Below are 54,817 nucleotides of genomic sequence, written 5' to 3'. Positions count from 1 at the left end.
AAACCGCGCAAATGAAACCGCCGCGCGGCACGGGCCGCGCGGCGTCAAAGTTGGATGTGCGGTCTGCGCAGTCAGGCGCGCAGGGTGCCGCCCGTGGCTTTGGTCACCTTATCGATGACCTTGGCTGACACCGCCTCGATCTCGGCCTCGGTCAGCGTCTTGCCGGTGGGCTGGAGGCGCACGGTCAGGGCGATGGATTTCTTGCCTGCCCCCATCTGCGCCTCGGCCTTGTCACCGGTGAACTGGTCGAAGATGCGCACCGACTCGATCAGCGCCTTATCCGCCCCGAGCGCCGCATTCACCGCCGTAAGCGCTTCGACCGTGCTATCGACGACAAAGGCGAAATCGCGTTCCACCGCTTGCAGATCGCTGATCGCGAGCGCCGGACGGGTCGGGGTTTTTGTCTTGGGGAACGGGATGTTGGCGACCTGGATGGTAAAGGCCACCGCCGCGCCCTTGATGCCCATTTCGGCAAGCACCTTGGGGTGAACCTCGCCAAAGGTGGCCATGACATTGGGGCCAAGCCCGATCACGCCAGACCGCCCCGGATGCCACCACGGGGCCACCTTGCGGCTGATCTGGACCCGCGCGGGCGCGCCAAGCGCGGCCAGCACGGCCTCGACATCGGCCTTGGCATCGAACACATCCACCGGACGGCGGCTGCCATAGGGATCACGCGGGGCGCTGTGGCCGACAAGGAGGCCTGTGGCGTGCAGATGCTGCTCTCCGGGTTCGCCGCCAAAGAAGGTGGGGCCGATTTCGGCAAGCGCCAGATCCATGAAGCCGCGCGCCTGATTGCGGGCCGCGGCGCGCAGAAGGCCGGGCAGCAGGTCGGGGCGCAGATGGCTCATCTCCGAAGAAATCGGGTTGTCGATCCGCACGGCATCTGTGCCGCCGCCAAACAGCTTGGCCGCTGCTTCGTCGATGAAGCTGTAGGTCACGCATTCATTATAGCCCAAGGCCGCGATCGTGCGCCGCGCGATCCGCTCGCGCTGCTGCAGGGGCGTCAGGATGGGGCGCGGCACACCTGCCGCGACACGCGGCAGCGGTTTGCCCACCAGCTTGGTCAGCGACGCGACGCGCGCCACCTCTTCGACCAGATCGGCCTCACCCAGCACATCGGGTCGCCAGCTTGGCGGAGTGGCCATGTCACCTGCAAGGGTGAAGCCCAAGGCTTCCAGTGTGGCGCGCTGCTCGACCTCGGGGATATCCATGCCGACAAGGCTGATCACGCGGGCAGGGTCCAGCCGATAGCTGCGGGTGGTGTCCAGAGGCGCGCCGTCCTGCGCAAGATGGCTGGGCGTGCCGCCGCACAGGTCAAGCACCATCTGCGTAGCAAGGTCGAGCCCCGGCAGGGTGAAGGCCGGATCAACGCCGCGTTCAAAGCGGTAGCGCGCATCGGAGTTGATCCGCAGCGCGCGGCCCGTGGCGGCGATGGTGATCGGGTCCCACCACGCGGACTCAAGGAAGACATCGGTGGTTTCCGGCGTGCAGCCCGAAGCTTCTCCGCCCATGATCCCGGCGAGCGACTCGACCCCCGCATCGTCGGAAATCGCCATCATGCCTTCGCGCAATGCATAGGTCTTGCCATCCAGCGCCAGAAACGTCTCGTCGCCCTTGGCGGGATGGATCCGCAGCGCGCCCTTGACCTTGGCGGCGTCAAAAACGTGCAGCGGGCGGCCAAGACCGAAGGTGAAATAGTTGGTGATGTCGACAAGCGCCGAAATCGGACGCAGACCGATGGCCTTGAGCCGCTGCTGCAGCCAGTCGGGCGACGGGCCATTGGTGACGCCGCGGATAAGCCGTCCCGCGAAATGCGGGCACCCCTTGGCCTTCAGCGCGGGATCGATCCGGACCGCCACGGGGCAATCGAACTGCCCTTCGATCAGCGGAATATCCAGCGGCCGCAGAGTGCCAAGCCCGCGCGCGGCCAGATCGCGCGCAATGCCCCGCACCCCCAAAGCATCGGGCCGGTTCGGCGTGATCTTGATATGGATCATCGGGTCCACGGTGCCGGGGCGGTTCGAGGCAAGCCAATCGGTGAACTTGTCGCCCACCTCGCCCGAGGGCAATTCGATGATGCCGTTATGCTCGTCCGAAAGCTCCAGCTCCCGCTCCGACGCCATCATGCCGTGCGACTCAACGCCGCGGATCTTGCCGACGCCCAAGGTGGTGTCGATGCCCGGCACATAGTCGCCCGGTTTGCACAGCACCACCGTGATGCCCGCCCGTGCATTGGGCGCTCCGCAGACGATCTGCTTTTCGCCTTCATCCGTCAGCACGCGGCAGACGCGCAGACGGTCGGCATCGGGATGCTGCGTCGCTTCCAGCACCTTGGCGATGGTAAAGGGGGCCAGTTTGGCGGCGGGGTTCACCACCTCTTCCACTTCGAGACCCAGATCGGTCAGGGCATAGAGGATGTCATCAAGCGAAGCCTCGGTGTCGAGGTGGTCCTTGAGCCAGGAGAGGGTGAATTTCATCGCGTTCGTCCCTTGGATATCTTGGTTTCGGCCTTATCGCAAAGCCGCGCAGAGGGGAAGCGGCGCGGCGGGGGTTTCCGGGATGGAAACGGGTTGTCGCGCCACCAGCGTGCAGTTCGCCACAATCTTGCTGAACCGGTCCGCTAGACACAGGGGCATGATGGACCCGATGCTCACCAAACCCAAGAACCACAAGGCCAGACATTCCTGGCTTCTCATCCTGATGATCGGGATCGCCGCCCTGTGCTTTGTGCTTGCCGCACAAGGATTTCAGACCGTCGCGGAAATACTGGTGCAGCCGATCGAGCGCGGCTAGCGGCTCAGGCCGCCTGCCAGATCGGGCATGTCGAGCGCCGAGAATCCGTAATGGCGCAGCCAGCGCAGATCGGATTCGAAAAAGGCGCGCAGATCGGGGATGCCATATTTGAGCATGGCAATCCGGTCGATCCCCACCCCGAACGCAAAGCCCTGCCATTCATTCGGGTCCACGCCGGCCGCGGCCAGAACCTTGGGGTGCATCATGCCGGACCCGAGGATTTCCATCCACTTGTCGCCCTCGCCGATGCGAAGCTGGCCGCCGACGTTGGAGTAGCGGATATCGACCTCGGCCGAGGGTTCGGTGAAGGGGAAATGCGAGGCACGGAAGCGCAACTCTACCTTGTCCACCTCGAAGAAGGCGCGGCAGAACTCTTCCAGCGTCCACTTCAGGTTGGCCATGCTGATGTCGCGGTCGATGGCGATGCCTTCGACCTGATGGAACATCGGGGTGTGGGTCTGGTCCATGTCCATCCGGTAGACGCGGCCCGGGGCGATGACGCGCAGGGGAACGCCCTGATCCACCACCGCCCGGATCTGCACCGGGCTGGTGTGGGTGCGCAGCACGTGGGGCGGGCGCGGGTCGTTCGGGTCGCGGTGCATGAAGAAGGTGTCATGCTCTTGCCGGGCCGGATGCTCGGGGGGGATGTTGAGGGCGTCGAAGTTATACCAGTCGCTCTCGACCTGCGGGCCCTCGGCCACGGAAAAGCCCATGTCGGCGAAGATGGCGGTCAGCTCTTCCATCACCTGGCTGACGGGGTGGATGGTGCCGCGCGGGCGGGGGCGGGCAGGGAGCGTCACGTCCAGCCACTCGGCCCGCAGCCGGGCATCGAGGGCCGCGTCCGAGAGGGCGGCCTTGCGGGCGCGCAGGGCGGCGTCGATCTCGTCCCGCAGGAGGTTCATCGCGGCCCCTGCGGCCTTGCGTGCCTCGGGGTCCATCTTGCCAAGGGTGGCCATCAGGGCCGAAATCTCGCCCTTCTTGCCAAGGGCCGCCAGCCGGACCTCTTCCAGCGCGGCCTCGCTCGACGCCCCGGCCACGGCCTCGATATACTTGCCCCGAAGGTTGGTCAGGTCCATCTTGCTTCCCCTTGGATGATGCGGTTCTGGGTTAGCGGGACAGCGGCGCGGATGCAAGAGGCAGCCACTGTCCCCGCTGTGTTACACGCGCACGGCGCAAGCAAAATCAACGGGTTAGCCAACGGGGATTCATGTGTTGTTAAGACGTTTGCGAGGTTGGCCGCATGCGTGCGCGGTTCGGCCCTGCGTCTTGAACCCGCCCCGTGCGCCTGTCTGGCGCTTTCGCCGCCCGCGCGGCACCGCCTTGGCCGCGCGGACCGCGCAAGGGACTGTGCCGACACCGCCCGCAAGGGCGGCGCGCAACGGTTTGCCCCCCTGCCCCCCTGCCCCGCCAAGGCGCGGATCATGCGCCGGAGGGGACAGAGGCCCTGTCAGGCCATGCCTTCGGAGCGGGCCAGCAGTTCGCGGCCATAGTCGCTGGTCAGGGCGCGGCCGCGCAGGGCGGCGACATCGGCGGTTTCTACCACCCGCCCCGCCCGAAGCACCGCCAGACGGTCGCAGAGAAAGGACACGACCGGCAGATCATGGGTGACCAGCAGGAAGGTCAGCCCCTGTTCGGCACGCAGCCGTTTGAGAAGGTTCAGGATTTCGGCCTGCACCGAGACATCCAGCGCGCTGGTGGGTTCGTCGAGCAGCAAGACCTTGGGGGACAGCATCAGCGCACGGGCAATCGCCACGCGTTGCCGTTGCCCCCCTGACAACTGGTGCGGCAGCCGGAAGCGGAAGCGCCGCGCCAGCCCCACGGCATCGAGCATGGCCAGCACGCGGGCGTCGCGGTCGGGCAGGCCGTGGATGGCGAGCGGTTCGGACAGGGCATCATCGACGGTGCGGCGCGGGTGCAGGCTGCCGTAGGGGTCCTGAAACACCATCTGCACCTGCGCGGCCTGTGCGCGGCTGCGCGAGCGGGTGACGGGTTGCCCGCCCACCGTCATCTGCCCCGACCAGTCATCCACCTGACCGGACAGTGCCTTGAGGATGGTCGATTTGCCCGAGCCGCTTTCGCCCACGAGGGCAAAACTTTCGCCCTGCGCCACGGCAAAGCCGACGTTGTGCAGCACGGTCGAGGGGCCGTAGCGGACCGTCAGATCATCGACGCGGATCATGGGCGGGCCTCCTGTCCGACCCGCGCCAAGGCGGCACGGTCGAGCACCGGCAATTCGGAGCGGTCTTCGTCGAGCCGTGGCAGGCTGGCGATCAGCCCGCGTGTGTAGGGATGCGTTGCGGCATGCAGCGCGCCGGGGCCGATTTCTTCCACCACCTCGCCGTTGAACATCACCAGAATGCGGTCGCACCAGCGGGCCACCATGTTGAGGTCATGCGAAATCAGCATCAGGCCCATGCCGCGCCGCCGAACCAGATCATCCATGATCGACAGAACCTGTTCGCGCACCGAGACATCGAGGGCGCTTGTCGGCTCGTCGGCGATCATCAGATCAGGTTCCAGCACCACCATCATCGCGATCATCACGCGCTGGCCCATGCCGCCCGAGACCTCGTGCGGGAACAGCCGCGCCACGCGGTCGGGGTCGTCGATGCGCACCGCCTCGAGCGCGTCGCGCACCTTGGCGCGACGTGCGGCGGCAGAGAGGGAGGTGTGAAACTCCAGCGCCTCGGCAATCTGGTCGCCGATGCGGATCACGGGGTTCAGGCTGAACTTGGGGTCTTGCAGCACCATCGACATCCGCGCCCCGCGCAGCGCGCGGTAGTCTTTTTCCGACAGGGTGGTGAGGTCTATGCCGTCAAACTGCATCCGCTGCGCGGTGACACGCCCCGGGGGGGCGATGAGGCCCATCAGGGCGCGACCGGTCATCGACTTGCCCGAGCCGGATTCGCCCACGATGCCCAAGCGTTCGCGCCCCAGATCGAAGGAGAGGCCGCGCACCACCTCGACCCGCCCGCCCGAGGGGCGCGGGAAGCTGACCCGAAGGTCCTGAACCGAAAGCAGGGTCATGATTTGCTCCTTTGCCGTGGGTCGAGCACATCGCGCAGCCCGTCACCGAAGAGGCAGAACCCCAGTGACACGATGACGATGGCAAAGCCGGGCATGGTGGCGACCCACCATTGGTCGAGGATGAAGGCGCGGCCCTTGGAGATCATCGCGCCCCATTCGGGCAAGGGCGGCTGCGCGCCAAGGCCGAGGAAGCCCAGCCCTGCGGCGGTCAGGATGATGCCCGCCATGTCCAGCGTGACGCGGACGATGGTGGAGGACATGCAGAGCGGCAGGACGTGCAAGGCGATGACCCGCGCGTGGCTGGCCCCCTGCATCTGCACCGCGACGATGAAATCGGACCGCCGGAAGGTCAGCGTTTCGGCCCGCGCGATGCGGGCGTAGACGGGCCAGGCGGTGATGGCGATGGCGATGACGGCGTTCTCGATGCCGGGTCCGAGGGCGGCAACGAAGGCGAGGGCAAGGATCAGGCGGGGCATCGACAGGAAAATGTCGGTCAGCCCCATCATCACGCGGTCGACCCAGCCGCCGAAATAGCCCGACACCGCCCCGATGACGAGCCCGAGCGGAGCCGAGATCACCGCGACCAGCATCACGATGTAAAGGGTGATCCGCGCGCCGTGGATCACGCGCGACAGGATATCCCGCCCCAGTTCGTCGGTGCCCATCCAATGCGCGGCAGAGGGGGGCTGCAGGCGGTTGGTCAGCATCCCCTCGACGGGGGAATAGGGGGCGAGCCACGGCGCGAAGGCCGCGACGACCAGCAGCGCCACGATGATTGCCAGCCCGACCATCGCCAGCGGGTTGCGCGACAGATCGCGGGCGAGCCGCCATGCCTGCCCCGCCCGCGCCTGCGCGCGGGTTGCCGGGTCTTCGTCCATCAGCCAAGCGCGGGAAATCATGTGCGAGCCCTCGGGTCCAGCAGGCGGTAGAGCAGGTCTGACCCCTTGTTGATGCCGATGAACACCGCCCCGATGACGAGCGTGGCCCCCAGCACAGCGTTCATGTCGGCGTTCAGGAGGGCCGTGGTCAGGTAATTGCCGATCCCCGGCCAGGAGAACACGGTTTCGATCATGACCGATCCTTCCAGCAGGCCCGCGTAGGACAGGCCGATGACCGTCACCAGTTGCACGCGGATGGGGCGGAAGGCGTGGCGCCAGATGACCACCCGTTCGGGCACGCCCTTGACGCGGGCGGTGGTGATGTATTCCTGCCCCAGTTGTTCCAGCATGAAGCTGCGGGTCATGCGGGCGATGTAGGCGAGCGAGAAGAACCCGAGGATCGTGGCGGGCAGCACGATATGCGATGCCGCGCTGCGCAGCGCGGCCCAGTTGCCGGCGATCAGCGAGTCGACCAGGAGCAAGCCGGTGCGAACGGGGACCATGCCGTCGAGAAAGAGGTCGATCCGCCCCGGGCCGCCGACCCAGCGCAGCTTGGCGTAGAACAGCACCAGCCCCACCAGACCCAGCCAGAAGGCCGGAATGGCATAGCCCGCCAGACCGACCACGCGGATGACCTGATCCACCCATGTCCCCTGCCGCGCTGCCGCCAGCACGCCCATCGGCACACCCACCACAACGCCGATCAGGATGCCGATGGTGGCCATTTCCAGCGTTGCCGGAAATACGCGCGCAAGATCGCTCGCCACCGCGCGCCCTGTGGCGACGGATTGGCCCAGATCGCCCTGCACCACCGCGCCGACATAGCGGGCGAACTGCACGAGCAGCGGGTCGTCCAGCCCCATCGCGAGGCGCACGGCGTCATAGGTTTCCCTGCTTGCGCGGTCGCCCACCACGGCAAGCACCGGGTCGATCGGCACCACGCGGCCGATGACGAAGGTGATGGCCAGCAGCCCCAGAAAGGTCAGCGCCACGGTCAGAAGCACGCCGCCCGCAGCCAGCAGGCCACGGGCAAGGCGGGGTCCGGCATCACGCAGCGCGGCGGTCTGGTCGCCGGGCGTCAGGGTCTGGGTCATGGCAGAGGTTCCCGTTAATATTTTTTTTCACGTTATCAAAAATTTTTGACTTAGCAAAATTTTTTTACTAGCGTGAGTCGGGAAGGAGAGTGCCATGTCTCAACCCATGCGACAGCCTGACCCGGCCCCGCCGCTTGCCTTCGGCGGCCGCATCCGCGATTTGCGGCGCAAGGCGGGGCTGACGTTGCAGGTTCTGGCGGATCAGGCGGGCATCTCGGTCGGTTTCCTGTCACAGGTGGAGCGCGACAAGGCCACGCCCTCGCTTGCCACGCTGGCGGGTCTGGCGGCGGCGCTGGGGGTGGAGATCGACTGGTTCATCGCCACGCCGCGCCCGTCCGACAGCATCAGCCGTCATGGCGAGCGGCCCAGCTTTGCCATCGCCGACAGTTCCTTGCGCTATCAGCGGGTCAACAGCACCCTGCCCGGCGGCGTCCTGTCGTCGCTCATCATCGAAATCCCTGTCGGCTATGCCTCGGAAATCGCGGCCCATACCGGCGAGGAGCTGATCTATCTGCTGGAAGGCACCCTGCGCCAGACACTGGGCGATGCGGTGTTCGTGCTGCATCCCGGCGACAGCCTGCATTTCATGGGGGATACCCCGCATTCCTTTGCCAATATCGGGGAAACACCGGCCCGCCTGTTGTGGACCGGAACGTCGCCCCGCCTGATCGGACGATCCCCCGAAAGCCCGTAGCGGGGACAAGCTGCGGCACCCAACAGGAGAGACACATGTCCTTTCTTCGAACCACGCTGGCGGTCAGCCTGATCGCGCTGGCCACCGCTCCGGCCCTTGCGGCCACGCCCGACACCGCGCTGGTGATCGCGCAGAACATCGACGACATCGTGACCATTGACCCGGCCACCGCCTACGAGTTCAGCTCGGGCGAATATGTGACCAACACCTATGACCAGCTGGTGCGCTATGATGCGACCGACACCACCACGCTTTCCCCCGGACTGGCCGAAAGCTGGGAAGTCGACACGGCGGCGAAAACCGTGGTGTTCAAGCTGCGCGAGGGGGTGACGTTCCACTCTGGCAACCCGCTGCGCGGCGCCGATGTGGTGGGCAGCTGGAAGCGCGTTCTGGTGCTGAACAAGGCCCCCGCGTTCATTCTGGGCACGCTGGGCTGGACGGCGGAGAACATCGAGGAGATGGTGACCGCCGATGGCAATACGGTGACCGTGCGCTGGGAAGGCGATTTCGCGCCGTCTTTCGTGCTGAACGTGCTGGCGTCGCGCCCTGCGTCGATCGTCGATGTGGAAACCGCAATGGCGAATGCCACCGATGACGACATGGGCCACGCGTGGCTGAACGCCAACAGCGCAGGCACCGGCCCCTTCAAGCTCGCGCGGTTTGCCCCCGGCGAGGTGATGATGCTGGCGGCGAACCCCGACTATTTCGGCGGCGCGCCCAAGGTTGAACAGGTGCTGATCCGCCATGTAGCCGAAGCGGCCACCCAGCGCCTGCTGCTGGAATCGGGCGATGTGGACATGGCGAAAAACCTGTCGCCCGATCAGGTCGCGGGCCTTGCCGGCAATGCGGCGGTGAAGGTGGAAACCTATCCGCAGACCGCCGTGCACTGGATCTCGTTCAACCAGAAAACCGAGGCTTTGCAGAACCCTGCCCTGTGGGAAGCCGCCCGCTATCTGGTGGATTACCAAGGCATGGCCGACAGCTTCCTGAAGGGCCAGATGGACGTGCATCAGGCCTTCTGGCCCGAAGGCTTCCCCGGCGCGCTGACCGAGACGCCGTTCAGCTATGATCTGGAAAAGGCCAAGCAGATTCTGGCCGAAGGCGGCGTGACGACACCGTTGAAGATCGAACTGGATGTCATCAATTCCGCGCCCTTCACCGACATCGCGGCCTCGTTGCAGCAGACCTTCGCGCCTGCGGGGATCGACTTCGAGATCCTTCCGGGAACGGGGGCGCAGGTGATTACCAAGTATCGCGCGCGGACCCATCAGGGGATGCTGCTTTACTGGGGCCCCGACTTCATGGACCCGCATTCCAACGCCAAGGCCTTTGCCTATAACGCCGACAACTCGGATGACAAATACGTGTCCACCACCACATGGCGCAACGCGTGGATGCCGCCCGAGGAGATGAATGCCAAGACCTTGGCCGCGCTGTCGGAACAGGACGAGGACACGCGCAACCAGATGTATCTGGAGCTGCAGAAATCGGTTCAGGACGAGTCGCCCTTTGTCATCATGTTCCAGGCGATCAAGCAGGTGGCGATGGCCGAGAAGGTGCAGGGCTATGTCAACGGGGCCAGCGCCGACTTTGTCTTCTACCGTCTGGTGGAAAAGAACTGATCTGACACGAAGCGGGGCGGCATCTTGCCGCCCCGTGGCATCAAAATGACCCAAGGTATCGCCATGACTGATCCGACAGCCGTTTTCGCGGCTTTGCACCGTGCTGCGCAGGACGCCGCCGGAGCGCGCCTGTTCACTGTGACCGTGCTTGACCGCAAGGCAGACCTGGTCCGGCGTGCCTATACCTCGCACCCCGAGGACTATCCGGCGACCGGCACCAAACCGATGCGCTCCGACGCGTGGTCGGATGTGGTGATTGACGGCCAGCGCAGCTTTGTCGCCAATACGACGCCGGAATTTGCCATCTATTTCAACGATCACGCGCTGATCAACGCCTTGGGCTGCCATTCGGCGCTGAACATTCCGGTGACCGATGGCGGTCAGGTGGTGGGCACCGTGAACGTGCTGGATGTCGAGGGGCATTTCACGCCGGAACGGGTGGCGGTGCTGGAGGCGCTGGTGGCCAAGCACAAGGCGGACCTGCTGGCCGCGATTGCCAGCGTGCCGATGGAGAACCCCGCATGACACGGCTGGACCGTTTGCGCGCGAGGATGGAGGCGACGGGCACCGGACTTGTGGTGCTGGCCCCCGGAGCGCATATGCGCTGGCTGCTGGGCTTTGCGCCCCATCCGGACGAGCGCCCCTGCCTGTTGCTGGTGGGGCCGGAGCAGGCGGGCTTTGTCATGCCCGCGCTGAACGCCGCCGATGCGCGCCAGCACACCGACCTGCCGTTCTGGGACTGGGCCGATGCGACCGGCCCTGCGGCGGCGCTGGAGGCCGCGGTGCAGGCCATCGCGCCCAGCCCGCGCCGCGTGTCGCTGGACGAGTCGATGCGGACCGACCACGGGCTTCTGGTGCTGGACAGCCTGCCCAATGTGGCGCGCGGCTTTGCCAGCGACACCGTGGGCGCGCTGCGCATGGTCAAGGATGAGGCGGAACTGGCGGCCTTGGCCGAGAACGCCCGCATCGCCGATCTGGCGCAGGCGGCGGTGCGCGCGGCGATCCGGCCCGGCATGACCGAGGCCGACCTTGCAGATGTGGCGATGGCCACCTTTGCCGCGCATGGCGCGCGGTGCGAGTTCGTCATTGTGGGCGCGGGGGCCAATTCGGCCTTTCCGCATCACCACACCGGCAGCACCGTGCTGCGCACCGGCGATGCGATCGTGGTCGATATCGGCGCGCGCAAGGACGGGTATTACTCCGACATCACCCGCATGGCCGCTGTCGGCCACCTGCCCGAAGGCTATGCCGAGGTGCATGCGGTGGTGGATGCCGCGGTGCAGGCGGCGCTGGCGGCCATTCGCCCCGGTGTGGCTGCCCATGTGGTGGATGATGCCGCGCGCGGCGTGATCGTGGCGGCGGGGTATGGCGAGTATTTCACCCACCGCACCGGACACGGGCTCGGATCGGAAGTGCATGAGCCGCCCTATATGACCGCGACGAACACGATGCTGCTGGAAGAAGGCATGGTGTTCACCGTGGAGCCCGGCATCTACCTGCCGGGGCGCTTTGGCATCCGGCTGGAAGAGGTGGCCGTGGTCACCGCAACCGGCGCGCGCATTCTGTCGGGACTGCCGCGCGATGTGCATGTGGCGGGGTAAGGCGGCCTGCCCTGCCGCCCCGTGTGGCCCTTGAGCCGACCCGTGCGGGGCATGGACCTGAGCCCCGCACGGGCAAACCTGCCTGCACGGCTCCGGCGAGGGACGCAGGTTTCCGTGACGCCTCGACGGGCGGCCGAGCCTATTTCACCATGACGGATTTCAGGTAATCTTCCAAACTCGCCCGTTTCAGCGGTTTTGAGAGAACGTCATCCATATTCGCCTCAAGACAGGAGTCCCGTATGGCCTTATCGACATGTGCCGTCAGACCGACGATACGGGCCGGCTTGGTCGGGTTGGACCGGAAATAGGCCTGCGTCGCCTCTATCCCGTTCATATCGGGCATGCTGATATCCATAAACACCAGATCAAAGCCACCGGCCGCCAATAGCGTGAGGGCCTGTTTGCCGGACTCCGCTTCGGAAACCTTGCAACCCAGCAAAGTCAGTATCCGCGCCAGCATGCTGCGGTTGACCATATTGTCATCGACAACCAGCACCGAAAGCCCGAAGGACCCCAAGGCAGGACGCGGCGCAAGATCGGCCTTTGCGCGCGAGGCGCCGGCACCCAGATCCATGATGACGCGAAACGACGACCCACGACCGGGAACGCTGTCGATGCTGAGAACGCCGCCCATCCGGATCACGGCGCGGTTTACAAGAGACAGGCCGATCCCCGCCCCGTCTTCGATTTTGGTAAACTTCTCTTTGCCGGTTTCAAACTCTTTCAGAAGGCGTTCCTTCTGGCTCATATCGAAGCCGACCCCGGTGTCGCTGATATCGAGGTCAAGTCGCAGGCGACCATCATCGAGGGTGAATATGCCAAGATGGGCGTTCACCATGCCATTCGATGTAAACTTCAAGGCATTTCCGATAAGGTTCTGCACAATCTGGTGGAACAGATATTGATCGCCCACCGCATTTGCCGACAGCAGTCCGGTCTGGCTAAGGGTCAGAGTATTGCCGCGACGGACCGCGAAAGCCTTCATCTGGTCTATGACGCTTTTGACAAGTTCTGCGGGGTCGAATGTCTCTACCGGACTGTCCGACTGCAGGCGCGCTTCGAACTTGGTAAAATCAAGGGCGCGATTGACCTGATGCAGGGCTTCTTCGCTCGCCGTGGTGGCGATCTTGTGCAATGCGCGCAGTTCCTGGTCTTCGAAGCCGTGAAGGTCCATCAACTCCAGCGCCGAGATAACCCCGTGAAGGGGTGTGCGTATCTCATGGCTCATCGTGCTGAGGAAACGGCTTTTGGCCGCGTCCCGCGCGGAGGCCTGCTGCGCATTCGCATTTGCATCCTTGGCCTGCTTCATGGCCTGTTCGAGGCGGGTTCTATCGGTCCGGTCCGCAATCAGCACGACGTAGATAGCACCGTCCACGCTCCGCGATTGACCGATCCGCACATCCAGGGTCAATTCCTGTCCGGCGGGGGAAGTCTTTGCAATTCTGACGGATGTCAGTTTCGACTGCCGGTCAGGGTTCGCAAAAATGGCCTTGAAGGAATATTCCGGCAAGAGCGACGAGATATGCTTTACCTCGCCCAGAATATCCTTGCACGCCTTGTTCGTCTCGAGGACTTTTCCGTCGACATTGCAGATCAGCACACCATCTGCGGTGGCCTCGAGCACCTGCTGCAAGGTGACAGAATGTCTCGCGCCGCGAGACACGGATTCATTGAGATTGGTCAGACCTTGGGTGATTTTCGAGAAATGGTTATCTCTTGGCCGCACTTGCAGGTAGATAAGATGACTGTCTGCCAGATGCAGGGCAGTGAGGCTTGCACTATGCCGTTCGTGATCTTTGCCCAGAAGGCTTGCAGGCACACTGCCGCTGGTGCGCGCGGCATGCCGGGCAGCGCTTTTCAGGCGGTCATCAACAAAAACGCCGTCGAATAACTGTTTGAATTCCGAGTTGAACGAAATCACGGTGCAGTTGGGCTGAAGCACGGCGCAGGGATAGTTTTGAACCTGCACAAACGCTTCCACGAGTTTCAGGTCAACCATCGGTATTTTCTATCCGATAATATTCCCTGCCGGGAGCCGTGTTCTTGTTGAAATGCAGCTTTACCCGGCACATTCCATCGCCGGCTGCGATCGTTTTCTCCAATTCGACCTTTGCATATCCCTTGCATTGGGATGCGATGAAACCAAAGACATTCGATGTCATCATGCAGAGCGATTGTCGCCCCTCGACACGGCTGCCGAAAGGACATTTGTCGTTGAAAAACACCAGCGACGAGGCCGTGTCTTCTTCGATCCGGAAGCCGCCGTCGATCTTGGCTTTCAGGTCCACCAGAACAGGACCAAGCTCGGCGTCTTGCATCGGATGGTCCGGCCCGAAGCCCCGCTGCGTGTAGATTCTTTCGCCCATGAGCTGCCCGACAACGGTCACATAGCCTTCGGCATCCTGCAAACCGACGGTATCCTCCAAGAGGCCGGTCATGTCGCGGATCAGGTCAAGACAAAAGCTTTCGCGGTTCACATCGCACTCCTTGCTCGGCTACGCATCGATAACGGAATATTTTACGCGCAAGTTTCACCCGGCAAGGCACATTTCCAAAAAAGGCGCGCCGTGCCGGAATACGGCCGGATGTTCTTTGCTGCTGGCAGGTCTGGACACGACAGGAAACCGTGGGCCGAGGGTTTTGGCGGGTTGATGTAGTGGAACGGCCGTCCGTCTGGCGTTTTTAGACGGGGGGCCTGAGGTTTGCGTTAACGCAGACCGGCGCTTCGCAACGGGAAGGTCGGCACAACGCGGTCGTGCGGCCTGCGCCTGCACCGCAATGCCGCGCGGCGAAATTCCGAGAGATGCGGCCCATGCAAGCGCGCCCGCCCCCGAATGCAAAACGCCCACCCCTTTCGGGGCGGGCGCTGGCTCAACCGGAGCTGAAACCGCTTAGCGGCGCAGGCCGAGGCGGCCGATCAGCGAGGTGTAGCGGGCCTCGTCCTTGGCCTTCAGGTAGTCCAGCAGCTTGCGGCGCTGGGCAACCATCATGAGAAGGCCACGACGCGAGTGGTTGTCTTTCTTGTGGCCCTTGAAATGCTCGGTCAGGGTCGCGATGCGCGACGACAGGATCGCCACCTGAACTTCCGGCGAGCCGGTGTCGTTCTCTTTGGTCGCGTATTCCTTGATCAGGCGGGCTTTTTCTTCGACGGTGATCGACATCGGATGTCTCCTTAGGCAGAAGGGTGATGGTGCGAGCCGGGATGTCGTCCAGCAAGACCGTTGGCCCCCGGCATGCACCGGGGATGCGCGCGTATAGGGCAAAGCGCGGGCAAAGGGAAGCCCCGGCGCAGGGGCGCGACGCGGCTTGGGGCAGGTTTCCTGCGGGTTTCGCCATGATTCGCGCGAAAGGCGGCGACGGATTGGCGGCAAGACCCCGTTAACGAAGCCCGCAGATTCCCGCGCCGATCTCTGGGCGGGCGGGCCGATTCGTGCTAGCTCTGGACTCGCGGTTTTCGTTTGCAATCGGGGGTTTGCGCGAAAACCTGGTTAACGCGCCGGGGTGCGGCAGGTATGGGGTGTGGGTGATGCTGGCATTTCTTGCCATACTGGGGGCGTTCGGGGCGGGCTTTGTGGCCGACAGCCTGACGCGCGCATCGGAACCTTCGGACGAGGCGGACCCCGACACGCCGGACGACCCCGCAGGGGAAGAGGCGCTGCCCCCGCCCGGAGAAGACCTCGCGCTGGACTGGCTTTTCCCCGATGACGCACCCGAGGCGGAGCCGTTTGACGCACCGGAGGGTCTCGCGCCTGCCGGCACCCCTGCAGGAGCCGTTGTCGAAGGCATGCCGGTGTCGGATGACGTGCCGGAGCCAGCGCCGCTGCCGGTGCAACAGACGGGCGGCGCTGCGGCAGACATCCTCGGCGGCGGTGCGGCGGCAGACCGGCTGGCGGGCGGCGGCGGCGATGACCAGCTGACGGGCCGCGCGGGCGATGACCGGCTCTTTGGCGGCGCGGGGCGCGATTACCTCGATGGCGGCGAAGGCGATGACAGGCTGCTCGGCCACGGCGGGAATGACAGCCTGATCGGCGGCGCAGGCGATGACCTGCTGCGCGGGGGCCGCGGGGCCGACCATCTGGCGGGCTGCGAAGGCGATGACAGTCTGACCGGCGGCGGCGGGGCCGATACGCTGCTCGGCGGCGAAGGGCAGGACACGCTGGACGGCGGCATGGGCCGTGACTGGCTGGCGGGCGGCGCGGGGCATGACCTGCTGACCGGCGGCGGCGGGCAGGACACGCTGGACGGTGGCACGGGCGATGATACGCTGCGGGGGGGCTTTGACACGCGCAGCGACGCGGCAGCAGATTTCCTGAACGGCGGCGCCGGCGATGACACGCTCTGGACCGGCCCCGGCGATATCGCCACCGGCGGAGAGGGGGCCGACCACTTCCATCTGCAGGATTTTGCCCCCGGCCTGCCGCTGGCGCAGATCACCGATTACAACCCCGACGAAGATGAAATCCTCGTCCTCTACGATGCCGCCCTCCATCCGCAGCCCAGCCTGACCGCTGTCCCGGTCGAAGGCACGGCCGATATGACGCTGGCACTTGACGGTGTGGCGGTGGCGCTTATCCGCGATGCCGCAGGGCTTGACCTGTCGCTGATCCGCCTGCGCGCCGCCTGAACTCTGCGCCGCGTCTCAGACCCACGGCTGCGGCTGCTGGGCATAGCCGATGTAGAGCGGATGCTTGGGCTCCCCCGCGGCGGTCAGCCCCAGATGCCAGAGCGGCACTCCGGTGCCGCGCAACAGCGCGGCCACCGCCGCGCCGCGCCCCAGATAAAGCCCGTGCGCGCCCCAGGCACAGACCACCCGATGCGGCCGCCACGCCTCCACCGACGCCAGAATCGCCGCATCATTCCCCGGCCCCACCGGATCGGCCGCCGCCCGCATCACCCGGGGGTCGGTCGCACGATAGGCAAAAATGTTGACCACCCGAAAGCCGCCAAAGCCCAGGGCCCGCGCGCGCCGCTCGCAGCGCTCCACCGTGGGGTCGTTCTGCGCCTCGGTCGCGGTGGACGGGTTCAGCATCACGAACAGCGCCCGCGCCCCTGCCCCGTCCCAGATCCGCGTCAGCAGATAGCGATAGGTCTCGCAGGGCGAATACACCGCCTCCGACTCCGCATCGCCCTTCAGGTGCCGCCGCACCAGCTGTCCCGCCGCATCTTGCATTTGCTGCTTCCCCAAATACTCCCGCCGGAGGCTCCGCCATCTCCGCCCGGACCGCCGCCGGACCACCGGGCCATGGCAATGCCGCCGCGCGGGGCTCGATGCCCCGCGCGGCGGCACCCGGCTACAGGTTGAACACCCGGCTGGGGTGCAGCTCTCCGGCCTTGTAGATGCCGACCGCCACGGCGCGGCCCTGATGGCTGGCCCAGGCCTCTTCGCCCCAGTCCACGTCCGACGCGAACACCATGCCCGGATTGCCGTTGCGCAACCGCGCCGCCCCCTCCGGAGTGGCGGGCAGTTCGGGCAGATCGGCGAGGCCCAGTTCCAAGGGGCGCAACAGGGCGTCGATCTCGTCGCTGCGGGCAAGGCGTTCGATGTCTTCCATCGTCGCGGCACCCGCAGCCTCGAACGGGCCGGACCAGATGCGGCGCAGCCAGGCGACATGGCCAAGACAGCCCAGCGCCTGCCCCAGATCGCGCGCGATGGACCGCACATAGCCGCCCTTGCCGCAGATCATCTCCAGATCGACATGGTCGACATCGGGGCGGCCCAGCACCTCCAGCCGCTCCACCCGGAGGGGCCGCGCGACAAGGTCCATTTCCACCCCCTCGCGGGCCAGATCATAGGCGCGCTCGCCATCGACCTTGACCGCCGAGACCTGCGGCGGCACCTGCAGGATGTCGCCGCGAAAGGCGGCCAGGGCGGCCTCGATCTGCGCATCCGTGGGGCGCGCCTCGCGCGTTTCCAGCACCGCACCCGAGGCATCGTCGCTGCTGGTCGCCGCCCCGAAGGCCACGCGGAAATGATAGCATTTCATCCCGTCGGTGACATAGGGCACGGTCTTGGTCGCCTCGCCCAGCGCAATCGCCAGAACGCCGGTGGCGTCGGGGTCCAGCGTGCCGGCATGGCCCGCCTTTTGCGCCTGAAACGCCCATTTCACCTTGTTGACCACCGTGGTCGAGCCGACGCCCGCCGGTTTGTCGATGATGACCCAGCCGGAAACGGCGCGGCCCTTTTTCACACGGCCCATGGCTTCAGTTCCTGTTCACGACGGTGCCGACGATCGGCCCCATGGCAAAGCCGATGTCATTGCGGTGGATCGCGGGGGCGTAGAGCCGCGAGATCTTGCCATCGAAATAGAGTGCATCGGGCAGGCCCAGCGCATCGCGGAAGAAGCGGGCAAAGCGGTGGAAGTTGACCCGCCCGTCCGAAATGGCAAAGACCGCGCGGCTGCCATCGGCGCTGACGCCCACGCCGTTGCGGATATAGGTGCTGTCGCTGTCGGGGATCAGCCGCGGGTGCAGCGCGCCGTTCATCACCAGCATCGGCCCCGACTGGGTGGCATAGCGGCAGGCGGGCGGGCGCTGCGCGAAGGCGCGGCTTTCGATCACCGAAAAGCGGTCGCCGATGCAGAAGACGCCATTGGGCAGCAGGCCGAAGTTGCCCGGCCCTTCGCTGGTCACAATCTCCGAGCGTTCGACCCCGTCCTCGATCAGCAGGCCCACCGGAGCGCGGTTGGCGTGATACATGCCGGCGTTCATTGCAAAGCCGAGCGTCTTGCCCTCGGCGGCCAGTTGCGCATTGACCGCGCCAAAGCTGCCCAGATTGCCCTTGGGACCCGCGTGGAACAGGCGCAGGTCTTCGCCCGCCTGCACCTCGCAGGTGGTGAAGGCAGTGTCTTCAAAGGTCACCGTCTGGCAGGTGTTGGCCGCCGCCACCTGCGGCAGCAGGAGCGCGAAAAGGGCGGCAAGGCGCAGCATCCTAGACCGTCCCGCCGCGGGGGCTGTCGTCTTGCCCGTCCCCGTCATCGGGCGCGGCCAGATCCTGCACCACCTTGGGGTCGGCGAACAGGCGGCGGGTCTCGTCCAGACGGTCGAAGGTTTCATCGGGGCGGAAACGCAGGTCGGGCGCGTATTTCAGGGTAAGCTGCGACGCGACGCGGTGGCGCAGTTCGGCCTTGTTGCGGGCAAGGGCGGCAATCGCCTCTTCCACCGGGACGGACCCCATCAGCGGCATCACATAGACGGTGGCCACCTTGAGATCGGTCGAGCACGAGACTTCGCCCACGGTGATCGACATGCGGTTCAGGTCCGGATCATGGATCTCGGCGCGGTTGAGCACATCCGACAATGTGCGGCGGATGAGTTCGCCAACCCGAAGCTGGCGTTGATTGGGGCCATCGCCCGAGGAGGTGCGTTTGTTCGACATGGGGGGCATGTAAGCTGTTTTTGTCTGTCCCGCAACGGCGGGCTTTTGCGGCGCGCGGCAACAGGCTACACGGCTGTTGCGCAACAAGGGGGAAGTGCCATGCAGACCATGCCGGGAATCGTTGTCACCGGAGCTTCGGGCCGGATGGGGCAGATGCTGATCCGCACGATTGCCGCCTCGGGCAAGGCGCGGCTGGTCGGCTGTCTGGAGCGGCCGGGCCATGCGTGGCTGGGCCGCGATGTGGGCGAATGCATGGGCGGCGCGCCCTTGGGCGTGCGGGTCAGCGATGACCCGCTGGAGGCTTTTGCGCAGGCGCAGGGGGTGATCGACTTCACCGCCCCTGCCGCTACGGTGGAATTTGCGGCTTTGGCGGCGCAGGCTCGGGCGGTGCATGTGATCGGCACCACCGGGCTGGAGCCGGGCCATATCGCCGCGATCGAAGCCGCCGCACGGCATGCGGTGATCGTGCGGGCGGGGAACATGAGCCTTGGCGTGAACCTGCTGGTGCGGCTGACGCAGAAGGTGGCGCAGGCGCTGGACGCCGATTGGGACATCGAGGTGGTGGAGGCGCATCACCGGATGAAGGTGGATGCGCCTTCTGGCACCGCGCTGATGCTGGGGGCCGCCGCTGCGGAAGGGCGGGGCGTGACGCTCGATCAGGCGATGGTTTCGGGCCGCCACGGGATCACCGGCGCGCGCGAGCGGGGCAGCATCGGGTTTTCCGCGATTCGCGGCGGCGACATCGTGGGCGAGCATGACGTGATCTTTGCCGCCGATGGCGAGCGGATCGTGCTGCGCCATCTGGCGACGGACCGCGGTATCTTCGCGCGCGGTGCCCTGCGCGCGGTGCTGTGGGGGCAGGACCAGAAGCCCGGCCATTATGATATGATCGACGTTCTGGGCTTGTGATCGGGACCGAGTGAACCAAATCGCAAGGGTCTGCGTATAAGCCCTGGATTGACCATGAGGTTCCCATGCGCCGTCTTGTCCTCGCCCTGTGCCTGATCGCCCTGCCCGCCCTTGCTGCCGCAACGGCGGGTCTTGCCAACCCGCCCGGACCGGTCCGCGACAAGGCAACATTCCTTGCCCTCGTGCAGGACAGGGAATTGCGGATCGGGCTTTACAACCTGTCGCTGCGGGTGACGCCGGATGGCAAGATCACCGGATCGGCGCTGGGCTGGGGGATCAGCGGCAACTGGTCGTGGCAGGACGGGTATTTCTGCCGCGACATCGATTGGAGCGGCTATGTCGTGCCGTTCAATTGCCAGCTGGTCGAAGTGATCGACGCCAGCCGCCTGCGCTTCACATCGGACAAGGGCGCAGGGCAAACCGCGTCTTTCCGCCTGCGCTGAGGAGCCTCAGGCCGCGGGGTGCCGCGCGGCGCGGCGGAGAGGGTCTTGAGGCGGCCCGCCCGTCAGAAGTCGATGGCGAGGCCCTTTTTCTCCCAATCGCCGTAGCGGACGGGTTCCGGCCCCTTGCGGCCGCCGAGTTCGGGCGGCAGCGTCATCGCTTCGGCGTTCCGCCGACGCTCTTCCGCTTCGGCAAGGGCGCGCCGGGCGGCGGGGGGCAGGTCGGGGCTGTGCGCGGTATCGGTCATGGCGGCTTTCCTGTGCGTGTGGTTTGATATACGGCCTTTGCCAAGCGAGACAAGACACGAGGATGCCGCAGCATGAAGGCCGGAACCGAAAGCGTGACCGCACGCAGTGCCGCCGTGGGCATCCTGAACGCGGTTCTGGGCGAGGGGCTGATGCTGTCGCAGGTGGCGCTGCCCGAGGGGCTGGCGGGGCCGGATCGGGCGCGGGCCGAGCGGCTGGCGGTGCAGGTGCTGCGCCAGCTGGACCGGATCGACCGCGTGCTGCGCCCCCTTTTGCGCAAGGCTCCGCCGCTGGCGGTGCTGAACATCCTGCGGCTGGCGGTCTACGAGCGGGCCGAAGGTGCGGCGGCGCATGGGGTGGTGAACGAGGCGGTGACGCTGGCGCGGCGCGGCAAGCGCACCACGCATCTGTCGGGGCTGGTCAATGCGGTGCTGCGGGCGCTGCCGGAAACGGTCGATCTGGCCGCCCTGCCCGCGCCGCAGATGCCGCGCTGGATCCGGCAACCGCTGGTGCATGCCTACGGGCGCGAGGCGGTGGCGGCGATCGAGGCGATGCAGGCGCAGGTGCCGCCCTTGGACATTACGCCCAAGGCGGGCGCAACGGCGCTGCCGGAGGGTGAGGGGCTGCCCTCGGGTAGCATCCGGCTGGCGACGCCGGGGCAGATCACGCTGGCACCGGGCTATGCCAGCGGGGACTGGTGGGTGCAGGACGTGGCAGCAGCGATGGCGGTGCGGCTGATGCGCGTGCAGGCGGGGGAGCGGGTGCTGGATGTCTGCGCGGCCCCCGGCGGCAAGACGCTGCAACTGGCGGATGCCGGAGCAGAGGTGACGGCGCTGGACATTTCGGCCCCCCGCATGGCGCGGGTGGAAGAGAACCTTGCCCGCACGGGGCTGCGCGCGCGGCTGGTGGTAGCGGATGCGCTGCACTGGGAGCCGGAGGCGGGGTTTGACGCGATCTTGCTGGATGCGCCCTGTTCGGCCACGGGAACGCTGCGGCGGCACCCCGATTTGCAGCATGTCAAGGACGGCTCGGAAGTGGCGGGGCTGGTGGCGTTGCAGGCGGCGCTGCTGGACAGGGCGCTGGGCTGGCTGCGCCCCGGAGGACGGCTGGTCTATTGCACCTGCTCGCTGTTGCCGGCCGAAGGGGAAGAGCAGTTGGCGGCAGTGCTGCAGCGGCATCCGGGGCTGCGCGTGGTGCCGCCGGCGCTGCCGTGGCTGCCGCCCGAATGGGTGACCGCGCAGGGCGGTGTGCGGCTGCGCCCCGATTACTGGGGCGGCATGGACGGGTTCTTCATCGCCACGCTGGCCGCGCAGGGCTGAACCGGGCGCTTATCGCTTCCTTGCGGGCGCTCTGCGCACGGCTTGCGCTTCGACCGGCAAGCGAGGACAGCCGGATGGCTGGACGAGCGGCTATTTGCGGGGGGCGAACAGGCGGTAATAGGCCCAATCGGGCAGGAATTGCGCGGCACGGAACAGCCACGAGAACACCAGCGGAAAGCTTTTCTTGAAGGAGTCGCTGTTCATGTGTTCGAACATCTCGCGCGCGGCCTCTTCGGGTTCCATCAGGAAGGGCATCGAGAATTCGTTCTTGTCGGTCAGGCGGGTGCGGATGAAGCCGGGGTTGGCGACCTGCACCTCGACCCCGCTGCCGCGCAGATCGGCGTAAAGACATTCCGCCAGCGACATGACCCCCGCCTTGGAGGCGGTATAGCCGATGGACCCCGGCAGCCCGCGGAAGCCCGAGAGCGAGCCGGTGATCACCACATGCCCCGCCCCGCGCGCCACCATATCCGGCAGGACAGCGCCGATCACACGGGCGCAGCCGGTGAAGTTGACATCGCACATCGCCTCGACCTGTTCGGCATTCCAGTCCTGTGCCTTGGTCGGCCAATAGACGCCGGCAAGGTAGACCACCCCGTCAACGGGGCCGATCTGCGCGGCGGCCTCTTGCACCGAGGCCAGATCGGCCACATCGCAGGCCACCGCGCTGGCCTTGCCCGGCAGCGTGGCGGCGGCGGCGTTCAGACGGTCTTCGGATCGGGCAGACAGGATCACCTCGGCCCCCGCGCGCGAGATCATCTGGGCCAAGGCAAGGCCCAGACCTTCCGATGCGCCCACCAGCCAATAGCGTTTTCCTGTCCAATCCTTCATCGTCAATGTCTCCTTGTAAGGTCTGCGTCCGGCACCTTGCGCATTGTGGCAACCAATTCTGCGACGGTCACCCCGAACTTTGTAAACTGGCTGCGGTTCATGATGGTTCCGTTTTCCATCAGATACATCCAGTCGGTCACGTCAAGTTCATGGCCGCCCGCCTCGGGGTCGAGCTTGATGCGGTAGCGCATCTGCACGGCGGGGCCTTCGGCCTGCCCGAGGCCGGTGCCGACCACATCGGGCGCTTCGGCGCGGATGCTGCCATCATTGCCAAGGCGCAGCGTCCAGCAGCGGTCTTGCACGCTGCCGCTGTCGTAGTGGAAGCGCTCGTTGAGGGTGCCGGTGTTACCTTCCCATGTGCCGACCATATCGGCGACAAAGCGCGAGGTGACGCGCCCTGTGGGGCCATAGATGACGCCTTCGCAAAGGATCGGGCCGCTGAGGTGCTGGCGCGGGTCGAAGCGGGGGCCGCGGCTGGCCAGATCGGCGGGGCGCTGGGACCGGAAGCCCACAAAGCGCCTGGACAGCGCCAGCAGGGCGAGCATGAGCAGCATGCCTGCAAGGATCAGGGCGAAAGTCGTCATGACGTGGCCTCGGCGGTTGGGGTGATGGCGAGAAGTGCCAGTGCGAAGAGTTTGAGCGCGCAAGGCAAGGCGGCGTAGAGCAGCGACAGTGCCCAGAGCGCCTGCGGCGGGTTGCTGGCGCCGGGGGTGAAACCCGCTGCCGACAGGGCGGGCAGCAGGGTTGCGGCGGCAAGGGCCAGCGAGAGTTTGGACATGAAGGACCACAGGCCGAAGGCCGCGCCCTCCCCCCTGCCCAGCGCGGCAAGGCGGCGAGCAAAGAGCGCGGGCAGCAGCGTAAGGTCAGCGCCAAGGGCGGCACCCGAGGCGGCGCAGATGAGCGCGAAGGCCAGCGTATCGCCTTCGGCCAGCGTCACCGCCCAGAGGAAGGCGGCGATGGCAAGAATCATGGCGGCGAGCAGGCTGCGCTTGGCCCCGAAGCGGGTGGCGGCGCGGCTCCACACCGGGGCGGCGGCGGCGGCGCAGAGGAAGAACAGGAGGAGCAGCGGGCCTTCCAGCCCCGGCGCGTTCAGGCGGCTTTCGACGAAGAACAGGAACAGCGTGGAGGTGACGGCGACAGGGGCCGCGTTCAGCAGCGCGATCAGGAGGAGGCGGCGGGCGAGCGGATCGGCCAGCACGGGTCGGAACAGGGCGAGGCTGGCGCTTTGGTCCCGTGCGGCGGGGGCGGCGGCGGTCGGGGCGGCCCATTCGCGGCGCATCGACAGGGTCGCGATCAGCGCGAGCAGCACGAAGCCTGCGGCAAAGCCGGTGAAGGGCTGCGCCGTCAGGCTGCCGAGTGCGACGGGCGCGACGGCGGCGATACAGACGCCAAGCAGGGAGCCGGTCTCCCGCCAGCCCGCCAGCCGCAGATGGCCCGAGGGGCCAAGCCGTGCCGCCTTGTCGACGCCTTGGGCGTAGAACACGATGGTAAGGAAGGAAAACCCGCTGAACAGCAGGGTGAGGGTCAGCGCGAACCACGCCAGCGGCGCGACGGGCGGGGTGATGGCAAAGAGGCCGATCATCGCAAGGGCCATCACGCTGGCCGCGACCCAGACGAGGGCGGCGCGGTGCCTGCGCCCCGCCTCGGCCAGCCAGCCGAGCAGCGGGTCCTGCACCACGTCGATCAGCCGCAGCGCCGCGAGGGTGAAGCCGAGCGCGGCGAGGCTGGTGCCGTAGCTGTCGACGTAGAACTTGGGCGCGTGGATATAGATGGGCAAGCCCGCCACCGCGATCATCGCCGCAAACAGCGACCACGGCCACAGCGGCGCGGACTGCGGTGCCGCAGCGACGGGGCGGGCGGAGGTGGCTCGGGCGGTCATCGGCTGACGTCTTGCGCAGGCGGGGCGGGGCGGGTGCGGAACTTCACCCCCTTGAGCGCCAGTTTCAGCGCCTGCCAGTGGATCAGCGCCAGCACGCGGCGCGAGCCGAGGGGGCGGCGCAGGCAGGCGCGCAGGATCGCCCCGTTGGTCAGCGGCACGCGCGGGCCGATCAGGTTGGTGAAAAGCCCCCCATCTGCCGTGGTGTAATCGATCCAGATGCCGATGCGGGCGTCGGTGATGTCGAAGCGGAAGCTGTAGCTGCCCTCGATCGGCTGGAAGGGCGAGACGTAGAAGATCTTGCGGGCGGTCAGCGTGTCTTCGCGGGTGATCGGGGCCTGATCGTCGTGGTGGATCAGATAGGCGTGGCGGTCGCCATAGGTGTTCGACACCTCGGCAATGGCGCTACGCAGCGCGCCCGTGGCGTCATAGCACAGCCAGAAGGACACCGGATTGAACACATGGCCAAGGATGCGCGGCTGCGCCATCAGGACGATGCGGGCAGGCTCGGCAAGGTCGTGGCTGGCCAGCACCTCGCGCACCCAGAGCGCCCCCCTGCCCTGCCCCGCCGGCCCGCCGTGGTCAGCGTCCCAGAGCGCAGTCAGGTTGCGGCGGTTGCGCGAAAAGAGGCGCGGCCCCTGCACAGGGGCCTCGGCATCAAGCGCCACGTAATCCACGGTATAGCGAAAGCTGTTGCGCACGGCCCCTTTGCGGCCGTGGAAGGTTTCGCCGTGGATCAGGTCGACGGTCATGCGGCCACGCCCGATGCGCTGCGATGGCGCATCGCCTCGACCACATCCACCGCGCTGCCGATCCCGTCCTCGTGGAAGCCGTTCTTCATCCACGCGCCGCAGAACCATGTGTTCTGGGTGCCGTTCAGCGCGCGGATGACCCCCTGCGCCGCGACGGCGGCGGCGTCGTAGACGGGGTGACGGAAGGTCACGCTGTCATAGATACAGTCTTCGCGGATGGCACGGTTGCTGTTGAGCGTGACGAAATGCGGGTCATCCTGCGGGATGGGTTGCAGGCTGTTCATCCAGTAGGTCAGGTCGATCCGGTCGCCCGGCCCGCCCTTCGGCTCGACATAGGCCCAGCTTGACCATGTCTTGCGCAGGCGGGGCATCAGGCTTTCGTCGCAATGCAGCACCGCCTCGTTCGGTTGGTAGCGCACCGCGCCAAGCGCCATGCGTTCGACCGGCGACGGGTCCATCAGCATGGCAAGCGTGTCATCGGAATGGGTGGCAAAGATCACCTCGTCAAAGGAGTCCCATTCGGAGCCATGCGCGCGCACTTGCACCATGCCATCCTGCCTGCGCACGCCGGCGATAGAGGTGCCAAGCCGCAGGTCGACCCCCTGCCGCTGCATCGCCGCGTGCAGGCGGCGCACATATTGCACCGACCCGCCTTCGACGGTGTACCACTGGTGCTGGCCATCGGTGTGCAGCAGGCGGTGGTTGTCGAAAAAGCGGATCATGGCATCGGCGGGAAAATCGAGGATGCCTGCGGTCGGCGTGGACCAGATCGCGCCGGAAAACGGCGTGATGTAATAGTCGCGGAAATAATCGCCGGTGCCGAGCGCGGCCAGCAGATCGCGAATGGTCATGCCCGGTTTGGCAAGGCGCAGCGCGTGCTTGTTGAAGCGCAGGATGTCGCGGATCATCCCGATGAACTTGGGGTTCACGAGGTTCTTGCGCTGGGCAAAGAGCGTATCGAGGCTGGCCAGCGCATATTCGATGCGCCCGCCGTCGATGCTGGCCCCGAAACTCATGGAACTTTTGGCGGTGGGAACTTCCAGCCGTTCAAACAGTTTGACCAGATGCGGGTAGTTCACATGGTTGAACACGATGAAACCCGTGTCGACCGGCTGGTCGCCGCGCTTGCCCGCCATGACGGTGCGGGCGTGGCCGCCAAGGCGCGGCTCGGCTTCGAACAGCACCACATGGTGCAGATCGCCCAGCATATGCGCGGCGGACATGCCGGATATGCCCCCACCGATGACTGCGATGCGACGGGGAGCGGCGGCCATAGTCTCGAACGGCATGAAGAGCTTTCCTTGGATCAGTTTAGCCTTATACGCTGATGGCGCTGTCTGGATCACTTGTCTAGTAAAGTTGACAGCCTTCGCGTGACACTTACTCTGGTGTCAGATTTTTTTGGCGCGACCTCTGCGAAAAGTGATCCGGCGGGCGACATGGCGCGTAGACAGTGCATGATGTTCGATGCCATGAGCCCTGAGAAACCGGATGCGCTTGTTCCGCCACAGCTTTATGCTGGGCGCGGGGCCGCGGCGGATCGGAAGAGAGGGAACCTGCGCTTGGCAGCGGATGCAGAGCAAACGGATTGGTCGGCGCTTGTATTCCGGGTGCGCGATCATCAGGACAGGACGGCATTTGCTGCATTGTTCCGGCATTTCGCGCCCCGCGTGAAGGCGTTCCTGATGAAATCCGGCGCGTCCGAGGCGCTGGCCGAGGAATGCGCGCAGGATGTGATGGCGACGCTGTGGCAAAAGGCGAAGCTGTTCGATGCAGAGCGGGCTTCGGTGGCGACATGGGTCTTCACCATCGCCCGCAACAGACGGATTGACGCGCTGCGCAAGTCGCGCCGCCCCGAACCCGAAGACTTGCCTTGGGGGCCGGAGCCTGAACCCGATCAGGCCGAGGTGTTCGAGGCACAGCAGGAAACCGAACGGTTGGGGGCTGCACTTTCCCAACTGCCCTTGAAGCAGCGCGCCTTGATAGAACGGGCCTATTTCGGTGATCTCTCGCACAGTGAGATTGCCGCTGAAACCGGGTTGCCTTTGGGCACGATCAAATCGCGGATACGCTTGGCGCTGGACCGTCTGCGCCAGCAAATGGACGTGAAGGCAACGGAACGATGACGATCAAACACCACCTGTCGGATGAATTGCTGATGGCTTATGCGGCGGCGGACCTGCCCGAAGCCTTCAATCTGGTGATCGCCGCGCATCTGTCGCTGTGCGACGAATGTCGCGCGCGGTCGATGGCCTTTGACGCGCTGGGCGGCGCGGTGATCGAGGACAGCACCTGCGAGATGGACGAAGGCAGTCTGGCCGCCTGTCTGGCGCGCATTGACGGGTTGGCGCAGGTCGAGACTGCCGCGCCCCGCCGCGCCGATGCGGTGCTGCCTGCGCCCTTGCTGGATTATGTCGGCGGCGGGCTGGACAGGGTGAAGTGGCGCGCGGTGGGCATGGGCGTGCGGCAGGCGATCCTGCCGACGGGCGACAAGGGGGCCTCGGCCCGCTTGCTCTACATTCCGGGCGGGGCGGCGATGCCGGACCACGGCCACCGCGGGCTGGAATTGACGCTGGTGCTGCAGGGCGCCTTCCGCGACGAGGCGGACCGGTTCGGGCGCGGTGACATCGAGATCGCCGATGCCTCGGTCGAGCATACGCCGGTGGCAGAAGCGGGGATGGATTGCATCTGTCTGGCGGCGACCCAGGGTTCGTTGAAGTTCAACGCCCTGTTGCCGCGACTGGCGCAGCCGTTCTTCCGCATCTGATCATTCCGCCGCGTCGGGGGCGATGACCGGCGTGGCGGCAATCTCCTCGAAATCGAAATTGTCCAGACGGCGGGCGCGTTTGGTCGCCTTTTCCGAACTGATCTTGATGTCCTCAAGGTCCTTGGCCGCCTGCCCGAAATGGCGGTCAAGGTTTTCCACCCTCGTGCCAAGACGGTCGACATCGGCGTAAAGCAGCGCCAGTTCCTTGCGGATCGCGCCCGCCTGCTCGCGCATGCGGGCGTCTTTCAGCACCGCGCGCATGGTGTTCAGGGTAGCCATGCAGGTGGTGGGTGACACGATCCAGACCTTGGCGGCAAAGCCTTCGCGCACCACGTCGGGGAAATTGGCGTGCAACTCGGCATAGACCGCTTCCGAAGGCAGGAACATCAGCGCACCATCTGCGGTCTCGCCCTCGATGATGTATTTCTCGGAAATGGCGCGGATGTGCTGGCGCACTGCGCCGCGCATCAGGGTGGCCGCCTCTTGCGCCTGCCTCGGGGTCTCGGCGCGGCGCATCGCATCATAGGCCTCGAGCGGGAATTTCGCGTCGATCACGATGGGGCCGGGCGGTTTGGGCAGATGGATCAGGCAATCGGCGCGGCGGTTGTTCGACAGCGTGGCCTGCATGGTATAGGCATCGCGCGGCAGGGCCTTTTGCACGATGTCATGCAGCTGGATTTCGCCAAAAGCCCCGCGCGTCTGCTTGTTGGACAGGATGTCCTGCAAGGACAGCACATTGCCCGACAGCTTTTCGATATTGGCCTGCGCGCGGTCGATCGTTTCCAGCCTTTGCTGCAGTTCGCCAAGGCTGCGGGCGGTGCGGGTGGAAGTGCCGTGCAGCGACTCGTTCATCTGGCGCGAGACTTCGGCCAGACGCTGTTCCATCACCTGAAGCATTGCGGACTGGCTGACGGCCTGGGTTTCCGAGACATGGTGCAGCCCGCCCGCCAGCCGTTCCTGCCCGTCGCCGAGTTGCTGCACCCGCTGCGACAGCCAGCCGATTTCGCGCATCAGCGGGGCGGCCATCGTGGCCGAACGGCCTGCGGCACGCAGGATGAGGGCGAGGAACACCAGCAGGAACAGCAGCAGCCCGCCAAGGATCAGCACCTCGGGGTCGGTGGGGGCGAAGGTCTGGCCGAAAAGGGTAATCATCGGCGGCCGAACAGCCGTTCGATGTCGTGGAGTTTCAACTCCACATAGGTGGGGCGGCCGTGGTTGCACTGGCCGGAATGGGGCGTCGCCTCCATCTCGCGCAGGAGCGCGTTCATCTCTTCGGCGCGCATCTGGCGGCCCGAGCGGATGGAGCCGTGGCAGGCCATGCGCGATAGCACGGCGTCGATCCTCGCGCGGATGTTGGTGCTGTGGCCGGCGTCGGCGAGTTCGTCGAGCACGTCGCGGATGAGCGCGGCAGCGTTGACCGCGCCGAGGATGGCGGGGGTTTCGCGCACGGCGATGGCATTGCCGCCGAAAGGTTCGACGCGCAGGCCGATTTCGGCGAGCGTCGCGGCGGCGTCGAGCAGGCGGGCGGCATCGGTCGGGGACAGTTCGATGATTTCGGGGATCAGCAGCGCCTGTGCGGTGATGCCGGATTCATCCATCTGGCGCTTGAGGCGTTCGTAGACCAGCCGTTCATGCGCGGCGTGCTGATCGACGATCACGATGCCGGTTTCGGTCTGGGCGATGATGTAGTTTTCATGCAGCTGCGCGCGGGCGGCGCCGAGCGGGTGGCTGGCGTGGCTCTCATCGCTTGCTGCGCTGCGCTCTTCGATGCGGCCCGTCGGGGCTTCGGCAAAGCCGGGGGCGGAGTCAGGCGGTGGCGCGGGCGCCTGAAAGGTGAAGGCGCGGGCGAAGCTGGCCTGTGACGGGCGGTCCATCTGATAGACGGGGCGCGCGGGGCGGAGGGCCGCCAGCGTTTCATCGGCCACGGTGGTCGAGGCGCGGTGACCCGCGCCGGACACAGCCGTGCGCAATCCGGTGATGATGAGGCTGCGGGCGGCGTCGGGTTCGCGGAAGCGCACCTCGGCCTTGGCGGGGTGGACGTTCACATCCACCCGCTGCGGATCGCAGATCAGGTTCAGCACCGCCGCCGGATGACGGTCGCGCGACAGAAAGTCGTAATAGGCGACGCGCAGGGCGCCGAGCAGCAGCTTGTCGAGCACGGGGCGGCCGTTGACGAAGACGAATTGCTGCGCGCCCGAGCCGCGCGAATAGGTGGGCAGCGCGGCATAACCGGTGAGGTGCAGCCCATCGCGCGGGATGTCGATGCGCAAGGCGTTCTGCGTGAAATCAGCCCCGAGGATGCCGGTCAGCCGCCCGTGCAGCGCGTCGAAGAAATCGCCCGACTGCGGGTCGGCGCGGAACAAAAGGCGGCTGTCGCCGTCGGTGGTGTCGGTGAGGGTAAAGCCGACATGCGGCTCCGCCATCGCAAGGCGGCGCACCACCTCGGCAATCGCCTGCGTCTCAGCGCGGTCGGTGCGCAGGAACTTGAGGCGGGCGGGCGTGGCGTAGAACAGATCGCGCAGTTCCACCACGGTGCCACGGGTGAGCGCGGCGGGGCGCACATCACCCACGCGGCCACCCGCCACGCTGATCTGTGCGGCATCATGGCCCTGCGCCCGCGAGGTCAGCGTCAGCCGCCCGACAGAGCCGAGCGAGGCCAGCGCCTCACCGCGGAAGCCGAAGCTGTGGATGTTGAGCAGGTCGCTGCCGTCGATCTTCGAGGTGGCGTGGCGCGCGATGGCGAGCGGCAGGTCGGCCGCCGTCATGCCGCAGCCATCATCCGTCACGCGGATCAGGGTCTTGCCGCCATCGGCGATGTCGATGGCAATGCGGCTGGCTCCGGCATCCAGCGCGTTTTCCACCAGTTCCTTGACCGCCGAGGCCGGGCGTTCCACCACCTCTCCGGCGGCGATGCGGTTGATCGCCGCCTCATCCAAGGGGCGGATGACGGGCGGAGTTGCGGGGCGATCTGTGGATATATTGGGGGCCACGATGTTCATACCCCCAAGTCTAGCATCCCGCGCCGCCAAGGGCCACAGATTCGCTGCCCCTTCTGCCGCTAGTCGGTCGAGGTGACGCCCTCGGGCTGGCCCACGACGACAAAGCGCAGATCGCCTTCGCGGAACAGGATCGCGGCCACCCGCCGGACGTCTTCCAGCGTCACCGCCTCGACCTTGGCGTTGCGGGTCTTGGGGTAATCGGGATCAAGGCCGATCATCTGCATCCCCACCAGCATGGAGGCGATCGGGGTGTTCCCGTCGAAGCGCAGGGGATAGCTGCCGGTCAGATAGGTTTGCGTGCGCTGCAATTCCTCGGCGCTGACGCCTTCGGCGGCGATCTTGCGCCATTCGTCGCGGATCACCTCTATCGCCTGCCCCACGGTGCCATTGCCCGAGGAAAACTGGCCCATGAGCATTTCGGCCTGATCGTAGCCCACCAGATAGCTGCCGATACCATAGGTCAGGCCCCTGCGGTCGCGCACCTCTGTCATCAGGCGGGCGGAAAAGCGGCCCCCGCCAAGGATTTCATTCAGGATGGAGGCGGCGAAAAAGTCGGGATCGTCGCGCTTGATGCCCTGATGGGCGAAAAGCACGGTGGCCTGCGGGCCGGGGAAATCCTGCACCGTGATGCCGCCCGTCAGGTTCATCGGGGCGCGCCCCACCAGAGGCGCGCCGGTTTCGGGCAGGCCACCCAGCAGGGTGTCGAGCAGGGGGCCAAGCTCTTCGGCGGTGATGTCGCCGGCGGCGGCCACATAGACGCGGTCGCGGGCGATGGTGGCGCGGTGCGCGGCCAGAATGTCATCGCGCGTCAGCGCGGTGACCGACTCGGGCGTGCCGTCGCCGGTGGTGGCATAGGGATGGTCGGCGAAAGCCATCGCGCGCAGGCGCTGGCTGGCAAGCGTGCTTGGGTTCATCGCATCTTGCCGCAGACCGGCCAGCACCTGCCCGCGCACACGGTCGATCGCGTCCTGGTCAAAGCGCGGTTCGGTCAGGGCGCGGCGCAAGAGGTCTACCGCCTCGTCACGGTTTTCGGTGAGGAAACGGGCCGAGACGCCGACACTGTCCTGATCCGACGAGAAGCTGAAGCTGGCGGCGAGCGAGTCGCGCGCGCGGGCAAAGCCGATGGAGTCGAGATCGCCGGTGCCTTCCTCGATCAGCGCGGTCATCAGGTTGACCGCCCCCCGCTTGCCCGGCGCGTCGAGCGAGGTGCCGCCGCGAAAGCGCACTTCGAGCGCGGTGAAGGGGATGCCGGGTTCGGTTGCCACCCATGCGGTGATGCCGCCCGGCGAGGTGACGGTCTGGATCTCGATTTCCGCATGGGCGGGAAGCGCGAAGGCGAGCAGGAAGGCAGCGGTGCGCAGGATGTTCATTCGGCGGCCTCTTCTGGCTCGGGCATCTGGGCTGCGTTTTGGGGCGCGGCAGCGGGTTCTGCGGCGGCTTCTGCGGCGGGGGGCGGCGGTTCGGGCATCAGCCATCCGGTCACGGCGGCGTTGCGGTTGAGCACGTCGCGCGCGGCCTGCTGCACCTGTTCGGCGGTGACGGCATCGAGCACGGCGGGCCAGTCCTGCACATCCTGCACGCTCAGCCCCACGGCAAGCGCCTCGCCATAGCGGCGGGCAAGGCCATCGCTGTTGTCGCGGGCATAGATCTGGTCGGCGCGGATCTGGGTCTTGATGCGGGCAAAATCCTCGGGGTCGGGGCCGGTTTCGATGAAGCGGGCGATCACCCCGTCCATCGCGGCCTCGGCGGTGGCCAGATCGACGCCCGGCATCGGCACGACGACAAGGCCGAAGGTGGCATGGTCGAGCGCGGTGCCATCGTAATAGGCCGAGGAGAACACGGCCACCGGATCGGCGCCGAATTGCAGCGCCTGCGCGAAGAGCGAGGTCTGGCCCGAGCCGCCCAGAAGTTCGGCCAGAATGGTCAGGGCTGCGGCCTTTTCCTGATCGCCGGGGTTGCGTTCGGGGGCAAGGTAGGTGCGCATGACATAGGGTTCGGACACGCGCGCATCGGTCAGCGTCAGGCGGCGTTCGGCGCGCTGGGGCGGCTCAGACGGTCGGATACGGTCGGTGATGGCATCGGAGGGGGCCAAGGGGCCATAGTGGCGCTGCGCCATCTCGCGCACGGCATCGGGGGTCACATCACCCGCGACCACCAGAATGGCATTGTTGGGCGCGTAGAAGCGGGCGTAATGGTCCAGCGCGTCCTGACGTCCCAATTGCTCCATCTCGTGCATCCAGCCGATGATGGGGATGCCGTAGGGATGGTTGAGGAATTGCGCCGCGCGCATCTGTTCCTGCAACAGCGCGGCGGGGCGGCTGTCGGTGCGCTGCTTGCGTTCTTCGATGATGACGGCGCGTTCGGTGACGATATCTTCTTCCGAGATTTGCAGGTTGCGCATCCGGTCGGCTTCGATCTGCATCATCAGATCAAGCCGGTCGGCGGCAACGCGCTGGAAATAGGCGGTGTAATCCCAGCTGGTGAAGGCGTTGTCGGTGCCGCCCTGCGCCTCGACAGTGGCCGAAAACTCGCCCGGGGCAAGGGTTTCGGTGCCCTTGAACATCAGGTGTTCCAGAAAATGCGCGATGCCGGACCGACCCGGCGGCTCATCCGCCGCACCGGTGCGATACCAGACCATCTGCGTCACGGCGGGGGCGCGGTGATCTTCGATCACCACCACGTCAAGCCCGTTGTCCAGACGGAAAGAGGTGACATCCTGGGCAAGCGCCGGAGGAGCGACCAACAGGCAGAGCGCGAATGTGCGGGCAAGAGTCCGTGGCGGCATTGCGGGAAAATCCTTGATCGTTTCCCGGCAAAGCTACGTCACGCGGCGGCGGGCGCAAGCCCCGCCTACGCCAATGTGACCGTCATTCTGCGGGCGGTGGCGGGGCCGAAGGCGTGCGCACCCCGCGCTGACGCCAGCGCCACAGTTCCGCGTGCTGATCGAGCGACTGGTTTTCATAGGCGCGGTAATAGACGTTCACGTTGAACAGCCGTTCCAGCACGCGGCCATTGTTGTCGCGCCGCCATTGCAGGTCTTCGGCGGCAACCGTCTGGCGGATGCCGGAGGCAACGCCATAGCGCCCCGCATGGGCCAGAAGCCCGCCATCAAGCCCCGCGCCCGCGCCCGGACGCCCGCCCAGCGCCAGAATGGCATCGGCTTCGGGCGTGGGGTCGGTGCGGTTGGTGCCGCCCGGCGTGGGTTCCGGCAATTGCGCCAGATCGGTCGGCATTTCCAGCGGCTTGGGCGGCAGGATGCCGAACTCGTCCGGCCCCGCCGTGGTGGAGCGGATGTTCATGAGCTGCGGCGTGTCGCTGCCATTGCCGCAGCCAGCCAGAAGCGCCGCGCAGGTCACCGCGAGGATTATCCGTGCTGTCTGCATCATCGCCTCCACCAAGCCAATGTCCCCGTCTTAGCGCAATCCACCCGCCGCGTCACGGGGTCTTTCGGCGCGCTTTCCGTGGGCCTGGCTTATCCTTGCCGCTGCCGTCCTTGCCGCCGCCCGTGAAAAGCACCAGCCCCGCCGCCCCCGCAAAGATCGCGATATCGGCCACGTTGAATGCATAGGGGTTTTCAATGCCGCAGCAGGACATGTTGAGAAAATCGGCAACCGCTCCGTAAAGGATGCGGTCGATCACATTGCCCAAGGCACCGCCCACCAGCAGCCCCGCCGAGATCTGCGCCCAGCGGCCCGGATTTTCGCGCCGCACCCAGACCCAGACCCAAGCCGAAATCGCCAGCGACACCACGATCAGCGCCCAGCGCGCCAGATCGGCATCATTGGCCAGAAGGCCGAAGTTGATGCCCCTGTTCCATGCCATGCGGAACACGAGGAAGGGCGGCAAGACCTCGATCACGCCGCGCTCGATCAGGTTCAGCCCCTGCACCACGGCCAGTTTGCTGACCTGATCGAGGGCAAAGGTGGCAATCGCGGTGATGGCAGCGATGCGCATGGGTCAGTGCCGGAAGTGGCGCATGCCGGTAAAGACCATCGCAAGCCCCGCCTCGTCGGCGGCGGCGATCACGGCGGCATCGTTCATGCTGCCGCCGGGCTGGATCACCGCCGTGGCCCCCGCCTCGGCCACCGTCAGCAGGCCGTCGGGGAAGGGGAAGAACGCGTCCGATGCGACGGAAGACCCGATGGTGAGCGGCTGGGGCAGGCCCAGCGCCTCGGCCATGTCCTGTGCCTTGCGGGCGGCGATGCGGGTGCTGTCGACACGGCTCATCTGGCCTGCGCCGACGCCCACCGTGGCCCCGTCCTTGACGTAGACGATGGCGTTCGACTTGACGTGTTTGGCGACTTTCCATGCGAACAGCAGGTCGGCCATTTCCGCCTCGGTCGGCGCGCGTTTGGTCACGACCTTCAGATCGGCGGGGTTCAGCCAGCCGTTGTCGCGGTCCTGCACCAGCATCCCGCCCGACACCTGCTTGAAGGCGAGGCCCGCCGCGCGCGGATCGGGCAGGCCCGCGGTGGTCAGCAGGCGCAGGTTCTTCTTGGCGGCAAAGATCGCCTTGGCCTCGTCACTCGCGCCGGGAGCGATCACGACTTCGGTGAAGATCTTGACGATTTCTTCCGCCGTTTCGGCATCCAGCGGCTGGTTCAGCGCCACGATGCCGCCAAAGGCCGAGGTCTGGTCGCAGTGATAGGCGCGCAGATAGGCGTCTTTCAGGCTGCCCGCCTGCCCCACGCCGCAAGGGTTGGCGTGCTTGATGATGGCGCAGGCGGGGCCTGCGTTGGCAAACTCGGCCACCAGTTCAAAGGCGGCATCGGTATCATTGATGTTGTTGTAGGACAGTTCCTTGCCCTGCCATTGCCGCGCGGTCGCCACGCCCTCGCGCTTTGACCCGTCGGTGTAGAAGGCTGCCGACTGGTGCGGGTTTTCGCCATAGCGCAGCGTCTGCGCCAGTTTCCCGGCGAAAGAGCGGTTGCGCGGGGCCTTTTCCTTGATCTGGCCCGCCAGCCACGTGCTGACGGCGGTGTCATAGGCAGCGGTCTTGGCATAGGCCGACAGCGCGAGCTTCTGCCGGAAGGCAAGGCTGGTCGCGCCATCCTGCGCCTTGAGCTGGTCAAGCAGCGGGGCATAATCGGCGGGGTCGGTGACCACGGCCACGAACTTGTGGTTCTTGGCCGCCGCGCGGATCATGGCGGGGCCGCCGATGTCGATATTCTCGATGCAGGTGGCGTGATCGGCCCCCTTGGCGACGGTCTCCTCGAACGGATACAGGTTCACGATCAGCAGGTCGATCGGCTCGATCCCGTGCGCCGCCATCGCGACCAGATGTTCGTCATCATCGCGCAGCGCGAGCAGCCCGCCATGCACAAGGGGGTGCAGCGTCTTTACGCGCCCATCCATCATTTCGGGGAACCCCGTCACATCGGACACATCGCGCACCGGCAGTCCGGCGGTGCGCAGCATACTGCTGGTGCCGCCGGTCGAGATCAGTTCCACGCCCATGCCATGCAGCGCGCGGGCAAGGTCCAAGAGGCCGGATTTGTCGGAAACGGAAATCAGCGCGCGGCCGATGGGGACGAGGTTGGTCATGGGCAGCCCTTTGGTCAGAGGGGGACCGGGGTGTCATCGCGGTCCAGATCGCGGATGGCCAGCGGAGTATCCTGTGCTTTGGCCAAGGTCCAGCCGATACGGGTTTCAATCTCGGCGGCGTGGCCGGAAAGCACGATCTGTTTCGTCGCACGCGGCTTGAGCCGCCCGCGTTCGAGGTAAACCGAAGGCTCCAGCGACAGTTTCGCGCGGCTGCTGTGGCGGAACACCCAGATTTCACCGGATTTGAGCGCAACGGAAACGGCGTTGCCGCCCATGTCGAGCGTAGAATCGGTGTCGGGGTGCAGGTGGAAGCGGATGGAAAACGGCACGCCCTGCAGGCCGGTCGCCGCCAGCACCCGTTCAAACCGCGCCTTGCCCTGCGGGTTGAGCGAGATGAGCGTATCGGCCCCCGCGATGTGGCGGCCATCCGACGACAGCGCCAGATCGCGCGCATGGGTCAGGCCGTGGGTTTGCGCCCAGCCATCATGCGCGGCATGCACGGCAGCGCCTTCGGTCGTGGCCTGCTGGCGCAGCGTCAGCACGGTGGCGCGTTCTTCGAGCACATCGCCCGAACCTGCGCCAAAGCGCGAGGAGGACACCCCGTCGATGCCAAGGGTGGAATGCGAAGGCGTGGCGCGCCCTGCCCGTCGCCATTCGGTGCCAAAGGGCCCGCCCGATCCGCAGTTGACGACCAGCGGCCTGCGCCCCGAGGTGACTTCCATCGCCAAGGTCGAGGCGTGGGCCGACCCGCCCGCACGCCCGCCGGGGGGCGCTGCGGCGTCGAGAATGATGGAGGTGCGCCCCGCCGACAGCCGCACGAACCCCATCGCGGGGGCGTTGCCGTGGCCCAGCGCCTTGTGCGGGCGGATGCCTGCACTGGCCAGCGCCTGATCGAGCCGCCCTTCGGCCCCCTTGCCGCCGCCATGAAACCGCGCCAGCCCGCCATCGGCATGGCGCAGGGCGCGCAGGGTGGGGGCAATGCGCTCGATCGCGTCCAGATGATCGCCCGGCACCGTATGGCCTGCCTCGGTCAGCGCCTGCGCAGCCCAGTTCAGCAGGGTGAACACCTCGAGCAGTTCTTCGGGGTTGCGGGTGGCGATCCCGCCCCAGGCGTCGATCTCGGCCTTGGCCTCGACCGCCAGCGCGGCAACGGCGGGCGCGACGAGGGTTTCCATCCCGATCAGCGACAGCCCCGCATAGACCAGCCCGGTCAGCGCCTCGAACCGTGGCAGGCCGGGGGCGGCGCGCGCCCAGTGGCGCGACAGGTAGCGGGTTTGCGTGGTCAGCACGCGGTAATAGGCGTGGGTGGCGGCGTTGTCGGCCCCGTTGAGCAGGAAGAGCGCGTGGTGAATCCAGCGGATCACCCGCCGCCCCGTCAGATCGGGCGTCCAGCCCGGCCCCTTGCCTGCGCCGAACCGTGCGATCCAGTCCTGCGTCCAGCCCTGCGCGCGGGCGCGGGCCGATGCATCACCCAGCGCCGCCAGATCATCGAGCCATGCAAAGCCCTGAAGCTCGGTGGCAAAATCGGCATCGGGCGGGGTGATGTCCCACAGGCCCGCCCCCGGCGCCTCGACCAGATGACCCGCAAACAGGAAGTTTCCGGCCACCAACTGCCGCCCCTTGGCAAAGAGGCCAATGGAGCGGGGTTCGGGCGATGACGTGAAGCCCTGCGCCACCGGACCGCGCGCCGCCTGCCAGACGGCGAAGCGCACGCGCAAACCGCTCGCGCCAAAGCCGCCCTGAGTTGCGCGTTGTTTCGCCATAAGGTTCCGCCCGCCCTGCCCGCCCGGATTCCCGGTGCTTGTCAGGGGCGAGCATAGCCCAAGGGCGGGGGCGCTGTCACGCAGCTAGAGCGCCCCTCCGCAAAGGGCGGGTCAGGCCAGATGATCGACGCGGTCGAGATACTGCACCAGACCCTGCACCTGATCCATCCATGCGGTGATCAGCTTGGGGTCATGCGGGGCGGCATGGACACCGGCGGGAATCTGCCGTGCGGCCACCGCCTCGACCCCCAGCGACACCGGAACCGACACAAGACGGCCCATCGCGGTGCCGCGCGCATCGCCTGCGGCATCCATCGCCCATGTCTCGTGGAACACCGGCTTGCCGTCACGCTCGGCCTTGAGCGACACGAACAGCACCACGCGGTCAGGCTCGCCCGGCGCATAGGAGTTCTCTTTCAGCAGCGCATTGGCGCGGGCGGTCAGCGCGGCATCCACCTCGGCGGGGGAGGCGCCTTCGAGCCCTTCGATCTCGGCAAAGATGGGCGCCCATGCCTCGGCCCAGCCGTTCAGGCGGATGGTGCCGCGCACGAAATCGCGCAGCTTCCATGCCGGATCGAAACGGTAATCGGTGATGAAGGGGATGCTGTCGCGGTTCGGGTAAACCTCGAAGGATTCGGGCTTCGGCAGCGGCGCGTCATAGGCGGTGATCGCATCCCACGGGCGGCTGACCCGCAGTTCCGAGAAGTTGCGCAAAGAGCGCGAGGGCGAGCGCAGCGCCTTGAGCACGCCCGCCGGCGCCCATGAAAACTTGTAGCGGAAGGCGTTGGGCTGTTTGGGCACGCCGCCGCAATAGCTGGTGAAGCTGAGCACGTTATCGGCGTGATAGGCGGGGCTGGCGCGGTAGCGGGCCACCAGATCATGCGCCATCAGGTGGTCGATGCCGGGGTCGAGCCCGATCTCGTTCAGGCTGACCAGACCCTTGTCGCGGAACGCGCCATCCAGCGCGCGCATTTCCGGCGCGATATAGCTGGAGGAGACAAAGTTTGCCCCCTTTTCAAGGCAAAGCTGCGCGATGGCGACATGCTGGTCGGCGGGCAGCATTGAAATGGCGATATCGCCGGGCTCCAGCGCCCCGGCCAAGGCTTGCAGCGAAAAGGCGCGGATGTCGGTGGCGATGTCGCCCACCGCTTCGCGCGCCTTGTCGACCGTGCGGTTCCACACCACGACCTTGTGGCCACCCTCGATCAGCCGACGCAGGCCGGGAACCGAGGACAGGCCGGTGCCGCACCAATGAATTGTCATATCCGTATTCCCTCAGACAGTTGCGATATGGCGGTCATATTCCGCGCGTGCCCGCCCCCAGACACCCGCATCAAGCGCAGTCAGCGTCAGCAGGCTGGGCAGAAGCTGGGCTGCGTAATCCTCGCTGCTCTCCACCGGCAGCAGGGAGGGCAGGTTGTCGATCGCCATCACATCGAGCGGCGGGTTGTCGGCCACGCGCAGGGCGGGGGCGGCCCAATCGGTCGCGCGGTCATAGACCTTGATCGGCGAGAAATCCGATGTGGGGTCGCAGGCGATATCGCCGATCACGGTCAGCGCGCGCGACCCGGTCTTGGCACTGGCCGGCACGAACACGGGGCAACCGGGACGGGCGAGGATGCAGTTGAGGAAGATCTCATGTTGCAGCACCTCGGGGAAGGGTCCGCCATGCGCGGTTTCCGCGATGTCCCATTTGGTGACGCTGACGCCCAGCGCCTCGCACAGGTCACTTGCGCCGGTGCCGACGCGGCCCAAGGCACCGATCACGATGGCACGGGGCCGCAGCAGGCTGTGCATTTCTGCCGCCAGATCATCCAGCAGCGCCTGACGCCCCGGATATTTGGCGACGGGGCCGATCAGCGCGCCGCGCTGTTGCGCCGCCCATGCCTTGAGCGACACCGCCGCCCCCGCATAGCCCGCCCAATAGCCGAAGGCGGCCACACGGCGGCCATCCTCGTTCACCAGATATTCCAGATCATAGAGCGTGCCGCCGCCCGCCTTGAACCGCTTGAGCAATTCCCGCCCCGCAGGCTGGCCCTTGTAGGCATGGCCGAACATGATGTGCCGGTGCGGCAGCGGGGTGCCGTCCTCGGGCAACTCCTTCAGGCCGAAGATGATCGCATCGGCGGGCGCCTGCGGCCACGAGTTCTCCTCGGCAATCTCCACCCCCGCCTGCACATAACCATCCAGCGGAATGGCGCGGACCGAGGATTTCTCGACCGTCACCCGCAGCCCTGCCTGCACCAAGGCCGCCGCGCCGTCGGGCGTCAGGCCCACGCGTTCCTCATTCGGGCGCTGTTCGGCCCGGACCCAAAGATGTGTCATGCGCTTGTTCCTTCGGTGACATAGCCGCGCTGCATGGCCCGCTTGCGCCACCTGTCGGCAGCCGCGCAGGCATCGCGCAGGTTGGAGAACCAGACCAGAAGATGCTGCCCGCCCTTGCCCTTTGGTCCCCATTCGCGCACCACCGAATATTCGCCAAACAGGTTGTAGGCGACTTCAACCCGGTAGAAGCGGGCGCGGGGTGCGGCGTTTCGGATCATGAGAAAGGTCAGCAAAAGATGGCCTCCATCTGGTCTTTCGGGGCCAGAGTTATCAGATATGTCGGCGGGAAACAGAGGGAAAGCGATGCGCACAGGGATACTTGCACTGGTGATCGCCGCCTTGGCGGGCGGGGTCTGGTGGTGGTGGCAGGGGCGGATGGCCAAGCCGTTGACGGCAGATGCGCTGACCGCGCGCCTGTCGGTGCCGCTGCCCGCGCCGCAGGGTCCGCAGGCGGTGTATCACTTGGGACATTCGCTGGTGGGGCGCGACATGCCGGCGATGCTGGCGCAGATGGCGGGGCATGACCATGCCAGCCAGCTCGGCTGGGGCAGCAGCCTGAAAGAGCACTGGCGCGGCGAGGTGGCGGGTTTCGACACCGAAAACGCGCATGACCGCCACCGCCCGGCGGCAGAGGCGCTGGACAGCGGCGATTACCCCGTGGTGGTGCTGACCGAAATGGTCGAGATCCGCGACGCCATCCGCTATCACGACAGCGCGCGGCATCTGGCGCTCTGGGCCGAGCGCGCCCGCAAGGCGCGGCCCGATGTGCGGCTGTATCTCTATGAGACGTGGCACCGCACCGACGACCCCGAGGGCTGGCTGGCGCGGATCGACGCCGACAGCGCGCGGGCGTGGCAGGGCACCCTGCTGGCAGGCGCGATGGCGCAGGCAGGGGTGGGCGACATCTACATCATTCCCGGCGGTCCGGTGATGGCGGCCACGGTGCGCGCGATCGAGGCGGGCGCGGTGCCGGGGCTGGCCACGCGCGACGATCTGTTTGCGCGGGATGACGCGGGGGCGGTCGATACCATCCACTTCAACGACATCGGCGCCTATCTGATGGCGCTGACCCATTACGCGGTGATCTATCAGCGCAGCCCCAAGGGCCTGCCGCATGATCTGACCCGCGCCGATGGCAGCCCGATCACGACGCTGTCACCGCAAACCGCGCTGGCCCTGCAAAGGATAGTCTGGGACACCGTTCTTGGCTATGGTCTGACGGGTGTTTCAAACGGTTAGGGTAGCAGGGTGAGCTTTTTTGCGCTGTTGACGGATGTTCTCTTCGTGGGTCACAGCCTTGTCGGCCCCGATCTGCCGCCGCTGGTCGAAGGGGGCTTGCGGCTGATGGAGCGGCCCGCCACCGTCTCGGCCCAGATCATCAACGGCGCGCCCCTGCGTTTCAACCTGCGGAACTCGGCCAGCGCCGAAGGCGTCGATGCACGGGCCGAACTCGCCAAGGGTGAGACGGAAGTGCTGATCCTGACCGAGGCGATCCCGCTGGCCGAGCACCTGCGCTGGAACGACACCCCCGGCGCGATTGCCGCCTTTGCCGAACTGGCGCGCGCGGGCAACCCCGATGTGCGGGTGTTTGTCTACGAGACATGGCACAGCCGCGCGGGCGCGCTGGTGGAGGGCGATCCAAACTCGGCCCTGCCGTGGCGCGAGCGGCTGGCGGCGGACCTGCCAGAGTGGGAGGGGGCCTTGCGCGCCTCGGGGGCCGACGTGTCGCTGATCCCCGCAGGGCAGGCGATGGCGCGGCTGGCCGATGCGGTCGAGGCGGGTGCCGTGCCGGGGGTGGCCTCGATGGAGGCGTTTTTCTCGGACGACATCCATCTGTCCGACAAGGGCAAGTATTTCGTCGCGCTCGTGCATCTGGCCGCGATCACAGGGCAATCTCCCGAAGGCTTGCCCGCGCAGATGACGCGCACATGGAAAAGCCGCGATGCGGTGATTGCCGATGATCTGGCAGCAGCGTTGCAGCGCATCGCATGGGAAGCGGTGCGCGACTATGCGCCCGCCGAAGTGGCCGCAGCGCCCGCGCCGCCCCCCGCAGCCGAGCAGGCGGCCCCTGCCCCGACCCCGGCGGCGGCGCCCGCCCCTGCCCCCGTGGCACAACCCGCCATCGACACGGCGGCGCTGACCCCGATCACCAACCCCAATCTGGCGCTCGGGCTGCATGGCATCACCGACTGGTCGGTGCAGCAGCCGTTTCTCGACGTGATGAAAACCGCCCGCGACTGGACGGGGCATCTGCCCGGCCAGTATGGCGGCTGGGACCATGACCGGCTGGCGGCGGCGGGGGTGCTGGGGCCGAACGGCTGGCCCACCGCGATCCCGCCCGAGATCACCGGCATTTCCACGCTGGTGATGGTGGACCTGCCCGCCGATGCGCAGGGCGTGTCGGGGCGCTACCTTGTGACCTATGCGGGCAAGGGGGCCTTGCGCATCGACGGGCGGGCGCAGAACGTGACCTATGCCGACGGCAGCGCGCAGTTCGACTTCGCCCCCGGCGAGGGCGGCGTGTTCCTGCATCTGGACGCCATCGACGCCGCCGACCCGATCCGCGACATCGTGATCGTGCGCGAGGACCGCGCGGCGCTACTGGCGGGCGGCGAAATCTTCAACCCCGACTGGCTGGCGCGCCTGCGCGGGGTCAAGACCATCCGCCTGATGGACTGGATGCGCACCAATGACAGCACCCTGTCGCGGCTGGAGGACCGCCCCAAGCCCGAGGACTACACATGGACCCGCATCGGCGCGCCGATCGAGGTGATGGTGGCGCTGGCGAACGAATTGGACGCGAACCCGTGGTTCACCCTGCCGCATCTGGCGAGCGATGATCTGGTGCGGTTCTACGCCACCGCCGCGCGCGACGGGCTGGAGCCGGAACTGGTGGCGCATGTCGAGTTTTCCAACGAGGTGTGGAACTGGCAATTCGCTCAGGCCGCATGGGCCGAGGAACAGGGCCGCGCCCGCTGGGGGGGCGAGTCGAAATGGGTGCAGTTCTACGCCCATCGCGCGGGCGAGGTGGCGTCGATCTGGGCCGATGTGTTCGGCGATGAGGCTTATACGCGGCTGGTGCGGATTCTGGCGACGCAGACCGGCTGGCTGGGGCTGGAGGAGCAGATTTTGAACGCGCCCGATGTGGTGGCCGAAAGCGGCACCCCCCCTGCGGCCCTGTTCGATGCCTATGCCATCACCGGCTATTTCAGCGCGCTTCTGGGCAGCGATGACAAGGCCGCGATGGTGCGCGGCTGGATCGCCGAATCCGAGGCGGCCGCGCAGGCAGCGGCGCAGGCGCAGGGGTTGACCGGAGCCGAGGCGGCGGCATTCGTGGCCGCGCACCGCTTTGACGTGGCGGTGGCCCGCGCCGTGCCGGAACTGGAAAGCGGCGCGCAAAGCGGCAGGCCCGAGGACAGCGTGGCCGATTTCCTGACGCGCGTTCTGCCGCATCAGGCGCAGGCGGCGGCACGGCATGGCTTGCGGCTGATGATGTATGAGGGCGGCAGCCATGTGGTCGGCACGGGCGCGCAGGTGGATGACGGGACCTTGACCGCCTTCTTCGTGCATCTGAACTACACGCCCGAGATGGCCCAGCTTTACGACCGTGTGTTGCAGGGCTGGGCGGCGGTGACGCCGGAGCCGTTCAACGCCTTTGTCGATCTGGCGACCCCCGGCAAATGGGGCAGTTGGGGCGCGCTGCGCCATCTGGGCGATGACAACCCGCGCTGGCAGGTTCTGGCCAAAGGGTGCCTTGCGTGCTGAGCGTCATCATCCCTGCCTCGAACGAGGCGGGTTATATCGGCGATTGCCTGCGCCACCTCTGCGCCTCGGATGCGCCCGTGGTGCAGGTGATCGTGGTGGCCAATGGCTGCCGCGATGCCACCGCCGACGTGGCCCGCGCCGCCCTTGCCGCCCATCTGCCGCAAGGCTGGTCGGGCGAGGTGCTGGAGCTTGCGCAAGGCTCCAAACCCGTTGCGCTGAATGCGGGCGACGCGGCGGCGGTGCATCCGCTGCGGGTCTATCTCGATGCCGATGTGACCGTCTCGCCGGGGTTGCTCTCGGCCCTTGGCGCAGCATTGGCGGGGGATGCCCCGCGCTATGCCAGCGGCACGCCGGTAATCCCGCGCGCCCGCAGCGCGGTGACGCGCGCCTACGCCCGCTTCTGGCAGCGCCTGCCCTTCAACCGGACCGCCGCGCCCGGCTATGGGCTGTTCGCGGTGAATGCGGCGGGGCGCGCGCGCTGGGGCGCGTTTCCGGCGATCATCTCGGATGACACTTTCGTGCGCCTGCAATTCGCGCCGGAAGAGCGGGTGCAGGTGCCCGCCCCCTATCACTGGCCGATGATCGAGGGCTTTGCCGCCCTGGTCCGCGTGCGCCGCCGTCAGGATGCGGGGGTGCGCGAGTTGCAGGCGCTGCACCCCGGCCTGATGGCGCGTGAAGGCAAACCGCCCCTTGGCCGCGCCGCCCTGTTGCGGCTGGCGCTGGCCGATCCGGCGGGTTTTGCCACCTATGCCGCCGTGTCCCTCGCGGTGCGGACAAAGCGGGGCGACACGGCGTTCACGCGCGGGCGCTAGCCGCGATCACAGATCGAAGGTCGCGAACACCGGCACATGGTCCGACGGTTGCAGCCAGCCGCGCACGGGGCGCAGGATGCGGCTGGAATGGCCCGCATTGGCAATATCGGGCGTCGCCCAGATATGGTCGAGCCTGCGGCCCTTGTCGGCGGCATCCCAGTCGGCGGCGCGGTAGGACCACCAGCTATAGAGCAGCCCGCTCGGAATATCCTTGCGGGTGATGTCCTGCCAGCCGCCCGCCTCCATCACCTGATAGAGATGCTCCACCTCGATCGGGGTATGGCTGACGATCTTCAGCAGGGCCTTGTGGCTCCAGACATCATCCTCGCGCGGCGCGATGTTGAGATCGCCCACAAGGATCGACCGGTCCGGCCTGTCCCAGCGGCACCATTCGCGCATGTCGGTCAGAAAATCGAGCTTCTGCCCGAACTTGGCGTTCACCTCCCGGTCGGGGATGTCACCGCCTGCCGGCACATAGCAGTTGTGGATCGTCACCCCGTTTTCCAGCCGCGCCGCGACATGGCGGGCATGGCCCATGCGGGCAAAATCGCGGTCCCCCGCATCCATGATCGGCAGCTTGGACAGGATCGCCACGCCATTGTAGCCCTTTTCCCCGCGCGCCACCATGTATCGGTAGCCCAGCGCCTGAAACTGCTCGACCGGGATCTTCTCGACCGGGCTCTTGCATTCCTGAAGGCACAGGATGTCGGGCTGTTCCTCGGCCATCAGGCGGGTGACCAGACCTTCGCGCAGGCGGACGGAATTGATGTTCCATGTGGCAAGGGTGAAGGTCATCTGCGGCTCCTTTTTTTCTGGGCGCAGACTAGGGGGGGCGGCAGCCTATCTCAACCCCGCTTGTCAGCGCCCTTCACGGCAGGCACCGGCGGGCAGGACGCAAAAAAATACCCGGACCATAAGGTCCGGGCAAAGTCCAACAGGGAGGTATGCAAGGGAAACGCGGCGCGCGCCGGAAAAGTTCCGCGAGGGGGGAAAGATTTTCACAAAGACCGCCGCTGCCGGAAAAAAAAAGGCCGGGCACGAGGCCCGGCCGAGTCCAACAGGGAGGTGCCATGTCATGACCCCGACACGGCAAGGGGAACCGATGTATTCACTCTCAACCCTAAAGGTATATTAAGCGTGAACGGTGCGACAATAGGACGTTAGGCCACCAGGCGATATCCGCCGCTTTCTGTGACCAAAATGCGCGCATTTGACGGATCGGGCTCTATTTTCTGCCGCAAACGGTAGATATGCGTTTCGAGCGTGTGGGTGGTGACCCCCGCGTTATAGCCCCAGACCTCGTGCAGCAGAACATCCCGCGCCACAACCCCAGATTGTGCGCGATAGAGGAATTTCAAGATGTTGGTCTCTTTCTCCGTCAGCCGGATCTTCTTTTCCTTGTCATCCAGCAGCATCTTCTGCGCCGGTTTGAAGGTATAGGGGCCAAGCTGGAAGATCGCGTCTTCCGATTGTTCATGCTGGCGCAATTGCGCGCGGATGCGGGCCAGAAGGACCGGAAACTTGAACGGTTTGGTCACGTAATCATTCGCGCCCGCGTCCAGACCCAGAATGGTATCCGAATCACTGTCATGTCCGGTCAGCATCAGGATCGGGCATTTCACCCCCTGCTTGCGCATCCGGCGGCACAATTCGCGCCCGTCGGTATCGGGCAGACCCACATCGAGGATGACCAGATCGTAAAGCGCGGCCTTGGCCTTTTCCATGCCCTCGGCCCCATTGCTGGCTTCGAACACATCAAAATCTTCGGTCATGACCAGTTGTTCGCTCAGCGCCTCGCGCAGATCGTCATCGTCATCCACCAGCAGAATCTTGCGCAGTTGCGCCATCGGGGGCCTCCTCTTCTTCGTCTTGGCTATCACATGAGCGTGCGCAGCCCCGCTCTCAAGCATTGTAACCTCATGCTCACGCGGACGTGTCGCATGCGGGCCATATGTTTCAATTTCGTAATTCAACGGCTAGAGATAGGCGCAGGAGAGTGCCATGACCCTTGCCCCGACCATCACCGAACGTCTGACCCGCGCGCGGGGCGATCTGCGCATGGGTGTGCCCGTGGTGCTGTCGGGGGGCGGGCGCGCGGCGCTGGTGGTCGCGGTCGAGGCGCTGAGCGCCGCGCGGCTGGCGGCCCTGCGCGCGCTGGGCGCTGCGGAACTGGCGCTGACCGCGCGGCGGGCGGAAACGCTCAAGGCCCGCGCCTATGATGGCGATCTGGCCCGCATCGTGGTGCCGGAGACGGCCGATGTGGCATGGCTGCGCGCCCTTGCCGATCCGGCGGATGATCTGCGGGTCCCGATGAAGGGGCCGCTGCGGTCGCTGCGCGAGGGCGCGGCGGACCTGCACCGCGCGGCGGTGGCCTTGGCGAAATCGGCGCATCTGCTGCCGGCGGCCCTGCTGGTGCCGGTGCCGAATGGGCTGGCGGTGGCGGCGGAACTGGGGCTGACCTTCCTGCCGATGGATGCGGTGGCCCCTGCCCTGCTGTCTCTGTCGCCCCTGCACGAGGTCACCTCGGCCCGCCTGCCGATGGTCGCCTCTGATGCGGGGCGGGTGCATATCTTCCGCCCCGAGGACGGCGGGGACGAACATTACGCCATCGAGATCGGCCAGCCCGACCGCAAGGCACCGGTGCTGGCGCGGCTGCACTCGGCCTGTTTCACCGGCGATGTGCTGGGGTCCTTGAAATGCGATTGCGGGCCGCAACTGCGCGCCGCACTGGCGCAGATGGGGGCCGAAGGCGCGGGCGTGCTGCTGTATCTGAACCAGGAGGGGCGCGGCATCGGCCTTGCCAACAAGATGCGCGCCTATTCGCTTCAGGATCAGGGGTTTGATACGGTCGAGGCGAACCACCGTCTGGGCTTCGAGGATGACGAGCGCGATTTCAGGATCGGGGCCGATATCCTGCGGCGGATGGGGTTTTCCTCGGTGCGGCTGCTGACGAACAATCCGAAAAAGCTGGCGATGATGGAATCATGCGGGGTGCAGGTGGTGGAACGGGTGCCGTTGCAGGTCGGCCAGACCGCGCAGAATGCCGCCTATCTGGCGACCAAGGCGGCGAAATCGGGGCATCTGCTGTGACCCCCTTCGATATCGTGGTGACCCGCCACGGCGCGCGCTTTCTGGGGCGGCAGTTTCCCTGTTCCATCGGGCGCGGCGGCATCGTGCCTGCGCGTGCAAAGCGCGAAGGGGACGGGGCCACACCTGCGGGGGTGCATCGGCTGGTGGGGATGCTCTACCACCCCGCGCGGCTGACGCGGCCTGCGGACTGGGCGCTGCCCACCGCGCCTGCTGACCGATGGTCGGATGACAGCGCCGATCCCGACTACAACCTGATGGTCCGCCTGCCGCATCGCTTCAGCCACGAGCGGCTGCAACGGCCCGATCCGCTTTATGATCTGGTCATCATCACCGACTGGAACTGGCCCCATGCCGAACCCGAGCGCGGATCGGCGATTTTCCTGCACACATGGCGCAAGCCGCGCTTTCCGACCGCTGGCTGCGTGGCCTTTGCGCGGTCCGATCTGCTCTGGATTGCCGCAAGGATCAAGCACCGGACTCGGCTGATTATCCGCAGCTAAATCTCTTTCCAAACCGCTTTGGAACGCATAATCTGCCGCCACCAAAACGGGAGGACGATCATGGCCAAGGCACCCGCATCCGCGGATGACGAGATTTTTGCACTGCGGCTCGACCGCTCTGCCCCCGATCTCTGGCCCATGCTCGATACGCTCTATGGCCGTCATCCCGCCTATGAGGCGTTCCGCTCCAACCTTTTGAAGACGCTGAAAAAGGCCTGGGCCGCGCGTCCGGCAGACCTCAAGCGGCTTGACCTCAAGCGCGATCTGGAACCCGACTGGTTCCAGCGCCCCGACATGGCGGGCTATGTGTTCTACATCGACCGTTTCGCAGGCACCCTGCGCGGCGTGCTCGACAAGCTGGATTACCTGACCGATCTGGGCGTCACCTATGTGCATTTCATGCCCTGCCTGAAGCCCCGCCCCGGCGACAGTGACGGCGGCTATTCGGTGATGGATTACCGCCAGATCAACCCCGCCTATGGCACGATGGCCGATTTCGAGGAGGTGACCGCCGCCCTGCGCGCGCGCGGCATGTCGGTCTGCATCGACCTCGTGCTGAACCACACCGCCAAGGAACACGCCTGGGCGAAAAAGGCCGCCAAGGGCGATGCCAAATATCAGGACTATTACCTGATGTTCGACACGCCCGAGATGCCGGACCGCTATTCCGAAACGCTGGTCGAGGTCTTCCCCGACAACGCGCCGGGCAATTTCACCCATTACCCCGACTTCGGCAAATGGGTCTGGACCACCTTCAACGAACACCAGTGGGACCTGAACTGGGCCAATCCGCAGGTGTTTCTGGAGATCGTCGAGATCATGCTCTACCTCGCCAATCGCGGGGTGGATGTGCTGCGGCTGGATGCGGTGGCCTTCATGTGGAAACGGCTCGGCACCCGCTGCCAGTCGGAACCCGAGGTGCATATGCTGCTGCAGGCGCTGCGTGCATGCAGTCGCATCGCGGCCCCGGCGGTGATCCATCTCGAAGAGGCGATCGTCGCCCCGTCCGAGATGCTGCCCTATCTGGGGCGCGGCCAGCATGACGGCAAGGAAGGCAATCTTGCCTATCACAACAGCCTTATGGTGCAGTTCTGGGGCGCGCTGGCCACCCGCGACACGGCGTTGATGGGGCATGTGCTGGCCACCCATTTCCCCGAAACCCTGCGCAATGCGACCTATGCCACCTATATCCGCTGCCATGACGATATCGGCTGGGCGGTGACCGATGAGGATGCGCAGGCGGTGGGCCTTTCAGGCCCCGCGCACCGCGCCTTCCTGTCCGATTTCTACGAAGGCAGCTTTCCCGGCTCTTTCGCGCAAGGCGCATTGTTTCAGGTGAACGAGGCCACGGGCGACAAACGGATTTCCGGCAGTTTCGCCGCGCTCGCCGGAGTGGAGCGCGCGCAGAAGGCGGGCGATGGCGCGGGCGTGGCCCATGCGGTGCAGCGCATGTTGATGGGCCATGCGCTGATTGCCAGCTTCGGCGGGATTCCCCTGATCTACATGGGCGACGAACTGGCGTTGCCCAATGACTACGGCTATCTGCAGGTGCCGGAACACGCACATGACAGCCGCTGGATCCACCGCCCCAAGATGGATTGGGACGCGGTGGCGCGGCTGGGCGAAACCGGCAGTCCCGCAGCGCAGGTGTATTGGGGAACGCGGCACATTCTGGCGCGGCGTCGGGCCATGCCCGCCCTTCACGCCGGAAACGGCACCCGCGTGGTGTTCCCCGATGCGCGCGGCGTCTTTGCCTTCCAGCGGCTCGCCCCCACCGGGGTGGTGCTGTGCCTGTTCAACTTCACCGAAGACTGGCAGCACCTGCCCGAGGATTGGGTCCGCGCACAAGGCGTCAGCCAGATGCACGACGCGCTGTCGGATCATCCGGTGGAAACCCATCACGGCGCGGTGGCGCTGCCGCCCTATGCGCGGGTCTGGCTGGTCTGATCCGGCGGGGCGCTCATCCAGCCTGACGGCTGTCTTCGCTGGCCAACCCACCGATGACAGCGGTCACGCTGGAAGAGGGGTGCCGTAAGCGCGCGCGCCGAAAATCGCGCTGCCCACCCGCACATGGGTGGCGCCGTGCGCGATGGCCGCCTCGAAATCGCTGCTCATCCCCATCGACAGGCCCGCGAGCCCGTTGCGCGCAGCCATCTGCGCCAGCATCGCGAAATGCGGCACAGCATCCTCCCCCTCGGGCGGAATGCACATCAGCCCCTGCACCGGCAAGTCCATCGCGCGGCACCGGGCCACGAAAGCATCGGTCTCGTCCGGCAGGATGCCCGCCTTCTGCGGCTCGGCCCCTGTGTTCACCTGCACGAAAAGGTCAGGGCTTGCCCCCCGCGCCTGCGCCAGTTTTGCCAGCTTTTCCGCCAGCGACATCCGGTCCAGCGTGTGAATGGCATCGAACAAATCGACCGCCACCTTGGCCTTGTTGGTTTGCAGCGGCCCGATCATATGCACCTGCACCGCGCCGAAACGCGCGCGCAGATCGGGCCATTTGCCCTGCGCCTCTTGCACATAATTTTCACCGAACAGCCGGTGCCCTTCGTCCAGCACCGCCACCACACGTTCCAGCGGCTGCACCTTTGACACCGCGATCAGCCGAACCGATGCGGGCGCGCGGCCCGCTTTGGCGCAGGCGGCGGTCAGGCGGGACTGGATGGTGCCAAGTGACATGGAAACCCCTTTTGGTTGCGATGCGCCGTGCATCGCACGAAATGAAGATGCCATGTGCATAGCACAAAAGAAAAGAGCGGGCACAAGACCCGCTCTTTCCCTGACATTGATCCGTGGATCAAATCAGAAGCTCAGAGACACACCGACGTCTGCAACGGCTTTGCCGTTCTTGGTCTTCTGCACGCCGCCGACAACGGTTGCACCGCCGCCGAGGTTATACGAAGCGCCGAGGCCGTAAGCGTTGTTCTTGGTGGTCACGCCAGCAGCTTTGGTGTCCTTGTTCGCGTAGAAAGCCGAAACTTTCAGAGCGTCCATGGTGTAGGTGCCCGACAGAGCGTACTGGGTGGTGCCCCAGGACTTGCGGTCTGCGATCACAGCTTTCACGCCGAACTGGCCGAAGGTGCCCGACAGGCCCAGCGACAGCTGGTTGTCGTTGACGGTTTCGCTTGCGCGGCGGGTTTCGTAGCCCAGAGCGACAGCGTAGCCGTCCATCGAGTACTTCACAGCAACCGAAGCTGCATCTTCAGCCTTGGTGCCAACGCCGGGGACGTCGATGCCGAACTGGCCAAGCGAAGCTGCGAACGACAGGGCGCCGGTCGAGTATTCGTACAGAGCCGAGGTCTTGGTCATGCCAAGGTAGCCCAGTTCGTTGTTGTCGCCGAGGCCGGTCAGCGAGATCGCGTCAACGTGGCCAACCAGGACGTTTGCTGCGGTGTCGTTGTCGCCGAAGGTCAGCTTGCCGAATGCGCCCGAGATGAACACTTTCGAGTCGCCGTTTGCGGTGTTGCCCTGGCCGGACTGGTCGTTACGAACGGTCGCGCCGAACGACAGACCCGAGTCGGACTCGCCCGAAGCGGTGAAGATGATCCGAACGCGGCTGGTCATCTTCAGCTTGGAAGCCGAGGTGCCTGCGGTCACGGTGTTGCCGTCATAGACGAGACCCATGCGAGCGTTGCCCGAAACCTTCACTTCGGCAGCGGCGACGGTGGCGGACATTGCCAGAACGGTCGTCGCGAGAAGAACTTTTTTCATGTTTTCCCTCTTTCCTCAAGGTAAGCCCCGCCGCAGGAAGGTCCGCAGTGGGAATGATGGTGTTTTCCACCCAGACCCCTCGGATTGCAACGCTGACAGCGATGGCCGCCAAAAAGCGGGAAAGCGTGGTGCAGCAATGCCACATATCGCCCGCCACCCCCCGGCCCCGCCGCTTTGGCGGGAACCAACCGCGCCGTCGCGCATTGAACACCTCGCCAGACATCGCGCCCGCGCGATGCACACGCAAAACCCTGCCCGCGCCGCGCCCCGCCACGGGGTCTGGCGTGAAAAGCCTTGGCACGCCCCAAGGGCTAGGCTAGACAACACCAAGGAAATCGCGGGGGTGCGGATGTTCTTTCACCGTCTGGCACGGGGTGTCATCATGACCGGACTCGTCGGCGGGCTTGCAGCCTGCGGCGGCGGTCTTGCCAGTGGCGACAGCGGGCTGTTCCGCCGCTCTGCCACCACTGTCCCGAGTGATGTCCAGCTTGACCGGAAGGCCCGCGCGGATGCGCAGCGCGCCGCCCTCGCACGGGCAAGCGGCGAAGACCAGCGCCGGTCCACCATCTGGGACCTGTTCGGAAACGGCACCGACCCGAACACCACCGTCGCGGTGAACAAATACCTCTGGCAGGCCAGCCTCGAGATTCTCAATTTCCTGCCGATCGAGTCGGTGGACCCGTTCACCGGGGTGATCTCGACCGGATATGGCACGCCTCCGGGCGGCGGGCGCGCCTATCGCGCCACCGTCTATGTGCAAGACCCGGCGCTGGATGCCCGCTCGCTGCGCGTTGCGCTTCAGGCGCGGGGCGGCGGCGCGGTGTCGGCGGAAACCGCGCGCGCCATCGAAGATGCCATCCTGACCCGCGCGCGCCAGTTGCGTATCCGCGACAGCAACCTCTGATATTTGCCGCATTATCAATGACTTGACAGGGCGCTGCGGCGCCCTTTCTTCATTTCGCACCGCCTTTCGCATTTTTTTGCAGGCACGGGTGAAACTTTCCTCCGGGGTCGCCCCGTATTCCTGGCATCGGCGGCCAATAGTGGCCTGCCACCCCTGGAGGAAGCGTGATGAAACTGTCCGTTGTTGCCGTGTTGCTTGCCCTTGCCACCCCTGCGCTTGCCGAAAATCCGATGGTCGGCGGCGCGCCGATGTTCGAATCGAAGAACATTGTCGAAAACGCCGTGAACTCGGCAGATCACACCACGCTTGTCGCCGCCGTGCAGGCCGCCGGACTTGTCGATGCGCTGCAAAGCCCGGGGCCGTTCACCGTCTTCGCCCCCGTCAACGCCGCCTTTGACGCGCTGCCCGCAGGCACTGTCGAAACCCTGCTGAAGCCCGAGAACAAGCCCACCCTGACCAAGATCCTCACCGCGCATGTCGTGGCGGGCGATCTGTCGGGCGCCGAGATCATGCGCCGCGCCCGCGCCTCGAAAGACCGCTACTTCCATATGCAGACCCTGTCGGGCGACGCCCTGTCGGCGACCGTGCGGGGCAACAAGCTCTACATCATCGATGAATCGGGCAAGGCATCACAGGTGACCATCGGTGATGTCAAGCAGTCCAACGGCGTCATCCATGTGGTGAACGCGGTGCTGCTGCCCAAGTGATTTGACGAGTGGCATGGTTTGTGTGTGTCGGACGAGTGCTGCCTGTTCGCCTGTTTTGCAAGAGTGCCTGTTTGCCGTTCCGTATGAGTGCCTGACGGTTACCCCGTTGCGTGCGAGTTCCTGAACGAGTGCCAGAGTCTGTGCCGGGCGGCGGGTCGAAAGATCTGCCGCCCGTTTGTCTGTTCGGCCAGCCCCGCCTGCCCACTGGACCTTTCGCCCCGCATCGGTGTAACTCCAGCCTGCACTCCGGAGGTCCTGACCATGTCGCGCTACGAACCCGCCCAGATCGAACCGAAATGGCAATCCGCCTGGGATCAGGCCCAGGCGTTTCTGGCGCGCCGCGATCCGGCGAAGCCCAAGTATTACGTGCTCGAGATGTTCCCCTACCCGTCAGGGCGCATCCACATGGGCCATGTGCGCAACTACACGATGGGCGATGTGGTCGCGCGCTACAAATCCGCGCAAGGCTT

At 66.2% G+C, this 54,817-nt stretch carries 55 protein-coding genes (2 of these 55 cut by a window edge); 21 read left to right on the top strand and 34 right to left on the bottom strand.

Features of this window, described 5'->3' with window-relative positions:
* Positions 1-15, top strand: partial view of a DUF1523 family protein gene (locus G3572_RS11320; RefSeq protein ID WP_164611855.1) — the end only. Its footprint begins 657 nt before the window's first position; the window shows 15 of its 672 coding nt (coding positions 658-672); the start codon falls outside the window, past its left edge; it ends in the stop codon at positions 13-15.
* Positions 16-71: 56 nt separating this feature from the next.
* Here the strand turns inward: G3572_RS11320 and pheT are convergent, their stop codons facing one another.
* On the bottom strand, positions 72-2,480 hold the full coding sequence (gene pheT, locus G3572_RS11315; RefSeq protein WP_164611853.1) for a phenylalanine--tRNA ligase subunit beta: 2,409 nt from the start codon (positions 2,478-2,480) through the stop codon (positions 72-74).
* 169 nt (positions 2,481-2,649) lie between these two features.
* On the opposite strand from pheT, the gene G3572_RS11310 reads away from it, so the two are divergent.
* On the top strand, positions 2,650-2,796 hold the full coding sequence (locus G3572_RS11310; RefSeq protein WP_164611851.1) for a hypothetical protein: 147 nt from the start codon (positions 2,650-2,652) through the stop codon (positions 2,794-2,796).
* Here the strand turns inward: G3572_RS11310 and pheS are convergent.
* The 5 genes from pheS to G3572_RS11285 form a co-directional block, all read right to left on the bottom strand.
* Positions 2,793-3,872, bottom strand: coding sequence for a phenylalanine--tRNA ligase subunit alpha (pheS, locus tag G3572_RS11305; RefSeq protein ID WP_435530972.1), 1,080 nt, complete (start codon positions 3,870-3,872; stop codon positions 2,793-2,795). The genes G3572_RS11310 and pheS overlap by 4 nt on opposite strands.
* 371 nt (positions 3,873-4,243) lie before the next feature.
* Positions 4,244-4,975 carry an ABC transporter ATP-binding protein gene (locus G3572_RS11300; RefSeq protein WP_164611849.1) on the bottom strand — a complete coding sequence of 244 codons (732 nt, stop codon included), beginning with the start codon at positions 4,973-4,975 and terminating at the stop codon, positions 4,244-4,246.
* Positions 4,972-5,823 carry an ABC transporter ATP-binding protein gene (locus G3572_RS11295; RefSeq protein ID WP_164611848.1) on the bottom strand — a complete coding sequence of 284 codons (852 nt, stop codon included), beginning with the start codon at positions 5,821-5,823 and terminating at the stop codon, positions 4,972-4,974. The genes G3572_RS11300 and G3572_RS11295 overlap by 4 nt, the downstream gene beginning before the upstream one ends.
* Positions 5,820-6,722 (bottom strand): ABC transporter permease, encoded by a 903-nt coding sequence (locus G3572_RS11290; protein ID WP_164611846.1) that lies wholly within the window; start codon positions 6,720-6,722, stop codon positions 5,820-5,822. Before G3572_RS11290 ends, G3572_RS11295 begins: the two co-directional genes overlap by 4 nt.
* Positions 6,719-7,795, bottom strand: a complete 1,077-nt coding sequence (locus G3572_RS11285; RefSeq protein ID WP_164611844.1) for an ABC transporter permease — start codon at positions 7,793-7,795, stop codon at positions 6,719-6,721. Before G3572_RS11285 ends, G3572_RS11290 begins: the two co-directional genes overlap by 4 nt.
* 94 nt (positions 7,796-7,889) lie before the next feature.
* On the opposite strand from G3572_RS11285, the gene G3572_RS11280 reads away from it, so the two are divergent.
* The 4 genes from G3572_RS11280 to G3572_RS11265 all read left to right on the top strand — a co-directional run bounded on the left by G3572_RS11280 (position 7,890) and on the right by G3572_RS11265 (position 11,712).
* Positions 7,890-8,489 carry a helix-turn-helix domain-containing protein gene (locus tag G3572_RS11280; RefSeq protein WP_164611835.1) on the top strand — a complete coding sequence of 200 codons (600 nt, stop codon included), beginning with the start codon at positions 7,890-7,892 and terminating at the stop codon, positions 8,487-8,489.
* Positions 8,490-8,524: 35 nt separating this feature from the next.
* Positions 8,525-10,111, top strand: coding sequence for an ABC transporter substrate-binding protein (locus G3572_RS11275; protein ID WP_164611833.1), 1,587 nt, complete (start codon positions 8,525-8,527; stop codon positions 10,109-10,111).
* Positions 10,112-10,174: 63 nt separating this feature from the next.
* Positions 10,175-10,636, top strand: coding sequence for a GAF domain-containing protein (locus G3572_RS11270; protein ID WP_164611831.1), 462 nt, complete (start codon positions 10,175-10,177; stop codon positions 10,634-10,636).
* Positions 10,633-11,712, top strand: a complete 1,080-nt coding sequence (locus tag G3572_RS11265; protein ID WP_164611829.1) for a M24 family metallopeptidase — start codon at positions 10,633-10,635, stop codon at positions 11,710-11,712. Before G3572_RS11270 ends, G3572_RS11265 begins: the two co-directional genes overlap by 4 nt.
* Before the next feature lie 139 nt (positions 11,713-11,851).
* On the opposite strand, the gene G3572_RS11260 is transcribed toward G3572_RS11265, so the two are convergent.
* From G3572_RS11260 to rpsO, 3 genes are all read right to left on the bottom strand, one after another.
* A complete protein-coding gene (locus G3572_RS11260; RefSeq protein WP_164611827.1) occupies positions 11,852-13,711 on the bottom strand; it encodes a response regulator in 1,860 nt (619 codons plus the stop codon).
* Positions 13,704-14,189, bottom strand: a complete 486-nt coding sequence (locus G3572_RS11255; RefSeq protein ID WP_164611825.1) for a methanogen output domain 1-containing protein — start codon at positions 14,187-14,189, stop codon at positions 13,704-13,706. The genes G3572_RS11260 and G3572_RS11255 overlap by 8 nt, the downstream gene beginning before the upstream one ends.
* A 414-nt stretch (positions 14,190-14,603) precedes the next feature.
* Positions 14,604-14,873 (bottom strand): 30S ribosomal protein S15, encoded by a 270-nt coding sequence (rpsO, locus tag G3572_RS11250; protein WP_164611823.1) that lies wholly within the window; start codon positions 14,871-14,873, stop codon positions 14,604-14,606.
* Positions 14,874-15,238: 365 nt separating this feature from the next.
* Between rpsO and G3572_RS11245 the strand changes: the two genes are divergently transcribed.
* Positions 15,239-16,336, top strand: coding sequence for a calcium-binding protein (locus G3572_RS11245; RefSeq protein ID WP_164611821.1), 1,098 nt, complete (start codon positions 15,239-15,241; stop codon positions 16,334-16,336).
* A 15-nt stretch (positions 16,337-16,351) separates the two neighbouring features.
* Here the strand turns inward: G3572_RS11245 and G3572_RS11240 are convergent, their stop codons facing one another.
* The 4 genes from G3572_RS11240 to rbfA all read right to left on the bottom strand — a co-directional run bounded on the left by G3572_RS11240 (position 16,352) and on the right by rbfA (position 19,096).
* Positions 16,352-16,882 (bottom strand): DUF1643 domain-containing protein, encoded by a 531-nt coding sequence (locus G3572_RS11240; RefSeq protein ID WP_164611819.1) that lies wholly within the window; start codon positions 16,880-16,882, stop codon positions 16,352-16,354.
* A gap of 121 nt (positions 16,883-17,003) precedes the next feature.
* Positions 17,004-17,909 carry a tRNA pseudouridine(55) synthase TruB gene (gene truB, locus G3572_RS11235; protein ID WP_164611817.1) on the bottom strand — a complete coding sequence of 302 codons (906 nt, stop codon included), beginning with the start codon at positions 17,907-17,909 and terminating at the stop codon, positions 17,004-17,006.
* Between the two features lie 4 nt (positions 17,910-17,913).
* Positions 17,914-18,639: a phosphodiester glycosidase family protein gene (locus G3572_RS11230; protein WP_164611815.1), complete on the bottom strand. Its 726-nt coding sequence runs from the start codon at positions 18,637-18,639 to the stop codon at positions 17,914-17,916.
* A 1-nt stretch (position 18,640) separates the two neighbouring features.
* The gene (gene rbfA, locus G3572_RS11225; RefSeq protein WP_164611813.1) at positions 18,641-19,096 is read right to left on the bottom strand and encodes a 30S ribosome-binding factor RbfA; all 456 of its coding nucleotides are present in this window, start codon (positions 19,094-19,096) and stop codon (positions 18,641-18,643) included.
* A 90-nt stretch (positions 19,097-19,186) separates the two neighbouring features.
* On the opposite strand from rbfA, the gene dapB reads away from it, so the two are divergent.
* Complete coding sequence (dapB, locus tag G3572_RS11220; RefSeq protein WP_164611811.1) at positions 19,187-19,996, top strand: 4-hydroxy-tetrahydrodipicolinate reductase; 810 nt, start codon at positions 19,187-19,189, stop codon at positions 19,994-19,996.
* Positions 19,997-20,061: 65 nt separating this feature from the next.
* Complete coding sequence (locus G3572_RS11215; RefSeq protein WP_164611809.1) at positions 20,062-20,439, top strand: dihydrodipicolinate reductase; 378 nt, start codon at positions 20,062-20,064, stop codon at positions 20,437-20,439.
* A 62-nt stretch (positions 20,440-20,501) separates the two neighbouring features.
* On the opposite strand, the gene G3572_RS11210 is transcribed toward G3572_RS11215, so the two are convergent.
* Positions 20,502-20,684: a DUF1674 domain-containing protein gene (locus G3572_RS11210; RefSeq protein ID WP_164611807.1), complete on the bottom strand. Its 183-nt coding sequence runs from the start codon at positions 20,682-20,684 to the stop codon at positions 20,502-20,504.
* Between the two features lie 72 nt (positions 20,685-20,756).
* On the opposite strand from G3572_RS11210, the gene G3572_RS11205 reads away from it, so the two are divergent.
* The gene (locus tag G3572_RS11205) at positions 20,757-22,001 is read left to right on the top strand and encodes an RsmB/NOP family class I SAM-dependent RNA methyltransferase (RefSeq protein WP_164611805.1); all 1,245 of its coding nucleotides are present in this window, start codon (positions 20,757-20,759) and stop codon (positions 21,999-22,001) included.
* A gap of 90 nt (positions 22,002-22,091) precedes the next feature.
* On the opposite strand, the gene G3572_RS11200 is transcribed toward G3572_RS11205, so the two are convergent.
* Genes G3572_RS11200 through G3572_RS11180 form a run of 5 tightly spaced genes read right to left on the bottom strand, consistent with a single transcriptional unit; the run spans position 22,092 to position 26,749 of the window.
* Positions 22,092-22,832: an SDR family NAD(P)-dependent oxidoreductase gene (locus G3572_RS11200; RefSeq protein ID WP_164611803.1), complete on the bottom strand. Its 741-nt coding sequence runs from the start codon at positions 22,830-22,832 to the stop codon at positions 22,092-22,094.
* 2 nt (positions 22,833-22,834) lie between these two features.
* Positions 22,835-23,416, bottom strand: coding sequence for a DUF3833 domain-containing protein (locus G3572_RS11195; RefSeq protein WP_164611801.1), 582 nt, complete (start codon positions 23,414-23,416; stop codon positions 22,835-22,837).
* Complete coding sequence (locus G3572_RS11190; protein WP_164611799.1) at positions 23,413-24,711, bottom strand: MFS transporter; 1,299 nt, start codon at positions 24,709-24,711, stop codon at positions 23,413-23,415. Before G3572_RS11190 ends, G3572_RS11195 begins: the two co-directional genes overlap by 4 nt.
* Entirely contained in the window at positions 24,708-25,460 is a 753-nt protein-coding gene (locus tag G3572_RS11185; protein WP_164611797.1) for a DUF1365 domain-containing protein, read from the bottom strand. Before G3572_RS11185 ends, G3572_RS11190 begins: the two co-directional genes overlap by 4 nt.
* Positions 25,457-26,749, bottom strand: a complete 1,293-nt coding sequence (locus G3572_RS11180; RefSeq protein ID WP_164611795.1) for an NAD(P)/FAD-dependent oxidoreductase — start codon at positions 26,747-26,749, stop codon at positions 25,457-25,459. Before G3572_RS11180 ends, G3572_RS11185 begins: the two co-directional genes overlap by 4 nt.
* Before the next feature lie 273 nt (positions 26,750-27,022).
* Between G3572_RS11180 and G3572_RS11175 the strand changes: the two genes are divergently transcribed.
* Both G3572_RS11175 and G3572_RS11170 read left to right on the top strand, forming a co-directional pair.
* A complete protein-coding gene (locus tag G3572_RS11175) occupies positions 27,023-27,586 on the top strand; it encodes a sigma-70 family RNA polymerase sigma factor (RefSeq protein ID WP_205518692.1) in 564 nt (187 codons plus the stop codon).
* Positions 27,583-28,227 carry a ChrR family anti-sigma-E factor gene (locus tag G3572_RS11170; protein WP_164611793.1) on the top strand — a complete coding sequence of 215 codons (645 nt, stop codon included), beginning with the start codon at positions 27,583-27,585 and terminating at the stop codon, positions 28,225-28,227. The genes G3572_RS11175 and G3572_RS11170 overlap by 4 nt, the downstream gene beginning before the upstream one ends.
* On the opposite strand, the gene G3572_RS11165 is transcribed toward G3572_RS11170, so the two are convergent.
* The 11 genes from G3572_RS11165 to G3572_RS11115 all read right to left on the bottom strand — a co-directional run bounded on the left by G3572_RS11165 (position 28,228) and on the right by G3572_RS11115 (position 41,091).
* On the bottom strand, positions 28,228-29,379 hold the full coding sequence (locus G3572_RS11165; protein WP_164611791.1) for a DNA recombination protein RmuC: 1,152 nt from the start codon (positions 29,377-29,379) through the stop codon (positions 28,228-28,230).
* Entirely contained in the window at positions 29,376-31,226 is a 1,851-nt protein-coding gene (gene mutL, locus G3572_RS11160) for a DNA mismatch repair endonuclease MutL (RefSeq protein ID WP_164611789.1), read from the bottom strand. Before mutL ends, G3572_RS11165 begins: the two co-directional genes overlap by 4 nt.
* 59 nt (positions 31,227-31,285) lie before the next feature.
* Complete coding sequence (locus G3572_RS11155; protein WP_164611787.1) at positions 31,286-32,596, bottom strand: M16 family metallopeptidase; 1,311 nt, start codon at positions 32,594-32,596, stop codon at positions 31,286-31,288.
* Positions 32,593-34,011: a M16 family metallopeptidase gene (locus G3572_RS11150; RefSeq protein WP_164611785.1), complete on the bottom strand. Its 1,419-nt coding sequence runs from the start codon at positions 34,009-34,011 to the stop codon at positions 32,593-32,595. Before G3572_RS11150 ends, G3572_RS11155 begins: the two co-directional genes overlap by 4 nt.
* An 82-nt stretch (positions 34,012-34,093) precedes the next feature.
* Entirely contained in the window at positions 34,094-34,609 is a 516-nt protein-coding gene (locus G3572_RS11145; protein WP_435530971.1) for a DUF3035 domain-containing protein, read from the bottom strand.
* 52 nt (positions 34,610-34,661) lie between these two features.
* The gene (lspA, locus tag G3572_RS11140; RefSeq protein ID WP_164611781.1) at positions 34,662-35,180 is read right to left on the bottom strand and encodes a signal peptidase II; all 519 of its coding nucleotides are present in this window, start codon (positions 35,178-35,180) and stop codon (positions 34,662-34,664) included.
* Between the two features lie 3 nt (positions 35,181-35,183).
* Positions 35,184-36,770, bottom strand: a complete 1,587-nt coding sequence (purH, locus tag G3572_RS11135; protein WP_164611779.1) for a bifunctional phosphoribosylaminoimidazolecarboxamide formyltransferase/IMP cyclohydrolase — start codon at positions 36,768-36,770, stop codon at positions 35,184-35,186.
* A 14-nt stretch (positions 36,771-36,784) separates the two neighbouring features.
* Positions 36,785-38,533, bottom strand: coding sequence for a heparinase II/III family protein (locus G3572_RS11130; RefSeq protein WP_164611777.1), 1,749 nt, complete (start codon positions 38,531-38,533; stop codon positions 36,785-36,787).
* Positions 38,534-38,644: 111 nt separating this feature from the next.
* Positions 38,645-39,796 carry a saccharopine dehydrogenase family protein gene (locus G3572_RS11125; RefSeq protein ID WP_164611775.1) on the bottom strand — a complete coding sequence of 384 codons (1,152 nt, stop codon included), beginning with the start codon at positions 39,794-39,796 and terminating at the stop codon, positions 38,645-38,647.
* 12 nt (positions 39,797-39,808) lie between these two features.
* The gene (locus G3572_RS11120; protein ID WP_164611773.1) at positions 39,809-40,858 is read right to left on the bottom strand and encodes a saccharopine dehydrogenase; all 1,050 of its coding nucleotides are present in this window, start codon (positions 40,856-40,858) and stop codon (positions 39,809-39,811) included.
* Positions 40,855-41,091 carry a WGR domain-containing protein gene (locus G3572_RS11115; protein ID WP_164611771.1) on the bottom strand — a complete coding sequence of 79 codons (237 nt, stop codon included), beginning with the start codon at positions 41,089-41,091 and terminating at the stop codon, positions 40,855-40,857. Before G3572_RS11115 ends, G3572_RS11120 begins: the two co-directional genes overlap by 4 nt.
* A gap of 70 nt (positions 41,092-41,161) precedes the next feature.
* On the opposite strand from G3572_RS11115, the gene G3572_RS11110 reads away from it, so the two are divergent.
* From G3572_RS11110 to G3572_RS11100, 3 genes are read left to right on the top strand one after another with little or no spacing between them, the layout of a single operon-like run.
* Positions 41,162-42,097, top strand: a complete 936-nt coding sequence (locus G3572_RS11110) for a hypothetical protein (protein ID WP_164611769.1) — start codon at positions 41,162-41,164, stop codon at positions 42,095-42,097.
* Between the two features lie 9 nt (positions 42,098-42,106).
* Entirely contained in the window at positions 42,107-44,623 is a 2,517-nt protein-coding gene (locus G3572_RS11105; RefSeq protein ID WP_164611767.1) for a hypothetical protein, read from the top strand.
* Complete coding sequence (locus G3572_RS11100) at positions 44,608-45,435, top strand: glycosyltransferase (protein WP_164611765.1); 828 nt, start codon at positions 44,608-44,610, stop codon at positions 45,433-45,435. The genes G3572_RS11105 and G3572_RS11100 overlap by 16 nt, the downstream gene beginning before the upstream one ends.
* Before the next feature lie 6 nt (positions 45,436-45,441).
* Here G3572_RS11100 and G3572_RS11095 read toward each other — a convergent pair whose 3' ends face one another.
* Positions 45,442-46,230 (bottom strand): exodeoxyribonuclease III, encoded by a 789-nt coding sequence (locus G3572_RS11095; RefSeq protein ID WP_164611763.1) that lies wholly within the window; start codon positions 46,228-46,230, stop codon positions 45,442-45,444.
* Between the two features lie 365 nt (positions 46,231-46,595).
* The gene (locus tag G3572_RS11090; protein WP_135428910.1) at positions 46,596-47,282 is read right to left on the bottom strand and encodes a response regulator transcription factor; all 687 of its coding nucleotides are present in this window, start codon (positions 47,280-47,282) and stop codon (positions 46,596-46,598) included.
* A 154-nt stretch (positions 47,283-47,436) separates the two neighbouring features.
* Between G3572_RS11090 and ribA the strand changes: the two genes are divergently transcribed.
* From ribA to G3572_RS11075, 3 genes are read left to right on the top strand one after another with little or no spacing between them, the layout of a single operon-like run.
* Complete coding sequence (gene ribA / locus G3572_RS11085) at positions 47,437-48,525, top strand: GTP cyclohydrolase II (protein WP_164611761.1); 1,089 nt, start codon at positions 47,437-47,439, stop codon at positions 48,523-48,525.
* Positions 48,522-49,025 (top strand): L,D-transpeptidase family protein, encoded by a 504-nt coding sequence (locus tag G3572_RS11080; RefSeq protein WP_164611759.1) that lies wholly within the window; start codon positions 48,522-48,524, stop codon positions 49,023-49,025. The genes ribA and G3572_RS11080 overlap by 4 nt, the downstream gene beginning before the upstream one ends.
* Positions 49,026-49,085: 60 nt before the next feature.
* Positions 49,086-50,972 carry an amylosucrase gene (locus G3572_RS11075; RefSeq protein ID WP_164611757.1) on the top strand — a complete coding sequence of 629 codons (1,887 nt, stop codon included), beginning with the start codon at positions 49,086-49,088 and terminating at the stop codon, positions 50,970-50,972.
* A gap of 63 nt (positions 50,973-51,035) precedes the next feature.
* On the opposite strand, the gene G3572_RS11070 is transcribed toward G3572_RS11075, so the two are convergent.
* Positions 51,036-51,704, bottom strand: a complete 669-nt coding sequence (locus G3572_RS11070; protein WP_164611755.1) for a YggS family pyridoxal phosphate-dependent enzyme — start codon at positions 51,702-51,704, stop codon at positions 51,036-51,038.
* A gap of 123 nt (positions 51,705-51,827) precedes the next feature.
* On the bottom strand, positions 51,828-52,736 hold the full coding sequence (locus tag G3572_RS11065; protein ID WP_164611753.1) for a porin: 909 nt from the start codon (positions 52,734-52,736) through the stop codon (positions 51,828-51,830).
* A 349-nt stretch (positions 52,737-53,085) separates the two neighbouring features.
* Between G3572_RS11065 and G3572_RS11060 the strand changes: the two genes are divergently transcribed.
* From G3572_RS11060 to leuS, 3 genes are all read left to right on the top strand, one after another.
* On the top strand, positions 53,086-53,640 hold the full coding sequence (locus G3572_RS11060; RefSeq protein WP_164611751.1) for a DUF3576 domain-containing protein: 555 nt from the start codon (positions 53,086-53,088) through the stop codon (positions 53,638-53,640).
* 167 nt (positions 53,641-53,807) lie between these two features.
* The gene (locus G3572_RS11055; RefSeq protein ID WP_164611749.1) at positions 53,808-54,347 is read left to right on the top strand and encodes a fasciclin domain-containing protein; all 540 of its coding nucleotides are present in this window, start codon (positions 53,808-53,810) and stop codon (positions 54,345-54,347) included.
* Positions 54,348-54,608: 261 nt separating this feature from the next.
* Positions 54,609-54,817, top strand: partial view of a leucine--tRNA ligase gene (leuS, locus tag G3572_RS11050; RefSeq protein ID WP_164611748.1) — the start only. The gene runs 2,356 nt beyond the window's last position; the window shows 209 of its 2,565 coding nt (coding positions 1-209); its start codon is at positions 54,609-54,611; the stop codon falls past the right edge of the window.

This window comes from Pseudotabrizicola algicola (assembly GCF_010915705.1).
GTDB classification, from domain to species: Bacteria; Pseudomonadota; Alphaproteobacteria; order Rhodobacterales; family Rhodobacteraceae; genus Pseudotabrizicola; species Pseudotabrizicola algicola.
Note: the sequence above shows the minus strand (reverse complement) of the source record. Positions and strands in the feature narration are given on the sequence as shown.

Bases quoted from the DNA above. Each gene is read 5' to 3' on its own strand.
- pheT (WP_164611853.1), bottom strand. From the start codon at position 2,480: ATGAAATTCACCCTCTCCTGGCTCAAGGACCACCTCGACACCGAGGCT.
- G3572_RS11310 (WP_164611851.1), top strand. From the start codon at position 2,650: ATGCTCACCAAACCCAAGAACCACAAGGCCAGACATTCCTGGCTTCTC.
- pheS (WP_435530972.1), bottom strand. From the start codon at position 3,872: ATGGACCTGACCAACCTTCGGGGCAAGTATATCGAGGCCGTGGCCGGG.
- G3572_RS11300 (WP_164611849.1), bottom strand. From the start codon at position 4,975: ATGATCCGCGTCGATGATCTGACGGTCCGCTACGGCCCCTCGACCGTG.
- G3572_RS11295 (WP_164611848.1), bottom strand. From the start codon at position 5,823: ATGACCCTGCTTTCGGTTCAGGACCTTCGGGTCAGCTTCCCGCGCCCC.
- G3572_RS11290 (WP_164611846.1), bottom strand. From the start codon at position 6,722: ATGATTTCCCGCGCTTGGCTGATGGACGAAGACCCGGCAACCCGCGCG.
- G3572_RS11285 (WP_164611844.1), bottom strand. From the start codon at position 7,795: ATGACCCAGACCCTGACGCCCGGCGACCAGACCGCCGCGCTGCGTGAT.
- G3572_RS11280 (WP_164611835.1), top strand. From the start codon at position 7,890: ATGTCTCAACCCATGCGACAGCCTGACCCGGCCCCGCCGCTTGCCTTC.
- G3572_RS11275 (WP_164611833.1), top strand. From the start codon at position 8,525: ATGTCCTTTCTTCGAACCACGCTGGCGGTCAGCCTGATCGCGCTGGCC.
- G3572_RS11270 (WP_164611831.1), top strand. From the start codon at position 10,175: ATGACTGATCCGACAGCCGTTTTCGCGGCTTTGCACCGTGCTGCGCAG.
- G3572_RS11265 (WP_164611829.1), top strand. From the start codon at position 10,633: ATGACACGGCTGGACCGTTTGCGCGCGAGGATGGAGGCGACGGGCACC.
- G3572_RS11260 (WP_164611827.1), bottom strand. From the start codon at position 13,711: ATGGTTGACCTGAAACTCGTGGAAGCGTTTGTGCAGGTTCAAAACTAT.
- rpsO (WP_164611823.1), bottom strand. From the start codon at position 14,873: ATGTCGATCACCGTCGAAGAAAAAGCCCGCCTGATCAAGGAATACGCG.
- G3572_RS11245 (WP_164611821.1), top strand. From the start codon at position 15,239: ATGCTGGCATTTCTTGCCATACTGGGGGCGTTCGGGGCGGGCTTTGTG.
- G3572_RS11240 (WP_164611819.1), bottom strand. From the start codon at position 16,882: ATGCAAGATGCGGCGGGACAGCTGGTGCGGCGGCACCTGAAGGGCGAT.
- truB (WP_164611817.1), bottom strand. From the start codon at position 17,909: ATGGGCCGTGTGAAAAAGGGCCGCGCCGTTTCCGGCTGGGTCATCATC.
- G3572_RS11230 (WP_164611815.1), bottom strand. From the start codon at position 18,639: ATGCTGCGCCTTGCCGCCCTTTTCGCGCTCCTGCTGCCGCAGGTGGCG.
- rbfA (WP_164611813.1), bottom strand. From the start codon at position 19,096: ATGCCCCCCATGTCGAACAAACGCACCTCCTCGGGCGATGGCCCCAAT.
- dapB (WP_164611811.1), top strand. From the start codon at position 19,187: ATGCAGACCATGCCGGGAATCGTTGTCACCGGAGCTTCGGGCCGGATG.
- G3572_RS11215 (WP_164611809.1), top strand. From the start codon at position 20,062: ATGCGCCGTCTTGTCCTCGCCCTGTGCCTGATCGCCCTGCCCGCCCTT.
- G3572_RS11210 (WP_164611807.1), bottom strand. From the start codon at position 20,684: ATGACCGATACCGCGCACAGCCCCGACCTGCCCCCCGCCGCCCGGCGC.
- G3572_RS11205 (WP_164611805.1), top strand. From the start codon at position 20,757: ATGAAGGCCGGAACCGAAAGCGTGACCGCACGCAGTGCCGCCGTGGGC.
- G3572_RS11200 (WP_164611803.1), bottom strand. From the start codon at position 22,832: ATGAAGGATTGGACAGGAAAACGCTATTGGCTGGTGGGCGCATCGGAA.
- G3572_RS11195 (WP_164611801.1), bottom strand. From the start codon at position 23,416: ATGACGACTTTCGCCCTGATCCTTGCAGGCATGCTGCTCATGCTCGCC.
- G3572_RS11190 (WP_164611799.1), bottom strand. From the start codon at position 24,711: ATGACCGCCCGAGCCACCTCCGCCCGCCCCGTCGCTGCGGCACCGCAG.
- G3572_RS11185 (WP_164611797.1), bottom strand. From the start codon at position 25,460: ATGACCGTCGACCTGATCCACGGCGAAACCTTCCACGGCCGCAAAGGG.
- G3572_RS11180 (WP_164611795.1), bottom strand. From the start codon at position 26,749: ATGCCGTTCGAGACTATGGCCGCCGCTCCCCGTCGCATCGCAGTCATC.
- G3572_RS11170 (WP_164611793.1), top strand. From the start codon at position 27,583: ATGACGATCAAACACCACCTGTCGGATGAATTGCTGATGGCTTATGCG.
- G3572_RS11165 (WP_164611791.1), bottom strand. From the start codon at position 29,379: ATGATTACCCTTTTCGGCCAGACCTTCGCCCCCACCGACCCCGAGGTG.
- mutL (WP_164611789.1), bottom strand. From the start codon at position 31,226: ATGAACATCGTGGCCCCCAATATATCCACAGATCGCCCCGCAACTCCG.
- G3572_RS11155 (WP_164611787.1), bottom strand. From the start codon at position 32,596: ATGAACATCCTGCGCACCGCTGCCTTCCTGCTCGCCTTCGCGCTTCCC.
- G3572_RS11150 (WP_164611785.1), bottom strand. From the start codon at position 34,011: ATGCCGCCACGGACTCTTGCCCGCACATTCGCGCTCTGCCTGTTGGTC.
- G3572_RS11145 (WP_435530971.1), bottom strand. From the start codon at position 34,609: ATGCAGACAGCACGGATAATCCTCGCGGTGACCTGCGCGGCGCTTCTG.
- lspA (WP_164611781.1), bottom strand. From the start codon at position 35,180: ATGCGCATCGCTGCCATCACCGCGATTGCCACCTTTGCCCTCGATCAG.
- purH (WP_164611779.1), bottom strand. From the start codon at position 36,770: ATGACCAACCTCGTCCCCATCGGCCGCGCGCTGATTTCCGTTTCCGAC.
- G3572_RS11130 (WP_164611777.1), bottom strand. From the start codon at position 38,533: ATGGCGAAACAACGCGCAACTCAGGGCGGCTTTGGCGCGAGCGGTTTG.
- G3572_RS11125 (WP_164611775.1), bottom strand. From the start codon at position 39,796: ATGACAATTCATTGGTGCGGCACCGGCCTGTCCTCGGTTCCCGGCCTG.
- G3572_RS11120 (WP_164611773.1), bottom strand. From the start codon at position 40,858: ATGACACATCTTTGGGTCCGGGCCGAACAGCGCCCGAATGAGGAACGC.
- G3572_RS11110 (WP_164611769.1), top strand. From the start codon at position 41,162: ATGCGCACAGGGATACTTGCACTGGTGATCGCCGCCTTGGCGGGCGGG.
- G3572_RS11095 (WP_164611763.1), bottom strand. From the start codon at position 46,230: ATGACCTTCACCCTTGCCACATGGAACATCAATTCCGTCCGCCTGCGC.
- G3572_RS11090 (WP_135428910.1), bottom strand. From the start codon at position 47,282: ATGGCGCAACTGCGCAAGATTCTGCTGGTGGATGACGATGACGATCTG.
- ribA (WP_164611761.1), top strand. From the start codon at position 47,437: ATGACCCTTGCCCCGACCATCACCGAACGTCTGACCCGCGCGCGGGGC.
- G3572_RS11075 (WP_164611757.1), top strand. From the start codon at position 49,086: ATGGCCAAGGCACCCGCATCCGCGGATGACGAGATTTTTGCACTGCGG.
- G3572_RS11070 (WP_164611755.1), bottom strand. From the start codon at position 51,704: ATGTCACTTGGCACCATCCAGTCCCGCCTGACCGCCGCCTGCGCCAAA.
- G3572_RS11065 (WP_164611753.1), bottom strand. From the start codon at position 52,736: ATGAAAAAAGTTCTTCTCGCGACGACCGTTCTGGCAATGTCCGCCACC.
- G3572_RS11060 (WP_164611751.1), top strand. From the start codon at position 53,086: ATGTTCTTTCACCGTCTGGCACGGGGTGTCATCATGACCGGACTCGTC.
- G3572_RS11055 (WP_164611749.1), top strand. From the start codon at position 53,808: ATGAAACTGTCCGTTGTTGCCGTGTTGCTTGCCCTTGCCACCCCTGCG.